Source organism: Streptomyces sp. NPDC017529, from assembly GCF_044329785.1.
Lineage (GTDB): Bacteria > Actinomycetota > Actinomycetes > Streptomycetales > Streptomycetaceae > Streptomyces.
In genome coordinates this window covers 114786-168539 of record NZ_JBIRJY010000005.1, presented here as the reverse complement: position 1 = coordinate 168539, position 53754 = coordinate 114786, and the positions used below count along the sequence as shown (strand labels likewise).

At 74.3% G+C, this 53754-nt stretch carries 62 protein-coding genes and 1 pseudogene (1 of these 63 cut by a window edge); 31 read left to right on the top strand and 32 right to left on the bottom strand.

Annotation, left to right across the window (positions count from 1 at the left end; genetic code table 11):
- The 4 genes from ACH4K4_RS14555 to ACH4K4_RS14540 form a co-directional block, all read left to right on the top strand.
- Positions 1-645 carry the 3' portion of a carbohydrate ABC transporter permease gene (locus tag ACH4K4_RS14555; RefSeq protein WP_398167434.1) on the top strand. Its footprint begins 270 nt before the window's first position, so 645 of the gene's 915 nt are visible here — the last part of the coding sequence; its start codon lies off the left edge, out of view; its stop codon occupies positions 643-645.
- Positions 642-1571, top strand: a complete 930-nt coding sequence (locus ACH4K4_RS14550; RefSeq protein ID WP_398167433.1) for a carbohydrate ABC transporter permease — start codon at positions 642-644, stop codon at positions 1569-1571. The genes ACH4K4_RS14555 and ACH4K4_RS14550 overlap by 4 nt, the downstream gene beginning before the upstream one ends.
- Before the next feature lie 113 nt (positions 1572-1684).
- A complete protein-coding gene (locus ACH4K4_RS14545; RefSeq protein ID WP_398167431.1) occupies positions 1685-1978 on the top strand; it encodes a hypothetical protein in 294 nt (97 codons plus the stop codon).
- 73 nt (positions 1979-2051) lie between these two features.
- Positions 2052-3065 carry an NUDIX domain-containing protein gene (locus ACH4K4_RS14540; RefSeq protein WP_398167429.1) on the top strand — a complete coding sequence of 338 codons (1014 nt, stop codon included), beginning with the start codon at positions 2052-2054 and terminating at the stop codon, positions 3063-3065.
- A gap of 56 nt (positions 3066-3121) precedes the next feature.
- On the opposite strand, the gene ACH4K4_RS14535 is transcribed toward ACH4K4_RS14540, so the two are convergent.
- A complete protein-coding gene (locus ACH4K4_RS14535; protein WP_398167427.1) occupies positions 3122-4495 on the bottom strand; it encodes a dipeptidase in 1374 nt (457 codons plus the stop codon).
- A 191-nt stretch (positions 4496-4686) separates the two neighbouring features.
- Here ACH4K4_RS14535 and ACH4K4_RS14530 point away from each other — a divergent pair, with 191 nt between their 5' ends.
- From ACH4K4_RS14530 to ACH4K4_RS14520, 3 genes are all read left to right on the top strand, one after another.
- Positions 4687-5892 carry a geranylgeranyl reductase family protein gene (locus tag ACH4K4_RS14530; RefSeq protein ID WP_398167426.1) on the top strand — a complete coding sequence of 402 codons (1206 nt, stop codon included), beginning with the start codon at positions 4687-4689 and terminating at the stop codon, positions 5890-5892.
- Between the two features lie 116 nt (positions 5893-6008).
- Positions 6009-7334 (top strand): sensor histidine kinase, encoded by a 1326-nt coding sequence (locus ACH4K4_RS14525; protein ID WP_398167424.1) that lies wholly within the window; start codon positions 6009-6011, stop codon positions 7332-7334.
- A complete protein-coding gene (locus tag ACH4K4_RS14520; protein ID WP_398167422.1) occupies positions 7331-7996 on the top strand; it encodes a response regulator in 666 nt (221 codons plus the stop codon). The genes ACH4K4_RS14525 and ACH4K4_RS14520 overlap by 4 nt, the downstream gene beginning before the upstream one ends.
- A gap of 27 nt (positions 7997-8023) precedes the next feature.
- Here ACH4K4_RS14520 and ACH4K4_RS14515 read toward each other — a convergent pair.
- The 4 genes and pseudogenes from ACH4K4_RS14515 to ACH4K4_RS14500 form a co-directional block, all read right to left on the bottom strand.
- Positions 8024-8194, bottom strand: a pseudogene (locus ACH4K4_RS14515) (glyoxalase); the annotation flags it as partial.
- Between the two features lie 33 nt (positions 8195-8227).
- On the bottom strand, positions 8228-8473 hold the full coding sequence (locus ACH4K4_RS14510; protein ID WP_398167421.1) for a DUF6332 family protein: 246 nt from the start codon (positions 8471-8473) through the stop codon (positions 8228-8230).
- A gap of 73 nt (positions 8474-8546) precedes the next feature.
- On the bottom strand, positions 8547-9302 hold the full coding sequence (locus ACH4K4_RS14505) for a maleylpyruvate isomerase family mycothiol-dependent enzyme (RefSeq protein ID WP_398167420.1): 756 nt from the start codon (positions 9300-9302) through the stop codon (positions 8547-8549).
- Complete coding sequence (locus tag ACH4K4_RS14500) at positions 9289-9672, bottom strand: SCO4225 family membrane protein (protein ID WP_398167418.1); 384 nt, start codon at positions 9670-9672, stop codon at positions 9289-9291. The genes ACH4K4_RS14505 and ACH4K4_RS14500 overlap by 14 nt, the downstream gene beginning before the upstream one ends.
- 342 nt (positions 9673-10014) lie before the next feature.
- On the opposite strand from ACH4K4_RS14500, the gene ACH4K4_RS14495 reads away from it, so the two are divergent.
- Entirely contained in the window at positions 10015-11235 is a 1221-nt protein-coding gene (locus ACH4K4_RS14495; protein WP_398167417.1) for an ROK family protein, read from the top strand.
- 22 nt (positions 11236-11257) lie between these two features.
- On the opposite strand, the gene ACH4K4_RS14490 is transcribed toward ACH4K4_RS14495, so the two are convergent.
- Genes ACH4K4_RS14490 through ACH4K4_RS14470 form a run of 5 tightly spaced genes read right to left on the bottom strand, consistent with a single transcriptional unit; the run spans position 11258 to position 14480 of the window.
- Positions 11258-11986 (bottom strand): aspartate/glutamate racemase family protein, encoded by a 729-nt coding sequence (locus ACH4K4_RS14490; RefSeq protein WP_398167415.1) that lies wholly within the window; start codon positions 11984-11986, stop codon positions 11258-11260.
- Positions 11987-12041: 55 nt separating this feature from the next.
- Positions 12042-13067: a phosphotriesterase gene (locus tag ACH4K4_RS14485; protein WP_398167413.1), complete on the bottom strand. Its 1026-nt coding sequence runs from the start codon at positions 13065-13067 to the stop codon at positions 12042-12044.
- On the bottom strand, positions 13064-13648 hold the full coding sequence (locus ACH4K4_RS14480; RefSeq protein WP_398167411.1) for a DUF4865 family protein: 585 nt from the start codon (positions 13646-13648) through the stop codon (positions 13064-13066). The genes ACH4K4_RS14485 and ACH4K4_RS14480 overlap by 4 nt, the downstream gene beginning before the upstream one ends.
- A 32-nt stretch (positions 13649-13680) precedes the next feature.
- Positions 13681-13902 carry a cupin domain-containing protein gene (locus ACH4K4_RS14475; protein ID WP_398168002.1) on the bottom strand — a complete coding sequence of 74 codons (222 nt, stop codon included), beginning with the start codon at positions 13900-13902 and terminating at the stop codon, positions 13681-13683.
- Positions 13899-14480: a TetR/AcrR family transcriptional regulator gene (locus tag ACH4K4_RS14470; RefSeq protein WP_398167409.1), complete on the bottom strand. Its 582-nt coding sequence runs from the start codon at positions 14478-14480 to the stop codon at positions 13899-13901. Before ACH4K4_RS14470 ends, ACH4K4_RS14475 begins: the two co-directional genes overlap by 4 nt.
- A 233-nt stretch (positions 14481-14713) precedes the next feature.
- Between ACH4K4_RS14470 and ACH4K4_RS14465 the strand changes: the two genes are divergently transcribed.
- Complete coding sequence (locus ACH4K4_RS14465; RefSeq protein ID WP_398167407.1) at positions 14714-15031, top strand: SHOCT domain-containing protein; 318 nt, start codon at positions 14714-14716, stop codon at positions 15029-15031.
- An 82-nt stretch (positions 15032-15113) separates the two neighbouring features.
- Here the strand turns inward: ACH4K4_RS14465 and ACH4K4_RS14460 are convergent, their stop codons facing one another.
- Positions 15114-15650, bottom strand: coding sequence for an ATP-binding protein (locus ACH4K4_RS14460; protein ID WP_398167406.1), 537 nt, complete (start codon positions 15648-15650; stop codon positions 15114-15116).
- A 171-nt stretch (positions 15651-15821) separates the two neighbouring features.
- Entirely contained in the window at positions 15822-16112 is a 291-nt protein-coding gene (locus ACH4K4_RS14455) for a hypothetical protein (RefSeq protein WP_360138221.1), read from the bottom strand.
- 305 nt (positions 16113-16417) lie between these two features.
- Between ACH4K4_RS14455 and ACH4K4_RS14450 the strand changes: the two genes are divergently transcribed.
- Positions 16418-17515, top strand: a complete 1098-nt coding sequence (locus ACH4K4_RS14450; RefSeq protein ID WP_398168001.1) for a PLP-dependent cysteine synthase family protein — start codon at positions 16418-16420, stop codon at positions 17513-17515.
- 33 nt (positions 17516-17548) lie between these two features.
- On the opposite strand, the gene ACH4K4_RS14445 is transcribed toward ACH4K4_RS14450, so the two are convergent.
- Positions 17549-18394 carry a DeoR/GlpR family DNA-binding transcription regulator gene (locus ACH4K4_RS14445; protein WP_398167405.1) on the bottom strand — a complete coding sequence of 282 codons (846 nt, stop codon included), beginning with the start codon at positions 18392-18394 and terminating at the stop codon, positions 17549-17551.
- Positions 18395-18635: 241 nt separating this feature from the next.
- Between ACH4K4_RS14445 and ACH4K4_RS14440 the strand changes: the two genes are divergently transcribed.
- Positions 18636-21044 carry a hypothetical protein gene (locus ACH4K4_RS14440; RefSeq protein WP_398167403.1) on the top strand — a complete coding sequence of 803 codons (2409 nt, stop codon included), beginning with the start codon at positions 18636-18638 and terminating at the stop codon, positions 21042-21044.
- A 7-nt stretch (positions 21045-21051) separates the two neighbouring features.
- Here ACH4K4_RS14440 and ACH4K4_RS14435 read toward each other — a convergent pair whose 3' ends face one another.
- Positions 21052-23502, bottom strand: a complete 2451-nt coding sequence (locus ACH4K4_RS14435) for a right-handed parallel beta-helix repeat-containing protein (protein ID WP_398167402.1) — start codon at positions 23500-23502, stop codon at positions 21052-21054.
- A 191-nt stretch (positions 23503-23693) separates the two neighbouring features.
- Positions 23694-24299 (bottom strand): hypothetical protein, encoded by a 606-nt coding sequence (locus ACH4K4_RS14430; RefSeq protein ID WP_398167400.1) that lies wholly within the window; start codon positions 24297-24299, stop codon positions 23694-23696.
- Positions 24300-24550: 251 nt separating this feature from the next.
- Between ACH4K4_RS14430 and ACH4K4_RS14425 the strand changes: the two genes are divergently transcribed.
- The gene (locus ACH4K4_RS14425) at positions 24551-25276 is read left to right on the top strand and encodes a CBS domain-containing protein (RefSeq protein WP_398167399.1); all 726 of its coding nucleotides are present in this window, start codon (positions 24551-24553) and stop codon (positions 25274-25276) included.
- Positions 25277-25323: 47 nt separating this feature from the next.
- On the opposite strand, the gene ACH4K4_RS14420 is transcribed toward ACH4K4_RS14425, so the two are convergent.
- From ACH4K4_RS14420 to ACH4K4_RS14405, 4 genes are all read right to left on the bottom strand, one after another.
- Positions 25324-25785 (bottom strand): ATP-binding protein, encoded by a 462-nt coding sequence (locus ACH4K4_RS14420; protein WP_398167397.1) that lies wholly within the window; start codon positions 25783-25785, stop codon positions 25324-25326.
- The gene (locus ACH4K4_RS14415; protein WP_398167396.1) at positions 25779-26597 is read right to left on the bottom strand and encodes an MEDS domain-containing protein; all 819 of its coding nucleotides are present in this window, start codon (positions 26595-26597) and stop codon (positions 25779-25781) included. The genes ACH4K4_RS14420 and ACH4K4_RS14415 overlap by 7 nt, the downstream gene beginning before the upstream one ends.
- A gap of 223 nt (positions 26598-26820) precedes the next feature.
- Positions 26821-27660 carry an MOSC domain-containing protein gene (locus tag ACH4K4_RS14410; protein ID WP_398167394.1) on the bottom strand — a complete coding sequence of 280 codons (840 nt, stop codon included), beginning with the start codon at positions 27658-27660 and terminating at the stop codon, positions 26821-26823.
- Between the two features lie 95 nt (positions 27661-27755).
- Complete coding sequence (locus ACH4K4_RS14405) at positions 27756-28214, bottom strand: DUF6643 family protein (protein ID WP_398167393.1); 459 nt, start codon at positions 28212-28214, stop codon at positions 27756-27758.
- Positions 28215-28472: 258 nt separating this feature from the next.
- On the opposite strand from ACH4K4_RS14405, the gene ACH4K4_RS14400 reads away from it, so the two are divergent.
- Complete coding sequence (locus tag ACH4K4_RS14400; RefSeq protein WP_398167391.1) at positions 28473-29756, top strand: TerD family protein; 1284 nt, start codon at positions 28473-28475, stop codon at positions 29754-29756.
- Positions 29757-29763: 7 nt separating this feature from the next.
- On the opposite strand, the gene ACH4K4_RS14395 is transcribed toward ACH4K4_RS14400, so the two are convergent.
- Entirely contained in the window at positions 29764-30921 is a 1158-nt protein-coding gene (locus ACH4K4_RS14395) for a glycosyltransferase (RefSeq protein WP_398168000.1), read from the bottom strand.
- 130 nt (positions 30922-31051) lie between these two features.
- On the opposite strand from ACH4K4_RS14395, the gene ACH4K4_RS14390 reads away from it, so the two are divergent.
- The 3 genes from ACH4K4_RS14390 (at position 31052) to ACH4K4_RS14380 (ending at position 33077) form a co-directional block, all read left to right on the top strand.
- On the top strand, positions 31052-31840 hold the full coding sequence (locus ACH4K4_RS14390) for a glutamate racemase (RefSeq protein ID WP_398167389.1): 789 nt from the start codon (positions 31052-31054) through the stop codon (positions 31838-31840).
- 59 nt (positions 31841-31899) lie between these two features.
- The gene (locus ACH4K4_RS14385; protein ID WP_398167387.1) at positions 31900-32529 is read left to right on the top strand and encodes a hypothetical protein; all 630 of its coding nucleotides are present in this window, start codon (positions 31900-31902) and stop codon (positions 32527-32529) included.
- A 68-nt stretch (positions 32530-32597) separates the two neighbouring features.
- Complete coding sequence (locus tag ACH4K4_RS14380) at positions 32598-33077, top strand: NUDIX hydrolase (RefSeq protein ID WP_398167386.1); 480 nt, start codon at positions 32598-32600, stop codon at positions 33075-33077.
- 33 nt (positions 33078-33110) lie between these two features.
- Here ACH4K4_RS14380 and ACH4K4_RS14375 read toward each other — a convergent pair whose 3' ends face one another.
- Positions 33111-33722: a hypothetical protein gene (locus ACH4K4_RS14375; RefSeq protein WP_398167384.1), complete on the bottom strand. Its 612-nt coding sequence runs from the start codon at positions 33720-33722 to the stop codon at positions 33111-33113.
- Positions 33723-33938: 216 nt separating this feature from the next.
- On the opposite strand from ACH4K4_RS14375, the gene ACH4K4_RS14370 reads away from it, so the two are divergent.
- Together ACH4K4_RS14370 and ACH4K4_RS14365 are read left to right on the top strand one after the other, a co-directional pair.
- On the top strand, positions 33939-34136 hold the full coding sequence (locus ACH4K4_RS14370) for a CsbD family protein (protein WP_398167382.1): 198 nt from the start codon (positions 33939-33941) through the stop codon (positions 34134-34136).
- Positions 34137-34250: 114 nt separating this feature from the next.
- Entirely contained in the window at positions 34251-34451 is a 201-nt protein-coding gene (locus ACH4K4_RS14365) for a hypothetical protein (protein WP_398167381.1), read from the top strand.
- Between the two features lie 11 nt (positions 34452-34462).
- On the opposite strand, the gene ACH4K4_RS14360 is transcribed toward ACH4K4_RS14365, so the two are convergent.
- A complete protein-coding gene (locus tag ACH4K4_RS14360; protein WP_398167379.1) occupies positions 34463-35287 on the bottom strand; it encodes an SAM-dependent methyltransferase in 825 nt (274 codons plus the stop codon).
- Positions 35288-35633: 346 nt separating this feature from the next.
- On the opposite strand from ACH4K4_RS14360, the gene ACH4K4_RS14355 reads away from it, so the two are divergent.
- The 5 genes from ACH4K4_RS14355 to ACH4K4_RS14335 are packed head-to-tail and all read left to right on the top strand — an operon-like array spanning position 35634 to position 41213.
- Positions 35634-36212 (top strand): RNA polymerase sigma factor, encoded by a 579-nt coding sequence (locus ACH4K4_RS14355; protein ID WP_398167378.1) that lies wholly within the window; start codon positions 35634-35636, stop codon positions 36210-36212.
- Between the two features lie 3 nt (positions 36213-36215).
- The gene (locus ACH4K4_RS14350) at positions 36216-36938 is read left to right on the top strand and encodes a hypothetical protein (protein ID WP_398167377.1); all 723 of its coding nucleotides are present in this window, start codon (positions 36216-36218) and stop codon (positions 36936-36938) included.
- A gap of 41 nt (positions 36939-36979) precedes the next feature.
- Positions 36980-38191, top strand: a complete 1212-nt coding sequence (locus ACH4K4_RS14345) for an NAD(P)/FAD-dependent oxidoreductase (protein ID WP_398167376.1) — start codon at positions 36980-36982, stop codon at positions 38189-38191.
- 35 nt (positions 38192-38226) lie between these two features.
- Positions 38227-39681 (top strand): 2-oxoadipate dioxygenase/decarboxylase family protein, encoded by a 1455-nt coding sequence (locus ACH4K4_RS14340; RefSeq protein ID WP_398167375.1) that lies wholly within the window; start codon positions 38227-38229, stop codon positions 39679-39681.
- On the top strand, positions 39678-41213 hold the full coding sequence (locus ACH4K4_RS14335) for an aldehyde dehydrogenase family protein (RefSeq protein ID WP_398167373.1): 1536 nt from the start codon (positions 39678-39680) through the stop codon (positions 41211-41213). Before ACH4K4_RS14340 ends, ACH4K4_RS14335 begins: the two co-directional genes overlap by 4 nt.
- A 39-nt stretch (positions 41214-41252) precedes the next feature.
- Here ACH4K4_RS14335 and ACH4K4_RS14330 read toward each other — a convergent pair whose 3' ends face one another.
- The 6 genes from ACH4K4_RS14330 to ACH4K4_RS14305 all read right to left on the bottom strand — a co-directional run bounded on the left by ACH4K4_RS14330 (position 41253) and on the right by ACH4K4_RS14305 (position 44748).
- Positions 41253-41606: an anti-sigma factor antagonist gene (locus ACH4K4_RS14330; protein WP_398167371.1), complete on the bottom strand. Its 354-nt coding sequence runs from the start codon at positions 41604-41606 to the stop codon at positions 41253-41255.
- 227 nt (positions 41607-41833) lie between these two features.
- The gene (locus ACH4K4_RS14325) at positions 41834-42028 is read right to left on the bottom strand and encodes an antitoxin (protein ID WP_398167370.1); all 195 of its coding nucleotides are present in this window, start codon (positions 42026-42028) and stop codon (positions 41834-41836) included.
- 98 nt (positions 42029-42126) lie between these two features.
- Positions 42127-42639: a DUF5949 family protein gene (locus ACH4K4_RS14320; RefSeq protein ID WP_360138152.1), complete on the bottom strand. Its 513-nt coding sequence runs from the start codon at positions 42637-42639 to the stop codon at positions 42127-42129.
- A gap of 202 nt (positions 42640-42841) precedes the next feature.
- Entirely contained in the window at positions 42842-43429 is a 588-nt protein-coding gene (locus ACH4K4_RS14315) for an AAA family ATPase (protein ID WP_398167368.1), read from the bottom strand.
- Entirely contained in the window at positions 43426-43935 is a 510-nt protein-coding gene (locus ACH4K4_RS14310; RefSeq protein WP_398167366.1) for a hypothetical protein, read from the bottom strand. Before ACH4K4_RS14310 ends, ACH4K4_RS14315 begins: the two co-directional genes overlap by 4 nt.
- Before the next feature lie 84 nt (positions 43936-44019).
- Positions 44020-44748, bottom strand: a complete 729-nt coding sequence (locus ACH4K4_RS14305) for a TetR/AcrR family transcriptional regulator (RefSeq protein ID WP_398167365.1) — start codon at positions 44746-44748, stop codon at positions 44020-44022.
- 97 nt (positions 44749-44845) lie between these two features.
- Between ACH4K4_RS14305 and ACH4K4_RS14300 the strand changes: the two genes are divergently transcribed.
- A complete protein-coding gene (locus ACH4K4_RS14300) occupies positions 44846-46525 on the top strand; it encodes a CocE/NonD family hydrolase (RefSeq protein ID WP_398167364.1) in 1680 nt (559 codons plus the stop codon).
- Here the strand turns inward: ACH4K4_RS14300 and ACH4K4_RS14295 are convergent.
- Positions 46483-46869 (bottom strand): nuclear transport factor 2 family protein, encoded by a 387-nt coding sequence (locus tag ACH4K4_RS14295; protein WP_398167362.1) that lies wholly within the window; start codon positions 46867-46869, stop codon positions 46483-46485. The two genes, ACH4K4_RS14300 and ACH4K4_RS14295, sit on opposite strands and share 43 nt — an antisense overlap.
- A gap of 131 nt (positions 46870-47000) precedes the next feature.
- Between ACH4K4_RS14295 and ACH4K4_RS14290 the strand changes: the two genes are divergently transcribed.
- The 7 genes from ACH4K4_RS14290 (at position 47001) to ACH4K4_RS14260 (ending at position 51440) form a co-directional block, all read left to right on the top strand.
- Positions 47001-47348 (top strand): ArsR/SmtB family transcription factor, encoded by a 348-nt coding sequence (locus ACH4K4_RS14290; RefSeq protein WP_398167360.1) that lies wholly within the window; start codon positions 47001-47003, stop codon positions 47346-47348.
- 99 nt (positions 47349-47447) lie between these two features.
- Positions 47448-47675, top strand: a complete 228-nt coding sequence (locus ACH4K4_RS14285) for a hypothetical protein (RefSeq protein ID WP_398167359.1) — start codon at positions 47448-47450, stop codon at positions 47673-47675.
- Entirely contained in the window at positions 47672-48145 is a 474-nt protein-coding gene (locus ACH4K4_RS14280; RefSeq protein WP_398167357.1) for an MrpF/PhaF family protein, read from the top strand. The genes ACH4K4_RS14285 and ACH4K4_RS14280 overlap by 4 nt, the downstream gene beginning before the upstream one ends.
- Entirely contained in the window at positions 48138-48440 is a 303-nt protein-coding gene (locus ACH4K4_RS14275; RefSeq protein WP_398167355.1) for a Na(+)/H(+) antiporter subunit B, read from the top strand. The genes ACH4K4_RS14280 and ACH4K4_RS14275 overlap by 8 nt, the downstream gene beginning before the upstream one ends.
- Positions 48437-49213 (top strand): hydrogen gas-evolving membrane-bound hydrogenase subunit E, encoded by a 777-nt coding sequence (gene mbhE / locus ACH4K4_RS14270; RefSeq protein ID WP_398167353.1) that lies wholly within the window; start codon positions 48437-48439, stop codon positions 49211-49213. Before ACH4K4_RS14275 ends, mbhE begins: the two co-directional genes overlap by 4 nt.
- Entirely contained in the window at positions 49210-49557 is a 348-nt protein-coding gene (locus ACH4K4_RS14265) for a sodium:proton antiporter (RefSeq protein WP_398167351.1), read from the top strand. The genes mbhE and ACH4K4_RS14265 overlap by 4 nt, the downstream gene beginning before the upstream one ends.
- A gap of 38 nt (positions 49558-49595) precedes the next feature.
- Complete coding sequence (locus ACH4K4_RS14260; protein ID WP_398167999.1) at positions 49596-51440, top strand: complex I subunit 5 family protein; 1845 nt, start codon at positions 49596-49598, stop codon at positions 51438-51440.
- Between the two features lie 20 nt (positions 51441-51460).
- Here ACH4K4_RS14260 and dhaM read toward each other — a convergent pair whose 3' ends face one another.
- From dhaM to dhaK, 3 genes are all read right to left on the bottom strand, one after another.
- Entirely contained in the window at positions 51461-51874 is a 414-nt protein-coding gene (gene dhaM / locus ACH4K4_RS14255; RefSeq protein ID WP_398167349.1) for a dihydroxyacetone kinase phosphoryl donor subunit DhaM, read from the bottom strand.
- Complete coding sequence (dhaL, locus tag ACH4K4_RS14250; RefSeq protein ID WP_398167998.1) at positions 51871-52452, bottom strand: dihydroxyacetone kinase subunit DhaL; 582 nt, start codon at positions 52450-52452, stop codon at positions 51871-51873. Before dhaL ends, dhaM begins: the two co-directional genes overlap by 4 nt.
- A 104-nt stretch (positions 52453-52556) precedes the next feature.
- Entirely contained in the window at positions 52557-53549 is a 993-nt protein-coding gene (dhaK, locus tag ACH4K4_RS14245; RefSeq protein ID WP_398167347.1) for a dihydroxyacetone kinase subunit DhaK, read from the bottom strand.
- Between the last annotated feature and the right edge of the window lie 205 nt (positions 53550-53754).

Here is a 53754-nt window from a genome sequence, read left to right as displayed (position 1 = left end):
GTCGCGCTGGGACTGCTCGGGACCCCCTTCGGGCTGCTGCTCGCCGTCCTCATCGACCGCGGCGTGCGGTTCAGCCGCTTCTACCAGTCCACGCTCTACATGCCGGTGGTGCTCTCGCTCGCCGTCGTCGGCTTCATCGCCCAGCTCGTCCTGTCCCGGGACCAAGGGGCGCTCAACGCCGTCCTGGGCAACGAGAAGAACCCCGTCGACTGGCTCGGCGACCCGGACCTCAACATCTGGATGGTCCTGCTGGCCGCCTGCTGGCGGCACACCGGATACGTCATGATCCTCTACCTCGCGGGCCTGAAATCGGTCGATCCGACGCTCAAGGAAGCCGCCGCGATCGACGGCGCGAGCGAACGGCAGGCGTTCTTCCGGGTGGTGCTGCCGGCGCTGCGCCCGGTGAACGTCATCGTCGGCGTCATCACCGTCATCGAAGCGCTGCGCGCCTTCGACATCGTCTACGCCGTCAACAAGGGCCGCAACGGGCTGGAACTGCTGTCCGTCCTGGTGACCGACAACATCATCGGCGAGGCGAGCCGGATCGGGTTCGGCTCGGCCATCGCCGTCGTCCTGCTGCTGGTCTCCCTCGGATTCATCATCACCTATCTCGTCCAGGAACTGAGGGGGGAACAGCGGCGATGACCGTATCCGCCGACCGGGTCACGCGTCCGGCACGCCCCGGGAATCCCGCGCGTCCCGCGGGCGGCGCGCCGGGCCGCCGCCGGGGACGTTTCGGGGTGCACGCCTTTCTCCTCGCCGTCTCCCTGGCCTTCCTCGCGCCGCTGCTGCTGGCGGTCTACGCCTCGCTGCGCCCGTACGAGGAGACCGCCAGGGACGGCTATTTCTCGCTGCCGAGCCGGCTTTCCCTCGACTATTACCGGCAGGCGTTCAGCGATTCCGGCATGGGCAGGTACTTCCTGAACTCCCTGCTGATCGCCGTGCCGGGCGTACTGGTCACCCTCTTCCTGGCGTCCTTCACGGCCTTCGCCGTGGCCCGGCTGCGGCTGCGCGGCTCCATGGTCCTGCTGATGGTCTTCACGGCCGGGAACCTGTTGCCCCAACAGGTCATCGTCACCCCGCTCTACGTTCTCTTCAACAAGGTGCCGCTGCCGTACTGGATGTCCGACTCGATGACGCTGTACGACTCGCTGTGGGCCGTGCTCGCCGTACAGATCGCCTTCCAGCTCGGCTTCTGCGTCTTCGTCCTGGCGAATTTCATGCGGACCCTGCCGCAGGAAATCCTGGAGGCCGCGATCGTCGACGGAGCGGGCGTGTGGACCCGGTACCGGCACGTGACACTGCCGCTGTGCCGCCCCGCGCTCGCCGCTCTGGGCACCCTGCAATTCACCTGGATGTACAACGACTTCCTCTGGGGCCTGGTCTTCCTCTCCACCGGCGACAAACTCCCGGTCACCTCGGCCCTGAACAACCTGCGCGGCCAGTTCTTCACCGACTACAACCTGCTCGCGGCCGGCTCGGTCATCGTCGCCCTCCCCACGATCGTCGTCTTCCTGCTCCTGCAACGGCACTTCATCGCGGGCCTGACCCTGGGCGCGAACAAGGGGTGACGCGCGGCGCCCCGGCCCCGTACGCGCGCGGGAAAACAGGCGCGCGGCCTCTTGCCGGGTACGGCCGGTGCGGCGACGCTCCGGCTACGTCCCGAAGGGGAAAGGGGAGCGTCATGACGAACGCTCAGATGTGGGTGCTGATCGTGGGATTCGCCTCGCCGTTGCTCATCTCCGTGGTCAATCAGCCACAATGGTCGCCGGCCGCCAGAACCGCGGTACAGGTGGTGGTCTCGGTGCTGGTGGGGCTCGGGAGCGCGCTGTTCGCCGGGGATTTCGCCGGAAAGTCCGTGGTGACCAGCATCCTTGTCGCCGCCGTGGCCGCGATCAGCGCGTACAAGGGGGTCTTCAAACCTTCCGGTATCGCGCCGAAGGTGGAAAGGGCCACGTCTCCGGCCGCGCGCGGATAGCCCCGTCCCCCCAAAAGTTTCCGTGGCAGGGTGTTACGGGCAACTCACTGGGGTCTAGGGACAAGGGGGCAATGTGATCGTCTGGCTGAACGGCGCGTTCGGTGCGGGAAAGGCCACCGCGGCCCGGCACCTGCTGGACCTGCTGCCCGGGAGCACGCTCTACGACCCCGAACGGGTCGGCGGCGAGTTGCGGCTGTTGCTGCCGGCCACGCGGCTGGCGGAGGTCGACGGCTACCAGGACCTGCCGTCCTGGCGCCGGCTCGTGGTGGACACGGCGGCGGCGCTGCTCGACGAGGTGCCGGGGCCGCTCGTCACGCCGATGCCGCTGCTGCGCCAGGAGTACCGGGACGAGATATTCGGCGGTCTCGCCTCGCGCCGGGTGCCCGTGCGCCATGTGTTGCTGCACGCGGAGGAAACGATCCTCCGCGAGCGCGCGGGCCGCGCCGGTGCCGACGCTGCCGCACCGGACCGGTGCCGGGCGCACCTGGAGGCGTACGAGGAGGCGCTCGGCTGGCTCAAACAGGACGCGCACGTCATCGACACCGCCCGGCTGACGCCGCGGGAGACCGCCGAGCGGGTCGCGGAGGCGGTCCGCTCCGGGGCCGGGGCCTGCGACATCGTGCAGACACCGCAGCCCACCGCGGAGACGCTGGCCGCAGGGGTGCTGCTCTTCGACGACGCCGACCGGGTGCTGCTGGTGGACCCGACGTACAAGCCGGGGTGGGAGTTCCCCGGCGGCGTCGTGGAGCCGGGCGAGCCGCCGGCGCAGGCCGGGCTCCGCGAGGTCAGCGAGGAACTGGGCATCCGGCTGCACAGCACCCCCCGGCTGCTGGTACTGGACTGGGAAGCGCCCCGGCCGCCCGGGTTCGGCGGGTTGCGGATGCTCTTCGACGGCGGGCGGCTGGCGGGGGAGCAGATACGCGACCTGCTGCTGCCGGGCCCGGAACTGCGGGACTGGCGGTTCGCCACCGAGGCGGAGGCGGCGGACATGCTGCCCCCGGTGCGCTGGAACCGGCTGCGCTGGGCCTTGCGCGCACGCGAACAGGGACGCCCGCTGAACCTTGAGGCGGGCGTCCCTGTCGGATGAGGCGGTGCCGGCCGGGGGCGGCGGGAGGCCCCCGGCCGGCACCGGGGTCCCGGGCGTCAGCTGCCGGCGGGCTCGTACTGCCGGGCGTACTGCTGGAGGAACAGCGCCTCGGCGAGCGAGAGGCGCTCCAGTTCCTCGGGCGAGACGCTCTCGTTGACCGCGTGGATCTGCGCGTCGGGCTCGCTGAGGCCGATGAGCAGGATCTCGGCCTGCGGGTAGAGGGCGGCCAGGGTGTTGCACAGCGGGATCGACCCGCCCATGCCGGACGTCTGCATCTCCGTGCCGTCGTACGCCTCCCGCATCGCCGACGCCATCGACGCGTACGCCGGGCTGCCGGTGTCCGCGCGGAACGGCTGGCCCTGCCCGATCTGCTCGACCGTGACCCGCGCGCCCCACGGGGCGGCCTTCTCCAGGTGCGCGGTGAGCAGCTTGGTCGCCGCCGCGGCGTCCGTGCCCGGCGGCACCCGCAGGCTCACCAGCGCCCGCGCGCCGGCGTGCACGGACGGCGTGGCACCGACCACCGGGGGGCAGTCGATGCCGAGGACGGTGACGGCGGGCCGGGCCCACAGGCGGTCGGCGACCGTACCGCTGCCGGTCAGGCCGACGCCGTCGAGCACCTTGGCGTCCTTGCGGAACTCCTCCTCCGGATATTGCAGGCCCTCCCAGCGCGCGTCCGCCTCCAGCCCCTCGACCGCCGTCGAGCCGTCCTCGGCCCGCAGCGAGTCCAGGATCCGGATCAGCGCCGCCAGCGCGTCGGGGGCGGCGCCGCCGAACTGGCCGGAGTGCAGATTGCCCTCCAGGGTGTCCACCTGGACGCGCAGCGCCGTCATGCCGCGCAGCGTCGCGGTCACCGTCGGCAGGCCGACGCGGAAGTTGCCGGTGTCGCCGATGACGATGGCGTCGGCCGCCAGCAGCTCGGGGTGGGCCTCGGCGTACTGCTCCAGGCCGCCGGTGCTCTGCTCCTCCGAGCCCTCCACGATCACCTTGACGCCGACCGGGACGCCGCCGTGCTCCTTGAGCGCCCGCAGCGCCGTCAGGTGCATGATCAGGCCGCCCTTGCAGTCGGCGGCGCCGCGTCCGTACCAGCGCCCGTCCCGCTCGGTCAGCTCGAAGGGAGGCGATATCCAGGCGGCCTCGTCCAGCGGCGGTTGCACGTCGTAGTGCGCGTACAGCAGCACGGTCGGCGCACCGGCCGGGCCCGGCAGGTAGCCGTAGACCGACTGGGTGCCGTCCGGGGTGTCCAGCAGCGCCACATCGGTGAAGCCCTCGGCCCGCAGCGCGCCCGCGACCCACTCGGCGGCGGCCTCGCACTCGCTCCGGGGGAACTGCGCCGGGTCCGCGACCGACCTGAAGGCCACCAACTCGGTCAGCTCGGCCCTGGCCCGGGGCTGCAGCGAGGCGACGGTTTGCGCGAGCGGGCTGTCAGGCATGGAACGCTCCTTGTGGGCGCGGCGTTGTACACGTGTTGTACACATGCGGGTCCGTCCGGCTCTTCGGGCCGGACCAACCGTACGTACGGGCGATTGTGTGGCCGATCTTCCCACAGGAGGAGCGCCCGACGGCGCGCCGTAGGATGCGGGCGGTACGCGCAGCAAGGCATCGAACGGGAGCAGAAGCACAGGTGAGCAGCGAGAGCGCAGCCGAGGAGAACCAGCCGGTGTGGGACGTCGTGGTGGTGGGGGCGGGGCCCGCCGGCGCCTCGGCCGCCTACGCCGCGGCGTGTACGGGACGCCGGGTGCTGCTCCTGGAGAAAGCCGAACTGCCCCGCTACAAGACGTGCGGCGGCGGCATCATCGGACCGTCCCGCGACGCCTTGCCGCCCGGCTTCGACCTGCCGCTGCGCGACCGGGTCCACGCGGTGACGTTCTCCCTCAACGGCAGGATGACCCGCACCCGCCGTTCCAAGAACATGCTGTTCGGCCTCGTCAACCGCCCCGAGTTCGACGCCCGGCTGGTCAAGACCGCGCAGGACGCCGGCGCCGAGCTGCGCACCGGCGTCACGGTCTCCCGGGTCGAACAGCACGGCTCGGCGGTGCCCGACCGGCGGACCGTCGCCGTGGTGCTCGGCGACGGCGAGGTGGTGCTGGCCCGCGCGGTGGTCGGCGCGGACGGCAGCGCCAGCCGCATAGGCGCCCACGTCGGCGTGAAGATGGACCAGGTCGACCTGGGGCTGGAGGCCGAGATCCCGGTGCCGCCGACGGTCGCCGAGGACTGGGCGGGGCGGGTGCTCATCGACTGGGGGCCGATGCCGGGCAGCTACGGCTGGGTCTTCCCCAAGGGCGACACCCTGACCGTCGGCGTCATCTCGGCCCGCGGCGAGGGCGCCGCGACCAAGCGCTACCTGGACGACTTCATCGGCCGGCTCGGCCTCGCGGGCTTCGAGCCGGAGATCTCCTCCGGCCACCTGACCCGCTGCCGCGCCGACGACTCGCCGCTCTCCCGCGGCCGGGTCCTGGTGTGCGGGGACGCCGCCGGGCTCCTGGAGCCGTGGACCCGCGAGGGCATCTCCTTCGCGCTGCGGTCCGGGCGGCTCGCAGGGGAGTGGGCGGTCCGCGTCTCGGAGGCGCACGACGCGGTGGACGCGCGGCGCCAGGCCCTGAACTACGCCTTCGCCATCAAGGCGGGGCTGGGCGTGGAGATGGGCGTGGGCCGCCGTATGCTCACGGTCTTCTCCCGCCGCCCCGGCATGATCCACGCGGCGCTCACCGGCTTCCGGCCGGCCTGGCACGCCTTCGCGAAGATCGTCCGCGGCACGACGACGCTGGCCGAGATCGTCCGCACCCACCCGGTCGCCCGGCGGGCGCTGGGGGCGATGGACCGGCAGTAGGGGAGCGGGCGGGGCGCGGGAAACCGGCCGCCCTCGCCGGATACTCCCCTGGGAGTACACCTGGTCACCGCGCCGGGCTGACGCCACCGTACGGTGTGCCGGTCTAGCGTGGCGGCATGGACAAGGGACGGCCGCCGTGGGCGCGGCCCTGCCACGGACCGCGCCCCGGCCGGTGGCGGCCGGCGGACGGCGATCTCCCCGCCGGCCGGCCCGGCGCGCGGCTGCCCTGGGTCTCGACCGTCGTTTTCACCGGGTTCGTGCTCGTGGGCTCGCGCATCGCCGGGAAGAACCAGCCCGCCCGCGCCGACCTCGACCCGCTCGCGTACCTGCTGCTGGTCACCGGCGCGGCGCTGCTGCTCCTGCGGCACCGCTTCCCGCGCACGGTCACCCTCGGCACCGCGCTCACCTCCGCCGCCTACCTCGCCGCCGGATACCCCTACGGCCCGGTCCTGCTCACCATCGCCTTCGGCTGCTTCGCGGGCATCGTCGCGGGCCGGCGCCGGACCGCCTGGGCCGCCGTCGGCCTGGTGTGGGTCAGCCATCTCCTGGTCGGCCACTGGCTCTACCACCGGCTGCCGCCCGAGGGCGACGGGCCCGCGCCCTGGGGGGAGCAGCTGTTCGTCACGGCCCTGGTGGTGGCGGTGGTTGCGGTGTCCGAGCTGGTGCGCGTACGGCGTGAGCAGTTCGCGAAGGCGCGCGCGGAACGGGTGGCCGCCGAGCGGCGGCGGGCCGACGAGGAGCGGCTGCGGATCGCCCGCGAGCTGCACGACGTGCTCGCGCACAGCATCTCCGTCATCAACGTCCAGGCAGGCGTCGGCCTCGCTCTCCTGGACGACGACCCCGAGCAGGCGCGCACGGCCCTGACCACCATCAAGGCCGCCAGCAAGGAAGCGCTGGGCGAGGTACGGCAGGTTCTGGACACACTGCGGTCCCCGGGCGACGCGCCGCGCTCCCCGGCGCCCGGCCTGGACCGGCTGCCCGAGCTCTGCGAGCAGGCCGAGGGCGCCGGCCTGACGGTGGAGGTCACCGAACGGGGCCGGCCGGCGGGGCTCGCCCCGGGCACCGGCCTCGCGGCCTTCCGGATCGTCCAGGAGGCGCTGACCAACGTCGTCCGGCACTCCGGATCCCGTACCGCCCGCGTCCGGCTCGCGCACCGGCCGGGCGAGCTGGAGATCACGGTCGACGACGACGGTCCCGCGACCGCCGACGGGCGCGCGGGGGACGTCTCCGGGGGCGGCAACGGGCTGGTCGGCATGCGGGAGCGGGCCGCCGCCCTCGGCGGCACCGTCGCGGCGGGACCACGCCCGGACGGCGGCTTCCGGGTGCGGGCCCGCATCCCCCTCAGGGCCGCGGCACCGTACGGCACACCGGCGCCGCACCGCCCCGGCGGCGCCCGCACTGCGGATACGGTGATCCCCACCGCCACCGAGGAGGAGTCGTGACCCGGGTACTGCTCGCCGACGACCAGCTGCTGGTCCGCGCCGGATTCCGGGCCCTGCTGGACGCCCAGCCCGGCATCGAGGTCGTCGCCGAGGCGGCGGACGGCGAGGAGGCGCTGATCGCCGTCCGCGAACTGCGCCCCGACATCGTCCTGATGGACATCCGGATGCCGGTGCTGGACGGCCTCGCCGCCACCCGCCAGATCACCGAGGACCCCCGGCTGTCGGCGGTGAAGGTCGTCATGCTCACCACCTTCGAGCTGGACGAGTACGTCTTCGAGGCGATCCGCTCCGGCGCCTCCGGCTTCCTGGTCAAGGACACCGAGCCGGAGGAGCTCGTACGGGCGGTGCGCGCCGTGGTCGAGGGTGACGCGCTGCTCTCGCCGGGCGTCACCCGCCGGCTGATCGCCGAGTTCGCCGCCCGGTCCAAGGAGCCGGCCGCCGCCGGCACGCTGTCCGGGCTCACCGAGCGGGAGCGGGAGGTGATGGCGCTGGTCGGCATCGGGCTGTCCAACGAGGAGATCGCCCGCCGCCTGGTCGTCAGCCCGCTGACCGCCAAGACCCATGTCAGCCGCACGATGGTCAAACTGGGCGCCCGGGACCGCGCCCAACTGGTCGTCCTGGCCTACGAGACGGGGCTCGTCCGCCCGGGGTGGCTGGGGTAGCCGGCAGCCGGCAGCCGCCGGGGCCGTCCGTCGCACGCCCCACTCCTCGTCCTGCGACGGGTGAACAATCTCCGCGCCGCTCTCCCGTACGGCCGCGTAGACCGCGTCCACGTCGTCCACCTCCCCTCTCATGTCGGGGGTGACCGGCGCCGTCTTGTCGGCGGCCAGGAAACTGACCTGCGCCGCCGGGGCGAACGGCCATCGACAACACCAAGGGACGTGATGCTGCTCTTAGCTCGAACGTCCCCCGGTGAAGCGGCGCAGGACCCGTACCACCCGCCAGACGAACGCGACGCCCGCCGCGCACCCGGCCGCCGCCAGGAGCGCGCCGGACCAGCCTCGGCCCGGGTCCGTGAACAGCAGGGGGCTCAGCACGGCGCCGAAGGCGGCACCGGCCGCGAACACGCCGGTCAGCAGGGCGAAACCGATCTCGACAGTCATCGCGTCGCGCTCGGCCTGGGAACGGGTCGGAGACATGGTGACAGTCTGTCATGTGAAGCCCTGAATTTCGTGGTGGCCCACCCTGCCGGCCGCCCCCTCGCCCGGTGTCTCAGATGCCGGAGCGCTCCTGCCACAGGCGGGCCAGGGAGACCTCACCCGTGACCGTGATGCCGTCCAGCGACCGGCGGTTCCACAGGGCGAAGTACAGGTCGGATGCCGTCCCTTCCATCACACAGTCCGCCGCGCCACCACCCGGCGCAGCGGTGAACGGTATGCGCTCGGCGCGCGGCGGAGCGTCCGAGAGGGCCACCTTCCACGCCGCCCCGGCCGCGCCGGTCGCCCGTATCAGGAGCGTTTTCGGCAACTCCGTACGCATCGTGCTGCGCTCCCGGGCGTGCATGCCGACGAGCAACTCGTCGATGCCGTCGGCGGCGAAGGCCGGATCGGCGGCGGTCAGGCCCGCGCCGAGCGCGGCCTCCGCGTCGGCGCGGTGCACCGCCGTCTCGTGGGCCTGCCGCCGCGCCCAGAAGGCCAACGGGGAGGGCGCGGGCAGGAAGGTCCAGCACGAGAGGTCGGCCGGGGCCGCGCGCAGCGTCTCCACGAGCTGCCGGCAGCCGTCGCGCAGCCAGTCGGCGAGCGCGTCGTCGGACAGGCGGGGGGCCTCGGGGAACGGGACCGGCTCCGGGCGGCCGTGCGCCACGAAGCCCGTGGCCCAGCGGTGCACCTGCCCCGTGTGGGTGAGCAGGTCGCGTACCCGCCACTGCGGGCAGCTGGGAACCGGGGCATCCGCCCCGGCCTTCTCCGCGGCGTCCGCGAGCAGTTGGCCGTCCCGTCGCAGGGACTCGGTGAAGTCAGCGATCTCCATGCCGACGAGTATGGCGGCGACCACTGACAACGGCGCCGCGCGCGGCCGGCCGGCCGCGCAGGCTCCGGTGGACGAGCCCGAGCAGCAGCGCGTTGACCAGGGCGGCCACGACCAGCGCCGCGATCGAATACCACTGCGGGGAGCCGGAGTCGGCCCACAGCGCGTCACCGGCGAGCCACAGCGGGAAGACCGTCGGAGCGGTCAGCAGCACGACCCAGATGCCGGCGAACGAGGCGTCCGCGTGCCGGACGAAAGCCATGTCCACCAGGGCGAAGAGGGCCGCCGCGACGACCAGGGCGAGGTAGACCAGCGAGACCGGGTTGCCGAACATCAGCCGCGCGGGGCCGCGCAGCCGGGGTGTGGTGTCCAATGCAGCCCCCTCCGCGCCGGGGTGGCCGGTCGGCGCCGGGCGTGCGCGTCCCGCGCGCCGGGGCTTCCCGGCCGGGTGCCCCGGCCGAATCCGTGACCGAGTCACCCATTATGGTCGGCAACCGGTCCCTTCCGGCAGGCCGGGTACCCGGCATCCGGGTACCCACTCCCGCGTACGCGGCGGTCGGCACCGTGCGGTACCCGCACCGGCCGCCGCCGGTACGGGCCGTACCGGCGCGACCGTAGGCGGCGTCCGCCACGGCCGTGACGAGCTGTCGGGCCGGCGTGCCCGGACGGCCCGGCCCTATTTTGTTTACCGTCGGTACAAAGCCAGAATGGGACCGTGACCCAGACTCGGACAACCAGGTTGGAGCGGGGCCGCAGCGCCCTCGGACCCGCACTGGAGCTCGTACACACCGGACGCGCGCCCACCCGCGCCGTCCTCACCTCGGAGCTCGGCGTGACCCGGGCGACCGCGGGCGCGGTGGCGGCGGAACTGGAAGCGCTCGGCCTGATCACCGTCGACTCCCGCCCGACCGCCTCGGCGGGCTCCCAAGGGCGCCCCTCGCACCGGCTGTTCGTCAACGAGGACGGCCCCGTCGTGCTCGCCGGACAGATCCACGCCGACGGCTTCCGCGTCGCGCTGGTCGGCCTCGGCGGGCGGATCGTGGCGACCGTCAGCGGCTGCGGCACCATCCCCGCCGACCCGGCCCACGTACTGGCCGAGGCGGTGGCGGCCGGCGCCGGACTGCTCGGACGGACCGGGCGGCGCTGCCTCGGCGCGGCCCTCGCCATCCCGTCCGCCGTCGCCGAACCCGACGGCGAGGCGCTCAACCCACTGCACCTCGCCTGGCCTTCGGGCGCCCCCGTACGCCGCCTCTTCCGGCACGCCCTCGCCGAGGCGGGCATCCCCGGGGCCGCCGGGGCGACCGGCTTCACCGGCAACGATGTCAACCTCGCCGCGCTGGCCGAACACCGGCACGGCGCGGGCCGCGGCGCCCGCGACCTGCTGTGCGTCGCCTCCGGGCACCGGGGCGTCGGCGGCGCGCTGGTCCTGGACGGCCGCCTGCACAGCGGCAGTTCGGGCCTGGCCCTGGAGGTCGGCCACCTGACCGTCAACCCCGAGGGCGCGCCCTGCCACTGCGGCAGCCGCGGCTGCCTGGACGTCGAGGCGGACCCGCTCGCCTTCCTCGGCGCCGCGGGCCGCGCACCGGGCCCCGAGGGCTCGCTGCTCCGGCAGGCCACCGACCTGATCCGGGAGGACTACCAGGACCCGGCCGTACGGGCCGCCACCGAGCTGCTGATCGACCGGCTGGGCCTCGGGATCGCCGGACTCGTCAACATCCTCAACCCCGACCGCATCATCCTCGGCGGCCTGCACCGCGAACTCCTGGGCGCCGACCCGGAACGGCTGCGGGCGGTGGTCGCCGACCGCAGCCTGTGGGGACGCAGCGGCGGCGTACCGATTCTGCCGTGCACGCTCGACCACAACAGCCTCGTCGGCGCGGCGGAGCTGGCGTGGCAGCCGGTCCTGGACGATCCGCTGGTGGTCCTGGACGTCTGAGGGCCTGCGCCGGGCCCCCGGATCAGCGTCCGGCCGGACCGCCGCGCCACACCGGCGCGGCCCGCCGGCCGACGGCGGTCTCGAAGGCGGCGCGCGCCAGCAGCCGTGTCGAGTCCAGCGCCGGCAGCGGCGACACCTCGGGCGTGACCAGGAGCGGAATCTCCGTGCAGACCAGGGCGACCGCGTCGCAGCCGCGCGCCGCCAGCCGCTCGATGACGCGTACGTACTCCCGGCGCGCCGCACCGGTGAACACGCCGTGCACCAACTCGCCGAAGATGATCCCGTGCACGGTACGGCGGTCGGCCTCGGCCGGCACCTCGGCGGTGATGCCCCGGCGGCCCAGCGCGTCCCTGTAGAGGGGGCCGTCCATCGTGTACGCGGTCCCCAGGACGCCGACGCGCCGGCGGCCGTCACGGGCGGCGCGTTCGGCCACCACCTCGGCGATGTGCAGGCCGGGCAGCGGCAGTTCGGCGCCGGGCAGCCCGAGCGCCAGGTGGGCGGTGTTGTCCGGGCAGACGAAGAAGTCCGCGCCCGCGCGGGCGAGCCGCGCCACGCTGCCGGACAGCGTGTGCCGGATCGTGTGATGGTCGCCGGCCTCCCAGGCGGGCATGCTGCGCGCCATGCTCACGCAGTCCAGCGTCACGTCCGGATGCTCGTAAGGGCCCAGTTCGGCGGAACCCTCCTGGCAGAAGGCCCGGAAACAGAGCGCGGCGCCTTCGGCGCTGTGCGCGAGGATGCCCAGGTGTTGCACGGTGACGCCTCCCGAGGCCGACGGCTGTCCGGCCATTGTCACCCCGCACCCGCTCTCAGGCGCCCGCCACCGGCTGCCACGCGGCCGCGAACGCGCGGGCCGGGTTCGCCGTGAGGACGCGGCGCACCAGCTCCTCGCCCAGGGCGAGTTCGAGGCGCGGGCGCAGGCGGCGCAGGAGGAAGGGCAGGCCGGGACCGCCGTTCACCGACCTGGCCGCCGCCGTCGTCGTGTCCCCGCCGAGGAGCAGCCGGTCCCCGTACCCGGCGTCCGCGAGGGCGGCCAGCGCGTCCGGCAGCCGCCAGTCCGTCGCGTGGTGCGCCCGCGACGGACCGTCGAAGGCCAGGTAGGCCCCGGCGGCCGCGGCCTGCCGGTGGACGACGGGGTCGGGGGAGCGGTTGAGGTGCCCCAGGATCACCCGCTCCGGCGGCACGCCCAGCTTGCCGCACAGCAGGTCGAGTACGTCCGTGGCGCCGGTTCCCAGCTCCAGGTGGACGCCGATGGCGGCGTCGGTGGCGTGGTGGGCCTCGGCCGCGGCGGCCATGGTGTGCCGGGCGTGCGCGTCGAGGCCGTGGAAGCCGCCGGCCACTTTGATCATTCCGGCGCGCGGCCGGCCGGCGGAGCCGTCGGCGAGGGCGCCGGAACCGGCGGCGGGGGCCGGATCGGCGCCCGGATGCTCCGCCCGGGTCCTGATCCCCGTCGTCAGCTCCGCCACGAACAGTTCCGCCAGGTCTCCGGAGCCACCGGTGTGCCCCGTGAACCGCTCCAGCACCTCGGGCGCGTAGTGGACCGCCTGGTGCAGCCCCGTGGCCGCCACGATCCGCACCCCCGACGCGCGGGCGAGGCGCGGCAGTTCCCCGGCGCGCCGCCCCATCCCGTACGGCGTCCACTGGATCACCGTGCCGCCGCCCGCCTCCCGGAAGGCCCGCAGCTCGGCCGCGGCGGCGCCGGCGTCGGCCAGTTCCTGCCCGGCCAGTACCGGGCTGCTCAGGAACAGGTGGTCGTGCGCGTCGCAGACGCCGAGGCCGGCGGGGGAGAGGTCCCCGGTGACCGTGCGGACGGTTGCCCGCGGCAGTCCGCTCACCACTGCTCTCCCGTCGGCAGCCGCCCGGCGCCCGGCGCGGACAGGTGCGGCACCTGGAAGCGCTCGCCTTCGCCCTCGGGCGCGTCGGCCGCCCAGAGGGTGAAGTGCGTCAGCTCCCAGTGCCGGGGGTCGACGGCCAGCGCGGTGGTGTGCACGCCGTCCGTACGGGCGAGGCGCTGGTGTTCCGCCACGGCTTCCGCCACGGCGGTGGCCGGATCCGCCCCCTCGGAGAGGGGCTCCGTACGGCGGACGAAGGACCGCGGAGCCGTGCCGGCCGCCGGCCCGCGCTCGTGGTGGACGACCGTCCCGTGCCGCACCTCGGGGCGGCCGAAGTCGCGGATGACGCCGCGGAAGCCGTCGCCGAGCAGGAAGCGGTTCATGGCCCGGGGGTCGGCCCAGAGGTAGAACGGCGCATATTGATTGACGGGCGAACCGTCGACGCCGCGTTCGCGTAGGCCGTACGCCTTGATCCCGAGCCCGTCGAAGTCGTCGAGGAGGTGGCCGCGGGTCCGTACCCGGTCGCGGATGATGCCCATGTCGTAGTCGGCGGGCAGGGTGACGGTGTATTGGAGGGCGTGCAAGGGGGCTCCTGTGGGGTAGGGAGAAGCGTGGTTCACGCGGGGTGGGTCATGAACGTGCCGGGCGCGGCGCCGTGCCAGTGCCATTCGTCCGGGCCGGTCCACACGGTGTCGCCGGCCCTGACCCGTTCGACCGGGCCGCCCCTGCGCCGGACCAGGCCGACGCCCTCGGTGACGTACAGGACCTGGCCGGGCGGGTGCGGGTGATTTCCATGAGCGGTGGGGCCTTTCGGGCGGGCGGCCTGACGGCGCGTCAGGCGGAGGAGTCCCGGCCGGTGGTGCGGGCCGTGAGCAGGGCCAGCACGCCGTGCACGGCGGTGTCGAAGGGCGCGGGTGACTCGGCGGCGCGCGCCAGTACGTAGCCGCCCTGCACGGTCGCGACGACGGCGGCGGCGGTCCCTTCCGGGTCCAGCTCGGGGTCGAACTCGCCGCGCTCCCGCCCCTCCCGGAGGATCGCGGCGATCCGGCCGCGCACCCAGTCGAGGGTCTCGAACACCGGCTGCCGCAGCACGGGATCGGCGATGACGTCGGGGTCCATGGTCAGCCGGCCCACCGGGCAGCCGCGCAGGACGTCACGCTCGCGCAGCAGGTAGGCGCGCACCCGGTCGTACGCGCTGCCGTCGGCGGAGAGGGCGGTGCCGGCGGTGGCCCGCATGCTCTCCGCGGTGCGGCGGATGGCGGCGAGCGCCAGGTCGGACTTGCCGGAGAAGTGGTGGTACATGCTGCCCTGGCCGACGCCGGCGCGCTGGAGGATCGCCTTCGGGCTGGTGCCGGTGAAGCCCCGCTCCCACAGCAGTTCCCGGGTGCTCTCGATGAGCCGTTCGGAGGTGGTCATGAGCGCACTGTACATACTAGTAGTTACAGGAGTCGAGGGCGGGCGGCTGCGGCCCTCCAGCGGGCGGGGGTCGGGGTGGTACGCACGGTTGGCGCCCGCTGCTTCCCCGGTGGTACGCGCGGTCCCGCCGGCCGTACGACGCCATGCGGGCCCCGGCGGGCCAGGCTCGACAGGGACGGCACAAGGCCCGCGCGGAACGCGTGCGGCACCCTCCGAGAAGGAGCTGACCTCTCATGTCCGATCTGGCGCACCCGTGGGCCGGTGGCGGCCCCGGCCCCTGGTTCCTGCTCTTCCCGCTGTTCTGGGCGGCCGCCGTGCTCGGCGCCGTCGCGCTGCTGCGGCGCGCCGTGGGGCGCGGGCGCGGCCCTTGGGCGCGCTTCGGCGGCCCGGGCGGCGGTGCCCGGCTATCGGCCTCCGCCGCCGATCCGTCCCCCGTCGACCTGCTGGCCCGGCGGTTCGCGGCGGGGGAGATCGACGAGGACGAGTACCGGCGCCGGCTCTCCGTCCTGGAGGACCGGTTCGGTACCGGGGCGAAGGGCGGCGCGGCATGAGGGCGTGCGCCGACGGGGCACCGGTCGGCGGCGTACGCCCCTGCGGCGTACGCCGTCGGCCGCAACCCGCCGGCGCGCCCGGTCAGCCGACCCCGGCGCCCCGCACCCGCGGCCGGGTCTCCACCGGCGTGCGCAGCGGCGGTTCGGCCGGTGCGTGCGCCGACACGCCCCGCGTGCACGACGACCGCCCCACCGAGGTGCGGCGTACCGCCTCCTCGGGTGCGAGCGTCAGCGCGGGCAGCGTGAACCAGACGACCTTGCCGCCGCCGTCGGGGCGCACCCCCCAGCTCTCGCTGAGCGCGGCGATCAGGGACAGCCCGCGGCCCTCCGTGTCGAGGGAGCCGGCCGCCTGTACCCGGGGCAGGCGCGGGTCCAGGTCGCGCACCGAGACCGTCAGCTGGTCCAGCAGGACCAGGAGTTCCACGGTGCACTGCTTGCTGGGCGCGGCGTGCTGGTGCACGTTGGCCAGCAGCTCGGTGACGCCGAGCGCCGCCGGGTCTATCAAGGCGTCGAGACGCCAGTAACGGAGCTGCGCCGATACGATTCTGCGCACCTGGCCGATCCGTGCCGGAAGGGCCTGGAGCTCCACCGTGCAGTGTCTGCTGGGCTGCCTGATCACGACCGCGACTCCCTGATGAGGTCGGGCGCCCTCGTGCGACGGGGGCGAAGATCGGATCCAGCGATGCCGCCATCCACCTCAGTGTCACCGCTGGTGAACCCTCAGTGATACGAGTCCAGGGTCATCCCACCAGTGCGCTCCCGCAACCGCACCGTCCCCCGCGGGACCCTGTCAAGCGCGTGCGGAACGCGCCGCGCGCACAGCGTCCAGGAAGCGGTCCGGGGTGCCCAGCGTCAGCGCGTAGCGGTGTCCGTTCAGTGTGGCCAGCGCCCGGTCACGGGCCGCGAACAGCGGTTTGTGCGCCTGGACGGCCTGCACCGGCGCGCTGTCTATCTCGGTGCCGTAACTCGTCAGCAGGGCCAGCCTGCCGTCCTTGATCACGACCTGGCCCGCCCGGGTCAGCGACCTGAGAAGCCAACGCTCGATGCGTACACCGGTGGCGTTGAATTCGGGCTCCGCCATGGCGACCACCTCCTCGGCACGTCGGGCGTGTGGTCTCCACCCGCCCTCATGGTGCGCAGTCTGCCTGCGTCGTGCCCCGTGCACCAGTACCCCTTGGCCAAAGCTCGTCACCAGCCTGCTCCCAGGCGGTGCTTGGGGTTGCCCAAAGGGTTGTTTATGCAGGTGAGAAGCGTGTGGTGGGTGGCTATAGTCGAAACCGGCCCGGCGTTCCGTGCGGGCTGTGTCCGACCTCGGGAGCGCGTCGAATGAGCACCGCCCAGCAACCACAGCAGTACGCGGACCGGGTGCCCGGGAACGGCGCTCCGATGCCGACCGTGGACGTCGACCGCAGTGATCCGGACTACCGCGCCTGGCTGAAAGAGGCCGTCCGCAAGGTGCAGGCGGACGCCAACCGGACGGCCGACACCCATTTGCTGCGCTTCCCGCTGCCCGAGCGGTGGGGCATCGACCTGTACCTGAAGGACGAGTCGACCCACCCCACCGGCAGCCTCAAGCACCGGCTGGCCCGTTCGCTGTTCCTGTACGGGCTGTGCAACGGCTGGATCCGGCCCGGCAAGCCCGTCATCGAGGCCTCCAGCGGCTCCACGGCCGTCTCCGAGGCGTACTTCGCGAGCCTGATCGGCGTGCCCTTCATCGCGGTGATGCCGGCCACGACCAGCCGCGAGAAGACCCGGCTGATCGAGTTCCACGGCGGCAGGTGCCACCTCGTGGACGACCCGCGGACCGTCTACGCGGTCTCCGCCGAGCTGGCCGCGGAGTCCGGCGGGCACTACATGGACCAGTTCACCTACGCCGAACGGGCGACCGACTGGCGCGGCAACAACAACATCGCCGAGTCGATCTACCAGCAGCTGCGCCTGGAGCGTTACCCGGAACCCGCCTGGATCGTCGCCACGGCCGGCACCGGCGGCACCTCCGCGACCATCGCCCGATACGTGCACTACATGCAGTACGACACCCGCATCTGCGTGCCCGACCCGGAGAACTCCTGCTTCTTCGACGGCTGGCGCACCGGCGACGCGGCGACGGACTGCGCGACCGCCTCGCGCATCGAGGGCATCGGCAGGCCGCGCATGGAGCCCAGCTTCGTGCCCGGCGCCATCGACCGGATGATGAAGGTCCCGGACGCGGCGAGCGTGGCGGCCGTACGGGCCCTGGAGCGGGCCGTCGGCCGCAAGGCGGGCGGCTCGACGGGCACCGGCCTGTGGAGCGCGTTGAAGATCGTCGCGGAGATGGTCGCGGAGGGCCGTACCGGCTCCGTCGTCACCCTGCTCTGCGACCCCGGCGACCGCTACCTGGACAAGTACTACTCGGACAGCTGGCTGGCCGCCCAGGGGCTGGACATCGCGCCGTACGCGGCCGACATCGACGGTTTCCTGGAGACCGGCGTCTGGCCCGGCTGACAGCCCGCGTGCGCAGTCCGGCCGGCGGCTGCGTCAGATGTCCGCGCCGTCGCCGGGTTCGCCCGCCACCACCAGCTCCGGCGGCAGCTCCGCGATCTCCTCGCGCGCCTGCGCCGGCAGTCCGCGGTCGGTCACCAGCACGTCCACCTCGTCCAGCGTGGCGAAGGAACTGAGTCCCACCGTGCCCCATTTGGTGTGGTCGGCGACCACCACGACGCGGCGCGCGGAGCGGACGAAATGGCGGTTGGTCTCCGCCTCGGCGAGGTTGGGCGTGGACAGCCCGGCCTCCACCGATATGCCGTGCACGCCCAGGAACAGCACGTCGAAGTGGAGGGAGCGGATCGCGGCGTCCGCCACCGGCCCCACCAGGGTGTCCGAGGGCGTGCGCACCCCGCCGGTCAGCACGACCGTGGCCGCGCCCGCCCGGGGCGCGGAGCCGCTGCCGGCCGCCGCCCGCTGCGCGTTGTAGAACACGTCGGCCACGCGTACGGAGTTGGTGACGACCGTCAGGTCCGGCACCTCCAGCAGCTGCTGGGCCAGCGCGAACGCGGTCGTGCCGCCGGCCAGCGCGATGGCGCCGCCGGGCGCCGCCATCCGGGCCGCGGCCTTGGCGATGTCCTCCTTGGCGCTCAGCTCCAGCCCCGACTTGGCCTCGAAGCCCGGCTCGTGGGTGCTGGGCTCGCTGACCGGTACGGCGCCGCCGTGCACCTTCTCCACCATGCCCTGCCGGGCGAGCGCGTCCAGGTCGCGCCGGACCGTCATGTCGGACACGTTGAGCCTGCGGGTCAGCTCGTTCACGCGGACGCCCCCGCGCCGTCTGACCTCGTCGAGGATCAGGGCGCGCCGCTGCTCCGCGAGGAGGTTCTGGTTGTCGCTCACCCCGGCTCTTCCCTTCCGCCCGGCTGCCGTCTGGGCCCTCATCCTCGCACGCGCCGCCGGGCGCATCCGCCCCGCCGGGTGGGGTGTGGGGCCGCGGAACCGGGAAGGAGTGGGGCGGACGGTACGGGCGGGCCGCGGACGGCGGTGCGGACGCCCGTTTGAACCTGGCATGACATAGGGTGCCGCCGCCGGGTGCCGTGCGGCGCCCACCGGCACCGTACGGACATCGGGGGAAGCACACGTGGACACCGCGAGCAGCACGGAACCGGCCGCACCGGACGGGCCGGACACACCACAGGCCGGGCCGCCCCAGGAAGGGCCGCCACAGAAAACCGGGCAACTCGCCCTGGAACTCCTCGTGCACGGCGTCGGCGGCACCACGCCCGAGCGCATGCTCGGCGACCCGCGCACCGTCCTGGTCACCGGCGACGACACCGCGGCCGTCTACCGCCGCGCCGACGACGCCGACGCCGAGCAGCGCCCCGAGGACTACCGCGCCGAACCGGTCCGCGAGGCGTACTGCTGGTGCAACCTCACCTCCGGCAACGGAGCCCGCGCCCTGTGGCTCGTCCTGCTGCCCTTCATGGTCGCCAACCTCGCCCACTGGATGCGCCCCGCCGCCCCCGCGGCACACCGCGGCCACCGCGTGTACGACGTCCTCGTGCGCGTCCTCGCGCTCAGCCTCACCGTCCTGCTGGCCGCAGCGGTCTGCGAAGTGGCGCTGGACCTGACGGCCTGGCAGTGCGCGGGCAGTGCCGCCTGCGTCGCGGACAAGTCCTGGCTGGGCTTCCTCAGCCCGGACCAGGGCGGCGCGTGGAGCGGGCCGGGGCGCCGCATCGTGGTCGCCGCCGTGGTGCCGCTGCTGGTCGTCGGATTCCTGTGGTGGCTCTCGCAACGCACCTGGAGCGCGTACGAATCCGCCTCGCCGCCGCCGCGCCGCCCCGGCACCTCCCGCGACGTACCGCCCGAACAGCGCCCCGCGCTCACCCACCGCGGCTTCTGGTACGGCCGCCGGGTGGTGGCCAGGCTGCGCGCCGCGCACACCGCCGCCGGAGTGCTGACCATCGCCGCCGCGCTGCTCGTGGGCGCCGTGGACCACGACACCCGGACGGGCGGCGGACCGCTGCCGGCCGTGGGCCGCGTACTGAGCGCGCTGGTCGCGCTGCTGGGAGCGCTCACCGTCTGGATCGTGTGCCGCACCGCCCGCTGCGAGGCGGAACCGGACGAGCACCGGGACCGCTTCCTGGTCAAGGCGCTGCCCTTCGGCGCGCTCGTGGCGCTCGTCCTGTCCGCCGTCTACACCGCCTGGTCACGGCCCGGCTGGGCCGGCGGCGACCGGCTGCCGGGCACCGGCGCCTTCGGCGGCATCGCCGTCTTCCAGAGCCTGCTGGTCCTCGGCCTGCTCGGCACGGCCTGCTTCCTCCAGCACGCCGCGACCCGCCACGGGCGCGGCGACGGCCGCGCGGCGCTGAAGGGCATGCACGGTGCCGCCGTCGCCCTGCTGGCGTGCGCGCTGGGCGGCGCGCTGACCGGCGGAATGGCCCAGCGGCTGGGGGACTGGCTGGACCGCGGGGCAGTCCCGGGCCGGCCGGGCTCCCCGATGGCGGGGCCGCCCGTCCTGCTGTCCTGGCAGGCGTCGGTGCTCCCGGTGCTCCTGGTGGTCGTGGCGGCCTTCGCGGTCCTGGCGGGCATTCAAGTAACGCTGGTACGCCGCAGGATCACCTCGGACATCGCCGGAGGCTACGACGCGCAGGAGCGGCCCGACGAGGAGCGCACCCGCCGCATCGCCGGCACCATCGCCCGCGCCGGCCTCACCGATTCCGCGCCCGTCCTGGTCGGTGCCGTCTGCCTGGTCACGCTCGTTTTGGGCGCCGGCGCGGTGGCCGGTGCCTGGCTGACCGACCGGGCCCCCGGCCGGGCCACCGAGAACGCGCCGCTGCTCGTGCACTCGGCGGCCGCGACGGCTGAGGCCCTCGGTTCGTGGCTGATGGGCGCCGGGGTCCTGGTACTCGCGATCATGGGCTGGCGCGCCTACCGCGACCGCTCCACCCGCCGCACCATCGGCATCCTGTGGGACGTCGGCACGTTCTGGCCGCGCGCCGCGCACCCCTTCGCGCCGCCCTGCTACGCGGAGCGCGCCGTCCCCGACCTGACCTGGCGGATGGCCACCTGGACCGAGAACAACGACGGCCGCCTGGTCATCTCGGGACACTCCCAGGGCAGCGTGCTGGCTGCGGCCGCCGTCTGGCAGCTGGACCTGGTCACCCGCAGCCGCGTCGCGCTGCTCACCTACGGATCGCCGCTGGAGCGCCTGTACGGGCGGTGGTTCCCCGCCTGCTTCGGCCCGGAGGCGCTGACCGGGCTGCACCGGGAGATGGACGACTGGCGCAACCTGTGGCGGCTGACCGACCCCATAGGGGGACCGGTGCGGCTCACGCGCGAGGACGGCGCGGCCGTGGACCTCGGCCCGCTGCGCGACCCGCTCACTTTCGGGCGGACGCTCCAGTACCCGCTGCCCGCCCAGATCCTGGGGCACGGCGACTACCAGTCCGATCCGGTGTTCGAGGAGGCCCGCGCCGAGCTGATCGCCCGGCTCGGCGCGTGCGTACCGCGCCGGCACGGCAAGGAACTGCCCCGGCAGGGCTGCTGACGAGACGTCAGGGAAGGTCGGGCAGGTCGTCCGCGTACAGCAGGGTCAGCGCGTCGGTGTCCGGGTCGGCCAGCTGGGCGACCCGGCCCGCGTGCCGCTCGACCATCGCCTCGAACGTCTGCCGCGCGGTCCGCCCGTTGCCGAACGAGGGGCCCTTGGGAAGCGCGGTGAAGTACTTCAGCAGGGCCTCGCCGGCGCCCTCGGCCAGCCGGTACTCGTGCTCCTCACCCTGCTGCTCGACGATCCGCAGCAGGTCCTCCGGCGTGTAGTCGCCAAAGGTGATGGTGCGTGAGAAACGGGATGCCACACCGGGGTTGACGGCGAGGAAGCGCTCCATCTCGGCCGTGTAACCGGCCACGATCACCACCACCGCCTCCCGGTGGTCCTCCATCAGCTTCACCAGCGTGTCGATCGCCTCGCGCCCGAAGTCCCGCCCGGAGTCCTCCGGCGAGAGCGCGTACGCCTCGTCGATGAACAGCACCCCGCCGCGCGCCCGGTCGAACGCCTCCTGCGTACGGATCGCCGTCGAGCCGATGTGCTCGCCGACCAGGTCCACCCGGGACACCTCCACCAGGTGCCCGCGCTCCAGCACGTCCAGCGCGGCCAGGATCTCGCCGTAGAGGCGGGCGACCGTGGTCTTGCCGGTGCCGGGGGAGCCGGTGAAGACCAGATGGCGGCGGACGGAGGCGGCCTTGAGCCCGGCCTCCTGCCGCCGGCGCCCCACCTCGATCATGTTGATCAGGCTGCGCACCTCGCGCTTGACGCTCTCCAGGCCGACCAGCCGGTCCAGTTCGCCGAGCACCTCGTCGGACGGCCGGCTCGCGGCGGCGGGCCCGGCGGCCTCCGGCGCCGGCTGCGCGGTCTGTGCCGGTACGGCCCCGAGCAGCCCGGCCGGCTGGGTCGCGGGGACGGCCGCCGGCGCCCGTACCGCCGCGGCCGGCACCGGCGGCCCGCCGGCCGCCCCGCTCTCGTCGCTGGTGCAGTCCTCGACGGTGGGCCCGCCCGTGTTCCCCTCGCCGCGGGCGGCGGAGCTGTCCGCGAACTCGTACCCGCCGCGCGCGCACCGCTCGGTGCGGCAGCGCGTCAGCGTCGTGCGGCAGCCGTCGATGACGTGGAAGCCGTACCCGGAGCTGCCGGTCACCCGGCAGCCGTCGAACGTGCCGCGGCCCTGCGCCGAGACGTAGAAGCCGGCCTCGGCCGGTGCGCTGACGGTGCAGCGCTCGACGGTGGGGTCGGCGCCCTTGGTCACGATCACGCCCGTCTGCGCCGCGTCGATCGTGCAGTTGGCGAGCGTGCCGCCGCTGCCGTGGTCGCGGAACCAGGCACCGGTCGCCGCCTCCCGGATCCGGCAGTCGTCGAGCTGCACGGTCGCGCCGTCGCTCACCGACACCGCCGTGTTGCGCACCTGGGACAGGTCGGAGTCCACCACGTCCGCGCGCGAACCCCGGTCCAGCACGAACAGCGCGTCCGGCACGTCGTGCACCCGCGTCGAGTCCAGTACGGCGGTCGCGCCGTCGCTGACCCACACCGCCGGGTAGTCACCCGTACTGTCGTGGATCTCGCACCGGTTGGCGTCCACCCGGGTGCCCGGGTCCCACACGGACAGCCCGTTGCGGCCGAAGCGGCGCACCGTGCTGCGGGTCAGCGTCAGCACCGACCGGGACCGCAGGTCCACGGCGTTCTCCGGAATGTCGTGGATGTCGCAGTCGGCGAGCGTGAGTACCGCGTCGGTGTCCAGGGTGACGCCGTCGGCGGAGGTCCGGTGCACCTTGCAGTCGGTCAGCTGGCCGCTCGCGCGCGAGGCGATCTGCACGCCCGCGCCCTTGATCTCGTACAGCTCGCAGCCGAACGCCTCGACGCCGCTGCCCTCGCCGTTGACCGACAGGCCCGCACCGGAGACGTGGTGCACCCGGCAGTTCTCCAGCCGCGGGTGCGCGCCGCCGCGCACCGCCACCCCGGCCTGCCCGGCGGCCACCACCTCGCACTCCTCGAAGATCCCGCCCGCGCCGTCCAGCACGCTGATGCCCACCCCGCCCGGGTTGTCGACCGAGCAGCGGCGCACGGTCGGGCGGGCGCCGCCGCGCACCTCGATGCCGGACGCCGAACGCGTCATCACCCGCAGCCCGTCCAGCTCCGGGGACCCGCCCTCCACCAGCACGGCGGGCGCGGTGGAGTCCTGCCCCTCCACCCGGAGGTCCTGCACGGTGGCGGAGGCGCGCACGGTCAGCGCGACGCCGTCGGCGGGCGCGATCCGCACCGACCCGCGCGCCCCCTCGGGCCCGCGCAGCGTCACCGCGCGCACCAGCACCAGGTTCTCGCGGTACGTACCGGCGCCCACGGTCAGCACGTCGCCGTCGCCCGCGGCATCCAGGGCCGCCGCCAGCGAGCTGTACTCGCCCGTGCGGCGCCGCCACCGCGACGTGCCCGAATGCGTCACCTGGACGGAGCCCTGTGCCATGGCGCTGTTCTGTCCCCACCTCGTGCGGCTGTTACCGGCCCGGCAGTTGTACGTCCGTGTATGTCCGCGTACGCGTGCCCGGAACCCCAGCCGGGAGGCTGGCCGCTCCACCGTAGCGCGCCCGGCGGGCGCCGGATGACATGGTCAGCCTGTATGTCCGGGCCTTCGAAGGCCCTCGGCTGCCCGGTCGTTCAGCTGCCCGCCCCGGCCCGTCCCCAGTCCTGTCCCGCGCGCTCCCACTCCTGCTCCCAGCGCCGGTACCTGCGCACCAGCATCCGCCGCACCACCAGTCGCCGGCCGCCTTCCACCGCCCCCGCCAGCAGCGCCGCGGCGCCCAGGCCCGCCAGCACCGCGTGTGCCCTGGCGTTGCTCGCGTCCATCGGACGGGGCACGACCAGACCGCTGTCGTCGGTCCAGATCCGGAACCGGTCGCCCGGCCGCACGGCGTGCGGCGCGGCGACCAGGCCGCTGTGCGCGGTGCCGTCCCGCGCGGTCCAGCGGGCGTTCACCCTGCGGTGCGCCTCCCGGTCGGAGGAGGTCTCGGGATCCGGGTCCACGCGGGCGCGCGGCGCGGCGCGCTCCGCCGTCGCCCAGACCTGGTGCCGTTCCTGGTGCTGGGCACGGACGGACCGCAGCAGCGCGTCCTGCGCGGCGCCGCCCACGGCCCAGGCCGTACCCGCGCCGCCCACCGCGATCAGCACGGCGGCGGCCAGCGCCACCCACGCCTCCAGGAGATCGGTCGTCCGGCGCAGCGGGCTGCGCCGCCAGCGCCACAGTCCCGCGATGACTCGTACCACTTCGTGCCTCCTCTCCGTGTCCGTAGGTACCTCGTCCGGCGCGCGTCATGCGTGAACGGCGCGAACGGCGCGCGAAACCACCGGGGGCGGCGCGAACGCGGTACCGGCGGGCGGGGGCTCCGGTCCGGGTACGGTCCCGGGCCCCCGTGGCGCTCCCTCACCTGCGGGGCGCATGCCGTATCGCCCGGTGTGCGGCCTTCAGCGGCCCCCGGGCGCGGCCGAGACTGTTCCCCGGCACAGGGAGGCCCGCGATGGATCACCGACTGGTCGGCAGGCTCATGAACACCGAGGTCGTCAAGGCCCGTTACGGCACGCCGTTCAGGGATGTCGTCACCCTGCTGAGCAAGCACCGCAAGACGGGGCTGCCCGTCGTCGACGCCGACAACAAGGTCCTCGGCGTGATCTCCGAGACGGACCTGATGTTCCGCCAGGCCGCCCAGGACATGCTCCAGAACCGCTGGTACCACCGCCGCCGCCTCACCGGCAGCGCCCGCGCGGCCCGCGTCAGGCAGCGCAGCCTGCGGGCGGGCCAGCTGATGACCTCGCCGCCGGTCACGATCGGGCCCCACCAGACCGTCGCCGAGGCCGCCCGGCTGATGGTGGCCGGGAAGCTGGACCGGCTGCCGGTCGTCGACGCGGAGGGCCGGCTGTGCGGGCTGGTGACCCGCAGCGACCTGCTGAAGGTCTTCCTGCGCCCGGACGAGGAGATCCGCGAGGAACTGATCACCGAGGTGCTCGTGCGCACCCTCGGTCTCAAGCCCGGCGCGGTCGGCGTGTCCGTACGGGCGGGAGTGGTCACGCTGTCCGGGCGGCTGGGGCGCAGCAGCGAGGTGACCCTCGCGGTGCGGCTGGCGGGCCGGGTCGACGGGGTGGTCGCGGTGGTCGACGAGCTGCACTACACGCACGACGACGCGGCCGAGCAGCAGGACGAGCAGACCCTGCGCGACCGGGCGCAGGAGTGGCTGCGCGGGATGTGAGAGAAGGACGGCGCGGGGCCGCACGCCGGTGGCCGGCCCCGGCCGCGTCACTGCACCCGGATCGCCAGGGTGACCTCGGCGCCCCGGGCGCCGGACGCCTCCGCGCCGTTCGCCGCCCGCACCGCGAACCGGTCCGCCACCAGGCGTGCGAGCCACAGTCCGCGTCCCTTGTGCGCTCCGTCGAGCCCCGGCAGCAGTTCGGGGATCACGGTTTCGCTGAAGCCGGGACCCGAATCGCTGATACGGCACTCCAGTTCGTCACCGACGCGGCGCAGCAGCAGCCGCCCCGAGCCGCCCGCGTGCTCCACGGCGTTGCCCGCGATCTCGTCGACGGCCAGCACGAACTCGCCCCGCCGCGGCTCCGCCAGACCTTCGCGGACGGCGCACTCCTCCACCAGCAGCCGCAACTGCGGCAGCAGGCGCGCGGTGAAGCGGCGTTGCAACAGGCACGTGGACACCTGCGTGTCCGCCGGCCCGTCCTCGGACATGGCCGGTTCCGGGGTCAGCACGGCCGCACCACCTCCGTCGTGCGCAGCCGCGGCACCGTGGCGGCGCCGAGCCGCAGCAGCGTCCGCGCCTGTACGCGGTCGCAGCGGACCTCGACCAGGTCGTGCCCGGCGGCCCGGTCGGCGAGTCTGATCAGTGCGGTGGCGCAGGCCACCGACAGGAAGTGCAGCTGCGTCAGGTCGACCATGAGCCGGCGCGCGCCGGTGCTGCCGGAGAGCGCCAGTTCCAGCGCGGTGGTGAAGGGGCGGCGGGCGGCGGAGTCCGCCTCGCCGACGAAGCGCACGCTGCCGTCCCCGCCGCGCACCGTCCGCAGGCTGCCGAGCCGTTCCAGGAGGCTGCGCGGGTGCGCCCGGTCCATGGCGTGCAGCACCTCGCGCCCGAACCACCGGCGGTCGTAGGCGCAGATCTCGCTGTACGGCCGCCCGTCGAACAGCGCGTCCGCGTGCGTCTCGCGGTGCATCATCACCCGTACGTCCGCGTCGAGGTCGGGCACCCACCGCATGTCGATGAAGGTCCGCAGGCCGGTGAACCCCTCGTCTGCGGCGCGGGCCGTCTCCGAGCGCAGCCGCCCGATCTGCCGCTCGGGGGTGAACCGCAGGTCCGGCCGGATCAGGGCCCGCATGCTGCTCAGCAGCAACTGCCCCCGTTCGCGGGCGGTGGCGGTGCTGCGGCCGGTGAAGTCGAGCCGGGCCAACACCTCGGCCTCCGGGAGCCACGGGTCGGGGAAGAGGATGACCTTCTCGCCCTGGGCCAGGCCGAGCCGTACGAAGGCGGTCATGACCTCCCAGCGCACCTCGTCATCGTCGTAGCTCACAAAGGCGTGATCCCCGGGACGCATGTGCTGTACCGGTATGAGGTGGTCTCCGGGCACCCGCCCGGACGGCATCGGCACGTGGACTCCCAACGGCTTCCGCTGTCGGCATCGCCGTGCGCTCACTGTAGGCAGCCGGACACGCGCCCGCAATGCGGCGCCGGAGCGGGGTGGCCGGTACCGGTTCCGGGCCGGACGGGGTGTCAGGCGCCGGGCGTACGGGGGCTCAGGGGCGCGGGGCGCGGGCGAGCACCTCGAAGGGGTCGCCGGTCCTGATCGTGCCGGTGCCCTCCGGGATCAGGTTCTGGCCGAAGACGAGCTGGTCACCGATGCGGCGGTGGCGGGCCAGCGTGCGCAGCGGCTCCTTGCCGCGCTGCCCGGTCCGCTGGTCGGTGGTGGTGATCACGCACCGGCCGCACGGTTTGACCACGCGGAAGGTGACCTCGCCGATCCGTATCCGCCGCCAGTCGTCCTCGTCCCAGGGCGCGGTGCCCGCCACGACGACATTCGGCCGGAAGCGGTCCATCGGCAGCGGGCCCTCCTCGGCGCGGCCGCCCTGGGCGACGAGGGAGTTGAGGGCGTCGAGCGAGGCGGTGGCGGTCAGGAGGAGAGGGAAGCCGTCGGCGAAGCTCACGGTCTCGCCCGGCTTCGCGTACGCCGGGTCGGCGGGCCGCCGGCCGGCCGGGTCGTCCAGGTGCACCAGCTCCACCGGGACGCCCAGATACGTACTGAACCACTCGGCGGCGGCACCCGACGCGGGCACCGCCTCGACCTTGTCCCGCCACACCTCGACCGTGACCGTCGCGCCCGGCTCCGGCACCCCGACGGTCAGCGGCTCCATGCCGGGCGCCGTCAGCCGGACCGCGCCGCCCGGCAGTTCCGCGGCGGCGGCCGACGCCAGCCGCGGCCGGCCGCGCTGGGTGACGAACCGGCGCTCGGCGTCGACCAGCATCCAGCGCCGGTCCCCGGCGAGCCCCCACGGTTCCACGACCGCCTCGCCCGGGGCGCACCCCGCCACGGATTTGACCGGGTACCGGTGGACAGCTTTGAGGAAAGGGTTCTGCACGCCCCCATCCTGCCAGGCGCCCGCGGTGACCCGGCGACCGGTGCCGCCCCGGAGTGCGGCACCGGCTGCTCCGCCCCGGAATTTCCGTCGCGGTGTCAGTAACCCCGCGGGTACTGGCGGCCGTACTGGTCGTCGTACGGGGCGGGCGCGGGGCGCGGGGCGACAGGACCGGCCGGGCGCATCGATTCGTACCCCGTGCCGGTGTTCCCGGCGGGCCGCTGGTACTGCTGCGGCTGCTGGGCGGGATGGCCGCGGGGGCCCGCCTGCTGGGGGATGTACGGGGCCGGCGTGCTCTGGAGCGGCGCCACCGGCTGCGCGGCGGCACCCGGATAGCCGTGGCCGGAATACTGCGGGGACGGGGCCGCGGGCAGCGCGGGCAGTGCCGACGGCAGGGCCGGCAAGTACGACGAGCCCGTGTCATAAGGGGACTCGACCCGGATCGGGGCGATCTGCGGGGTACCGCGTTCGGCGACGAGGGAGTCGTAGATCGGGGTGTCCGGGAAGGACGGCGAGGCGTAGTAGCCGCCGCCGTAGGTAGAGCGGGGGGAGGTCATACCTCTTAAGTTAAGCCCACGATGTGCCGGTTGGGGAGCCTGAAAAGAGGGTTGTTTCACGTGTCGTGTGGAGCTTCTGATCCGCAATGTGAGCGAACTTGGCAAAATCGGTCGCGATCGCCCGTAGGGATCGTGTAAAGGACGCGTCCACGACAGATGAACGCCGGACATTTTTCGGCAAGTAGGTTGGAAGCTGCCACCGTGGAGGGGGGCCGCCGCACGGCGGCCCGGCGAGCGAAGCGAGAGGGAGGCGCCACGATGCCGATGCCCAAGGGAAGCAACGTCGCGGTACCGGCACCGTCGGTACGGATCGAGCTGGGCTGGCACACCGGGCCCGGCGTCCCCGACGTGGACGCCTCGGCGCTGCTGCTGACCGCGGCGGGAAAGGTCCGCAACGACGCTGACCTCGTCTTCTACAACCAGGCCGTGCACGCCTCGGGCACCGTCCGCCATGAGGGCAAGCGGCCCGCCCGGGACACGACGACCGACACCCTGTCCGTCGACCTGGGCCGGCTGGAGGCCGCCGTCGAGAAGGTGGTGCTCGCGGCCTCGGCCGACGGAGGGTCCTTCGGCCGGGTGCCCGGACTGCACATCCGGGTGCTCGACGCGGGCAGCGGCGCCGAACTGGCCCGCTTCGACAGCCAGGACGCCACCGCCGAGACGGCCTTCGTCCTCGGGGAGCTGTACCGCAGGCAGGGCGCCTGGAAGTTCCGCGCCGTGGGCCAGGGGTACGACACCGGGCTCGCCGGGCTGGCCACGGACTTCGGCATCAGCGTGGAGGAGGAGCCGCCCGCCGCGGCTCCGGCCCCGGCTGCCGCACCGGTCCCGGCCGCCGCCCCGGCTCCGGTCCCACCGCCCGCCCCGCCCGTGAGCCCCTCCAAGGTCACCCTCACGAAGGAGGCCCCGGCCGTCTCCTTGACGAAGCAGGGCGGCACCTCGGGAGCCCTGCGGGTCAACCTGAACTGGCAGCAGGCCGGCAAACCCGCCTCCCGCCTCGGCAAGAAGCTGGGCCGCAGGACCATGGAGGCGCTGGGCGCCCGCGGGGCCCTGCTGCCCCAGTCCGGCGACCTGGACCTCGACCTGTGCGCGCTGTACGAACTCACCGACGGCAGCGCGGGCGTCGTGCACCCCATCGGCGGCAACTTCGGCGCGCTGCACACCCCGCCGTACATCCAGCTCGACCAGGACGACCGCACCGGCGCCGCCGCCGCGGGCGAGAACCTGACGGTCAACCTCGACCACCGGCACCAGATCCGCCGCATCCTCGTCTTCGTGACGGTCTACGCGGGCGCCAGGAGCTTCGAAGGGCTGCACGCCACGGTCACGCTCCAGCCGCAGTTCGGCGCCCCCGTCGACTTCTCGCTCGACGAGTGCACCGTCCCGTCCAACGTCTGCGCTCTCGCCCTGATCACCAACACCGGCAGCGAACTGGTCGTGCAGCGCGAGGCCCGCTACCTCGTGCCCGCGCCGGGCGTCAGCCCGCAGCGCACCGTCGACGAGGCCTACGGCTGGGGCCTGAACTGGTCCCCGGCCAGCAAGTGAGCGTCCCTCAGGAGGCGCCGGGCGCCCCGTACGTCCGGCCCTTCCAGGCGGCCCCGCGCCCCCGGTAGTGCTGGACGGCGGAGTCGACCGTCATCAGCAGGTAGAGCAGCGCGGTGAACGGAAGCAGGGGCGCGAGCCACAGCGGCTGCCGGTAGTAGCGCAGCATCGGCAGGTACGTCCCGGTCATCACGGCCCACGCCGCCCCGCCCAGCGCTGCCGCCGTCGTGCTGCCGCCCGCCAGTCCGGCGGCCAGCGCGGCGGGCGGCGCCAGGTAGACCAGTGCCAGCCCGGCCACCGTTCCCGCCAGCAGCAGGGGACTGTGCAGCAGTTGGGCGTACGCGCTGCGCGAGACCATTCGCCACAGCTGGCCCAGCCCCGCGTACGGGCGCACGCTGTCCACCCGGTCGGCCAGCCCCAGCCAGATACGGCCGCCCGTCCGCTGCACCGCCCGGGCCAGCGTCACGTCGTCGATCACCGCGTGCCGGATGCTGTCCGGAACCCCCGCGCGCTCCGCCGCCGCACACCGCAGCAGCACACAGCCCCCGGCCGCGGCGGCGGTCCGCGCCCGTGGCCTGTTGACCCACCGGAAGGGATACAGCTGCCCGAAGAAGTACACGAACGCCGGGACGATCAGCCGCTCCCAGAACGTCACCACCCGCAGCCGCGCCATCTGCGACACCAGGTCCAGGCCGGCCGAGTGCGCCGCCGACACCAACTCCCGCAGGCTGTCCGGCTCGTGGGCGATGTCCGCGTCGGTCAGCAGCAGGTACTCCGCGCCGCCGCGCTCCCGGGCCAGCGCCATGCCGTGCCGTACGGCCCACAGCTTGCCCGTCCAGCCCGGCTCCGGCTCGCCGGGCCGGGCCACGGTCAGCGGCAGCCCGCCCCGCCCGTCCGCCAGCTCCCGGGCCAGCTCGCCCGTCCCGTCCGTACTGCCGTCGTCGACGAGGAACACCTCGGCCCGGCCGGGATACTTCTGCGCCAGCAGGGACGGCAGGCTCTCCGGCAGCACCGCGGCCTCGTCGCGCGCCGGGACCACGACGGCGACCGGCGGCCACCGCTCCGGGTCCGTGCGCGCCGGCAGCCGTACGTCCGTCCGCCAGAAGAAGCCCTGCCCCAGCGCCAGCCACACCCAGGCCGCCAGCGTCCCCGCGCCGATCCACTCCATCGCTCCCACGGGGCGCAGTCTGCCGCACCGGCGCGTGCCGCGGCCGGAACCCGCCCGGCGGCCCCGCGAACGCGGCGGACGGGGATCACCGGTATGACAAGCACCGGGCGGCCCGGCGTAAAGTGTCCGGGTGAAGATCGCGCTCATGGACTCCGGTACCGGCCTGCTCGCGGCGGCCGCCGCGGTACGGCGGCTGCGGCCCGACGCCGACCTGGTCATCTCCTCCGACCCGGACGGCATGCCCTGGGGACCGCGCCCGCCGCACGACATCGCGGCACACGCGCTCGCCGTCGCGCGCGCCGCCGCCGCGCACCGCCCGGACGCCCTGATCGTCGCCTGCAACACCGCCTCCGTGCACGCCCTGCCCGCCCTGCGCGCCGAGCTGGAGCCCGGACTGCCGGTCATCGGCACCGTCCCGGCCATCAAGCCGGCCGCCGCCACCGGCGGGCCCGTAGCGATCTGGGCCACGCCGGCCACCACCGGCAGCCCGTACCAGCGGGGTCTGATCGAACAGTTCGCCTCGGGCGTCGAGGTCACCGGCGTGCCCTGCCCCGGCCTGGCCGACGCCGTCGAGGCCGCCGACGAGGCCGCGATCGACGCCGCCGTCGCGGCCGCCGCCGCGAACACGCCACGTGACGTCCGCACCGTCGTCCTCGGCTGCACCCACTACGAACTGGTCGCCGAGCGCATCCGCGCCGCCCTCCAGCAGCCGGGCGCCCCCGCGCTGGTCCTGCTCGGCTCCGCCGAGGCGGTCGCCGCCCAGGCCCTGCGCCGCATCGGCGCCGACCCGGCCCCCTCGGCCGGCCCGACCGGCAGCGTCACCGTGCTCCTCAGCGGCCGCCCCGGACGCCTCCCCGAGGCCGCGCTCTCCTACGCCGAGGGGCGGCTCCTGGCCGCTGGCGAGCCCGTCCGTCACTGAAGCCCCCCAAGGCGCGCGACACGCTGCCAGGGCGGGCAAAGGCGCGTACGCTGCGTCGTATGAGGGACCACCCCCACGAGGGGGCAGCAGCCCCCGGCAAGCACGGCAGCCCCGTCGGTGACGGCAACGGCGGGGGCTCCGGCAGTCACCCCGACCCCCCGGGCCCCGCGGACGTCCCCGAGGTGTGGCAGGGACGCGCCACCAATCGCGTGCAGTGGCTGCTGGCCGGCATCGGCGCGGCCTGCATGGCGCTCGGCATCGAGCTGGCCGTCGACAGCGCCTGGACCTCCGGACTGGCACCGCTGCTGATGTCGGTGGTGGGCTGCGTCCTGGCCGGTCTGCTGGTGCTCTTCGGCACCCTCGCCTTCGTCCACGTGGCCGTCCGGGTCGACAAGGACTGCCTGGAGGTGCGGTGCGGGCACATGGGCCTGCCCCGCCGCCGGATCCCGCTGGAACACGTCGTCGGCGCGGATTTCGCGCCCCGGGTCACCCCGCGCCACTGGGGCGGCTGGGGCTACCGCTGGCGCCCCGAACAGGGCACGGCCGTGGTCGTACGGCGGGGCGAGGCGGTGGTGCTCCGGCTCGGCGACGGCCGCAGCTTCACGATCACGGTGGACGACGCGGAGAACGCGGTGCGCTGCATCCGCGGCAGGTGCGGGGCGGACAAGGGCCGCGCGGCGGGCAGCTGAGCCGTAGGCGCCCACCTGCCCGCGGCGCGCGACGCTCCCGTTACCCGGTGGTGGTTAGGGTGCCGGGTATGGCGACACCCGACTTCATCCGTGACATCCGGGCCGGCATCGGCCACCAGCTCCTGTGGCTGCCGGGCGTGAGCGCCGTGGTCTTCGACGACCGCGGCCGGGTCCTGCTCGGCCGCAGAGCCGACAACGGCATGTGGTCGATCATCGGCGGGATCCCGGAACCGGGGGAGCAGCCGGCGCAGACCGCGGTGCGCGAGGTGTTCGAGGAGACCGCGGTGCACGTCGTGCCCGAGCGGGTGATCCTCGTCGAGGCGCTGCAGCGGGTCCGGTACCCCAACGGCGACGAGTGCCAGTTCATGGACGTCTCGCTGCGCTGCCGCGCGGTCGGCGGCGAGGCCGCCGTCAACGACGACGAGTCGCTGGAGGTGGGCTGGTTCGCGCTGGACGCCCTGCCGGAGCTGGAGGAGTTCGCGGTGTCCCGGATCAAGATGGCCCTGGACGACGGCCCGGCGTGGTTCGAGGGGATCGAACGGGCCTAGATTCCGCTCACCTGCCGTACCGGCGGCCGCCGCTCACACCGGTGCCCACGGGAGCCGGATCGAGGTCTGGGACTCCTCGCCGCCCGGCAGGCCGGGGATGCCGGGCTCCTCGGGCGCGCCGGGGTCGCCCGGCGACTGCTCCGGCGCGTCCGGCGGTGCCGAGCGGCCCGCCTCCTCCGTGTGCATCTGCTGCCGGCCGCCGTCCTTGCGGCAGCTGCTCAGCCAGGTGCCGGTGGGCCCGTTCTCGTACTGGCACTCCCAGCCCCGTACGGTCAGCGAAGGCCGGCCGGCGTCGGCCTTGCGGAAGAACTCGGCCATCACGCTCCGCGCCTCGGCGCAGCCGGCCGTCGGCCCGGCGCCCGGCCCGGAGAACAGGCGCGCGGTCAGGCCTTCGCCCATGGCGTCCGGCAGCGCCCCGCAGTCCAGCGGCTGCCCCGGGACGGCCGTGCCGGAGCCGGACGGCCCCGGGCCGCCGGTGGCCCCCGGGTCCCCCGACGGGCTTCCCGTGAGGCTCTTCGTGGGGCTCGCGCCCGGCGCGGAGCCGGTGGCGGCGGGCGACGCCGCGGTGTCGTCGGGGCCGCTGCCGCCGCACCCCGCGACGGCGAGGGCGAGCAGTGCGGTCGGTACGGCGATGAGCCGGCGCATGTCGAACTCCTTCGGCCGCGGGTCGCGCGGACAGGACGCTCCGCCGTACGGACGCTAGGAGCCCCGCGTGCGAGCTGCGATCCGGAACGGGCGAACGGGTGAACGGCCGGGCCGCCGGCCGACGGCCGCGCGCTACCGGTAGCCGCCTCCGGATGCGCCCGCCGCCCGGCTGCGGCAGCGTGGGATGTCCCACCAGCGGACCGTAGGGAGTACGTCATGGGCGACAGCGCCATGGACAAGGCCAAGGGCAAGGCCAAGGAGATGACGGGCAAGGTCACCGGCAACGACCGGATGAAGGGCGAGGGCCGGGCCGACCAGGCCAAGAGCAAGGCCAAGGGCGCGGTGGACGAGGTCAAGGGCAACGCCCAGGGCATGCGGGACTCCCTCAAGAACAAGGGCGGCCGCGAGTCCTGAGCGGATACGGACGCCCGCCGGGCCGTCGCCCGGCACGCCGCCCGCACCCCGTCTCCCGCACACCGGTGCGGGCGGCGGGGTGACCCGCGCGCCGGGACGCTCGTTGTGCAGGGCATGATCAAGAAAATCGCCGCAGCGGCCCTCCTGGCGGGCTCGGTCGTCTCCACGGCCCAGACCACCGCGGAGGCCGCGGGAATCCCGGAAGCGCTCCACACGACCACCGAGACGACGACGGAACTCCTCTTCCACCTTCCGAGCATCCAGGGGCTGCGGCCACCGCCAGGGTTCTCCTACCAGCAGGGCGACGGCGCGTAGGGTGCCCGCCGTCAGGGCTTGCGCGCGACCGCCGCGTAGCTGGCGGCCTCCGCGTCCGTGACGTGCGTGGCGTCGCCGGGGTCGTCCGGGCGCCACTGGTGGGACAGGGTGACACCGGGCTCCAGCAGCTCCCAGCCGTCGAAGAAGCGGGTGAACTCGGCCTCCGTACGGAACTGCACCGACGTTCCCGCCGCGGCGTAGATGTCCAGGATCCGGCCCATCGCCTCGGGGGCGAAGTCGGCGGTGGCATGGGTCATCGCCAGCGTGCTGCCGCTGGGCAGGGCCGCCTTGAGGTGTTCGACGACCCGGTGCGCCCGGCCCTGCCCGTCGTCCGGCACGAAGTGCATGAGGGCGTTGAGGCTCAGCGCGACCGGGCGGGCGAGGTCGAGGGTCTCGCGGACCCGGGGCGCGGTGACGATGGCGGCCGGGTCGGTGACGTCGGCCTGGAGGTAGGCCGTGCGGCCCTCCGGCGTACTGCGCAGCAGCGCGGCGGCGTGGGCCAGCACGATGGGGTCGTTGTCCGTGTAGACGACGCGGGCGTCCGGCGCGATGTCCTGGGCGATCTCGTGCAGGTTGGGCGGGGTGGGGATGCCGGTACCGATGTCCAGGAACTGGCGCAGGCCCGCCCGCGCGAAGGCGCGGGTGGTGCGGTGCATGAACTCCCGGTTGATCCGCGCGGCGACCAGCGCCGCGGGGAAGACGGCGAGCACGCTGCCGGCGGCGGTGCGGTCGGCGAGGAAGTTGGTCTTGCCGCCGAGCATGTAGTCGTAGATGCGGGCCGAGTGGGCGCGGTCCAGTTGCAGGTCCACCACCGGTTCGCCGTGCTGCTCGCTCATCGCGGTCCGCCTCCCCTGTGCGGCTGCCGGGCTGCCGCCAGAGCACTACCCTGCGTGTCCCCGGTCATTCGCCCGTGGGCGACGCGGGCCCGGCCGCACCGCCCCAAGTAATCACATGAACGCGCACGGCGAGATTTCTTGGCGGTCGGTGCCACAACGGGGCGGGTTTTCCGGTTCATTGGAAGAGAGGGCCGCCGCGCCCTCCCGCTGATGCCGGAGCCCTCCGGACTCCCGGACCGCGGCGAACGGAACGAGGACTTCACGTGAGTACGTACCGGTACGCCCTCCTCCCGCTGCCCACCGCCCGCGTCCCCGGCGCCGGCCGTGACGGCGGGCAGGGGCACCCGTGACCCACCGCCTGCCGCCACCGGCCGGCGACCAGCTGCGACAGGCCGGCCGGCGACTGGCCGTCGCCTTCGAGGCGTTCCACGAGACGCACTACCGCAAATGGCTGGCCTATTCCTACCTGCACACCGGCACCGAGGACGCGGCCCTGGAGGTCACCGGCACCGCCTACCAGCGCCTACGGCTGTGCTGGCCGTACGCGCTCAAGCAGTCCTCGGTCGACGCCTACGCCTGGGCCGTCCTCAAGGAGTCCGTCGTGGACTGGCTCTGCCGGCACGGGCGGGCCACCGCGCTGACCGAGAGCGCGGCCTTCGCCGTCGTCACCCGCGCCCTGCTGCGCGAGTGCCAGCAGCAGTTCGCCCTCCTGGAGAGCCAGTTGGGCCTGTACGAGGCGATCGCGCGACTGCCCGAACGGCAGTGCGACGTGATCGTGCTGCGCCATGTCGTCGGGTACTCCGACGACCAGATAGCCGCCCTGCTCGGTGTCGACGAGGCCACCGTCCGCTCCCACGCGAGCCGCGGCAAACGCCGGCTCGCCGCCGCGCTCGGCATCGAACCGGGCCCCACGAAGGGGAAGTGACCCATGCCGCACACCCGCCGGGCCGGCCGGGAGACCATCGAATCCCTGCTGGCAGCCGCCGCCGACGTACTCGCCGAGTCCTACGGCTCCTACGACACCGCGGCGGCACGCGACCGGCTCCTCCGCGACACCGGCGCCGACGAGCACACCGGCGCCGCCTACCCGGCCGGACGGCGCCCGGGCGCCCCGGCGCCCACCGCCTACCCGAGCGCCCACGACGAGGCCACCCACGAACTCGACCTCGCCTGCGCCCTGGTGGTCAACGCGGCCGCGGCGGCGGACAGCCTCGCCCGGCTGGTCGACGACCACCGCATCGACCCCGAAGGGGCCCTGGTCTTCGGCTGCCTGCTGCACATCACCGGACGCGCCGAGGCCGCCGACTTCTGGTGGCGGTTCGGCGCCGGCGGCGGCAGCCGTACCGCCGCCTACTGCCTGTACCTCTCCCACCGCCGGCGCGGCGAGTTCCGCGACGCCGCCTACTGGCGCACACAGGCCGCGCACGACCCCGACGAGGAGCCGCCGCCGACCGCCGCATTCGACGCGCAGCACCTGCTGCCCGACGCCGCCCGGCACGCCCTGCTCGTCCAGTGGCACAGCGGCCTCGCGCCCACCCTGCCCGCCGCCCTGGAGAGCGTCATCAACCGCCTCACCGTCGCCGGCGACGACGAGGACTTCGGCGAGATCCCCCGCCCGTCGCCTACGCTCGTGGACGACCTGCGCCGGTGACCGGCGCGGCTCGCCCGGCACACCGACGGAAAGGTGTCCGCATGCACCGCAGCACGGCTTCAGCGCCCGTCCCCGCACGCGCCGCCGTCGTGATCGTCGGCGGCGGCGTGCTCGGGGCGAGCATCGCGTTCCATCTGGCCGAGGCCGGTGTCGCAGGCGTGCTCCTGCTGGAGCGCGACCGGCCCGCCGCCGGCTCCTCGGGCAAGCCCATCGGCGGCGTACGCGCCCAGTTCTCCGACCCGCTCAACATCCGGATCGGCCGGCGCAGCCTGGAGGCGTGGCGGGCGTTCGGCGAGCGGCCCGGCGCGGACATCGGCCTGGAGAGCGTCGGCTACCTCTTCCTGCTCGGCGACGACACCGAACGCCGACTGTTCGCGGAGGGGGTGGCGGCACAGAACGCGCTCGGTGTGCCGAGCCGGCTCATCGGACCGGCCGAGGCCGCCGCGCTGTGCCCCTACCTCGACCCGGACGGCATCCTCGCCGCCGCGTACTGCCCCACCGACGGCTACGCACTGCCCGGGGCGGCGGTGACCGGCTACCTGCGCGCGGCCGTACGGCGGGGCGCGGCCGTCCGTACGCACTGCCCCGTCACCGCGATCGAGACGTCGGGCGGCACCGTGCGCGCCGTCCGCACCCCGCACGGCACCGTGCGCACCGGCGCGGTGATCTGCTGTGCGGGCGCCTGGTCGGCGGAGGTCGGCGCGATGGCCGGCGTACGGCTGCCCGTCACCCCGGTGCGCCGGCAGATCGCGTTCACCGGGCCGCTGCGCCCGGCGCCGCCCCGTATCCCGTTCACCCTCGACTTCGCCACGACCGCCTACTTCCACAACGACGGCGCGGGCGGGCTGCTGCTGGGCATGTCCGACCCGCGCCAGAAGCCGGGCTTCGGCCGGGAGTTCAGCCGGGAGTGGCTGGAACCCTTCCGCGAGGCCGTCGCACGGCGGGCGCCCGCCCTGGCCGCGGTGCCGGTCAGCCACGGCTGGGCCGGCCTCTACGAGACCACCCCCGACAACAACGCGCTCATCGGCGAGTCGGCGGACGTCGGCCGGTTCCTGTACGCCACCGGCTTCTCCGGCCACGGCTTCCTCCAGGCGCCCGCGGTGGGGGAGCTGGTCCGCGACCTCTACCTGGGCCGGGAGCCGTTCCTCGACGTCGGGCCGCTGGCCGCCACCCGGTTCGGCGGCCGGGCGGGCACCGGGCGTACGGCGGGCGGCGGGCCCGCGGGCGGCCGCCCGGAGGCACACGTCATCTGACACACCGGCAACCGTCCACCACCCGGGAGGTCCGCATGATCCCCACCTGGCGGCTGCGCGCCGCCTTCGCCCGCCGGCTCTCCGCCGTGTACGGCACCGAGGTCCCCGCGTACACCACCCTCCTGGACGTGACGGGCGAGGTGAACGACGAGGTAGCGCGCCGGAACCCGGACGCGGGACGGCTGGGCGGCCTGGACCGGGTCACCGCCGAGCGGCACGGCGCCATCCGCGTCGGCACGCCACGGGAACTGCGCCAAGCCGCCCAGGTCTTCGCCGCCCTGGGCATGCGCCCGGTGGGCTTCTACGACCTGCGGGACGCCACCACCAGCGCGGTACCGGTCGTCTCCACCGCGTTCCGGCCGGTCGACCCCGACGAACTCGCCCGCAACCCCTTCCGCGTCTTCACCTCCCTGCTCACCACGGCGGACCGCCGGTTCTTCGACGCCGGCCTCCAGGCCCGGCTGGAAGCGTTCCTGGCCCGCCGCACCCTCTTCCCGCCGGAACTGCTCACGCTCGCCGCCCGTGCCGAGCGGGAGCACGGCCTCGCACCGGAGGAAGCGGAACGCTTCCTCGCCCTGGCGGTCGACGCCTTCGCGCTCTCCCCGGAACCGGTCGACCGCGCCTGGTACGCCGAACTCGCCCGGATCTCCGCGGTCGCCGCCGACATCGGCGGGGTGACCCGCACCCACCTCAACCACCTCACGCCGCGCGTCCTGGACATCGACGCGCTGTACCGGCGGATGGCGGACCGGGGCGTCACGATGATCGACGAGATCCAGGGACCGCCGCGCTGGGACGGGCCCGACGTGCTGCTGCGGCAGACCTCGTTCCGCGCCCTGGACGAACCGCGCAGGTTCCGCGAGCCGGACGGCAGCGTGACCACCGGCACGCTGCGGGTCCGTTTCGGCGAGGTCGAGGCGCGCGGCATCGCACTGAGCCGCGCGGGCCGCGCCCGCTACGACGCGCTCTGCGCGGAGACGGACCGGCGGCTCGCCGAGGACGGCCGGGCCACCCGCCAGGACGTGGCCCGCGAGGTGTGGGAGGCCGGCTTCCCGCGCGAGGAACGCCTGCTCGCCGCCGGAGAGCTGGCCTTCTTCACCTTCCACCCGGCGGCGGCGCGCCCGCGCGACGGACGGCGGCCGCCCGCGGACCTGGCCGGGCTGCTGGACGACGGCTGGCTGACCTCCCACCCGATCGTCTACGAGGACTTCCTGCCCCGCTCGGCCGCCGGTATCTTCCGCTCCAACCTCGCCGGCCAGGGCACCCGGGATGCCGCCCGCACCGGCACGCCCTACGACGAGCACCGGCTCTCCGCGATCCTCGAACGCCCCGTGCACGACCCTTTCGAGATCTACGCCGCCCAGCAGGACGCCGCGCTGCGGCACGCGCTGGAGGCCCTGGGCGCGGACGACGCCCGCCGCGCCCTCGCGTCCCGCGCGACCGCTCTGCGCCCCTCCCCGCCGCCCCGTACCGAAGGAGCCGCCCCGTGAGCCCCCGCACCCAGCTCCCCAGCACCGAGGAACTCCGCGACCGGGCCGCGGGACGGCTGCTCCGCTGCGGCGTGGCAGCCGTCCCGGAGGGCGTCGGCATCACCGCCCGTACGCCCGTCACCGGCGGCGTCCTGTACCGGCTGCCCGCCGCCACCGCCGAGGAGGCCGACGCCGCGATCACCGACGCCGAAGCGGCGTTCCGTGAGTGGCGCACCGTCCCGGCGCCCCGGCGCGGCGCGCTGGTCAAGCGCCTCGGCGAACTCCTCACCGCCCATCAGGACGACCTCGCCGACCTGGTCACCATCGAGGTCGGCAAGATCCGTTCCGAGGCGCTGGGCGAGGTCCGCGAGATGATCGACATCTGCGACTTCGCCGTCGGGCTGTCCCGCCGGCTCTACGGGCGCACCATGGCCAGCGAACGGCCGGGCCACCGCCTCGCGGAGACCTGGCACCCGCTCGGCGCGGCCGCGGTGCTCTCCGCGTTCAACTTCCCCGTCGCCGTCTGGTCCTGGAACACCGCCATCGCCCTGGTCTGCGGCGACCCGGTGGTGTGGAAGCCCTCCGAGCGGACCCCGCTCACCGCGCTGGCCTGCGACGCCCTGCTCGCCCGCGCGATCGCCGACACGGGCGAGCGGGACGGGCTGCACCGGCTGCTGCTCGGTGGCCGGGACACGGGCGCCCTCCTCGTCGACGACCCGCGGATCGCCCTGGTCAGTGCCACCGGTTCGGTACCGATGGGCCGCGAGGTGGCACCGCGGGTAGCCGCCCGCTTCGGCCGCTGCCTGCTCGAACTCGGCGGCAACAACGCCGTCGTCGTCACCCCGTCCGCCGACCTGGAACTCGCCGTACGGGGCATCGTGTTCTCCGCCGCCGGAACCGCGGGCCAGCGCTGCACGACCCTGCGCCGCCTGATCGTCCACGAGGACGTCGCGGACCGGCTGACGGAGCGGATCGTGCACGCCTACGAGCAGCTGCCCGTCGGCAACCCCTTCGACGACGCGACCCTCGTCGGGCCGCTGATCGGCCCCGGCTCCCACGCCGCCATGACCAAGGCCCTGGACGCCGCCAGGTCGGACGGCGGCACCGTGCTCACCGGCGGCGACCTGCGGCTCACGGAACAGGTACCGGACGCCGCCTACGCCAGGCCCGCGGTGGTGCGGATGCCCGCGCAGACCGCCGTCGTCCGCGCCGAGACCTTCGCCCCGATCCTGTACGTCCTCACCTACCGCACCTTCGAGGAGGCCGTCGCGCTGCACAACGACGTGCCCCAGGGCCTGTCGTCCGGCATCTTCACCCGCGACCAGCGGGAGGCCGAACGCTTCCTGGCCGCCGACGGCTCCGACTGCGGCATCGCCAACGTCAACATCGGCACCTCGGGCGCGGAGATCGGCGGCGCGTTCGGCGGGGAGAAGGAGACCGGTGGCGGCCGGGAGTCCGGCTCCGACGCCTGGCGCTCGTACATGCGCCGGGTCACCAACACGGTCAACTACTCGGACGCCCTGCCGCTCGCCCAGGGAGTCGACTTCCTGTAGGCGCGGGGAGGCGGCCCGCAGGCCCGCCCGCCCGTGGCGTCAGTTGAGCGTGCGGGCGGGCAGCAGCCGTTCGATCACGACGAACTGCTCGTCGAGCGGTGCGAGGCGCAGCAGCCGGCGCACGATCGGACGCGGCCCCAGCAGCACCAGCCGGCCACTGCGCTCGGCCACCCGCTCACGCAGACGGCAGAGCAGGGCCAGCCCGCTGCAGTCCATGAAGCCGACCTGGCACAGATTGACGACCACGGTCTCCGGGCGGGGCGGCAGGGACTCGTCTATTCCGGGTTGCAGTGCCAGCGCCAGAGCGAGGTCGAGTTCGCCCCGGAACGCGAGCACGAACTGGTCGCCGACCGTATACGTGTACAAGGACCCGTCGACGGTGCGTTCCGCCATGTCGCCCCCTACCGGATGCACGGGCCGCGAAGCGGCTGCTGGCTGATGGGCACCGGGGACCGGGGTGCGGAAAAACCGTAGCCGGACGCGCGAGAGGAGAATCGATCAGGCAAGTACGTATCGCTCGAACGGGTGAAGGCGAGTGATTTTCCTTGACGTGACGTTCGGGCGCACGGACGTCCCGGGCCGGGCCCGTCAGGCGGGGCCCGGCCCGGGACGGTGCGCGATCAGGACTGCGGCGGCTGGTCCTGGCCCTGATCCTTGCCGAACTGGCCTCTGAGCTTGTCCTGGGCCGTGTCGACCTGACCGCTGTACTTGCCCTGGGTCTTGTCGTCCACGAAGTCTCCGGCCTTGTCGATGCCCTTGCCGGTCTGCTCCTCGTGGCCCTTCAGCATCTGCTTGAGCTTGTCCATCACGGACATGAGTCGTCCTCCTCGCCACTGACGCCCCCACCCTTCCAGGGTCACCGCGTCCGGCCGGTTCCGCATCCGGGGTGGCACGGGGCGACGGGCCCGACGGGCTAGGCCGACTTGCCCTGCAGGCTGCGCACGGGGATCAGGCAGTGCGCGGAACTCTTGATCACGGACTCGTCGCCGGCGAAGGCCCGCAGCATGTCCTCGCTGACCGGGCCGCCGGGCCGCGCCTCGGGCCACGGCCGGGTGGCGAACATGCCGTACACCTGCCCGCGGTAGTCGGCCGCCGCCAGCCACTCCGGCGGCACCAGGCACTGCGCGCTGAAGACCGGCATCGTCAGCACCGCCCGGCCGGCCTCGACGATCAGCGTCAGCGGAAGGGAGGGGGTGCGGGACGCGTCCTGGAGCTCGCCGCCGACCAGCAGCCCGGCCTGGCCGAGCATCTTGCCCATGGCCTCCGACCCGGCCTCGGGGCCGTCCTTGCCGTCTCCGAGGGAGTAGGCGAGCAGGAAGGGGACATCGTGACCGTCCTCGGGGTGCGCGCCGCTCCATCCGATCATCATGAGCGTGCCCAGCTGGTTGAGCGGAAGGTTGCCGGTTGAGGCCTGGGATGTGGTCATGGCGGGCACCTTAGTGACCTCCACGACCCGTCGTGCGCGCGTTTCACCCGGTCGGAGGAGCCTCGCCGACATCCAAGCCGAACGGGTACCGGTCACTCACCCGTACCGGCGACCACCCCGGTCCCGTACGGCGGAAAGCGGCGGCAAGCGGCGGCCGCGGAGCCCGCCGGGGAGGGGCGGGGCCGGTGCCCGCCGCCCTCGCTCAGGCGATGGCGCCCTCGGTCCAGGCGCGGGCGAGGATCTCGTCCACGGTCTGCTCCACGGTCTGGTCCGAGGTGTCCAGCCACAGCCCGATCCGCGGGGTGTCCTCGCGCAGCGCCGTGTCGAGGTCGCGCACGCCGAAGGCGGGGCCGTAGGCCGTCTTCGCCCGGCCCGCCTCCCGTGCCTCGACCACCGCCGGGCCAGGGGCCAGGACGATCACCGCCAGCGGGCGGGTCCTGATGTGCTCGGCCATCTCGGTGAGGTGCTCGCCGAGCAGGATGTCCTGGGCGACGACGGTGAACCCCGCCTGCGCGTACTGGTCGGCGCAGACGGCGGTCAGCCGGTGCCGCAGGCGCAACTGGGCGACGGCCGCCTCGTCGGCGTCCGGTGTCATCTCGGCCCGGCCCCGGACGACCATGCGCCGGAACGTGTCGCCGCGCAGATGCACCGACCGCGCCAGCCGCTCCGTGAGCGCCTGCGCCACGGTGGTCTTCCCGGCCGCCTGAATGCCCGTCAGCACCACCACTCCCGGCCCGAGCCACGGCCCCTGCGGCTCGAAGGACGCGCTGCCGGTGAAGTGTGCCGTCATGGGGTCGGCTGCCTTTCCGCAGGTGGGGCCGTACGGGATGCGGGCGTGGCGGTCGCCTGGGGCGCTCCGCCGGGGCATCCTATCGCCGGGGCAGGGCCCGTCCGGCAGCTGACGGCGTGGCGCCTTGGCACCCACCGGGCCGCTGACGGCAGGGGGCCGGGGCGGAACGCGCGGGCGCAGGCGGTGGCCGTGGCGCCCGCCAGCCCCGAGAGCAGCACGACGGTCAGGCTCACGCGGTCGGCGGCGTGCCACGCCAGGTCGCCGCCGCGGTTGACGAGGAACCCGTCGAGGAACAGCCGGCACACCACGGCGGCGGCCAGGGCTTTGCCCGGCCGGGACAGGGCGGCGACCGCGGCAGCCAGGGCGGCGAAGGCGGCGGCCGAGAGCGCCGGATGCGCCCGCCCGCCGCCGAGCATCAGGCCGAGGACGAGCAGCGCGGACGCGACACCGGCGACCGGCAGGGCGAACGTGTCGGCCGGCCGGGCCGTGGGGATGGTCGCAGCCATGGGGGACCGCCTCCTTATGGCGCCTCCCACGGTCATTCTCCGCGGCCCGGCCGGCCCAAACAGCGTGCCGGCCGGGCCCGTCGCTCAGCCGGCCGCCGTCAGCCCGTTGATCATGCGGTCGAGGAGGCGGCCGAACGTGGCGTCGGGCCCCGGGGCGTCGTCCGGTGCCGTCAGGGCCCCGGCGACCAACGGATACGCGTCCGCGACGGCGGCGGACCGCAGGTAGCGGGCCTGCGCTTCGTGGAACTCGCGGGTGCTGTGACCCGCGGCCTCCTCCTGGGCGAGCTCGTGCGTGACGTGGCCGGCCACGAAACCGGAGAGCAGGCTGAAGATCTCCAGACCCGCCTGGCCGCCCAGGCCCGCGGGCGCGAGTGCGGCGAGCGCGTACTCCAATGCGGCGAGGGTGTTCGGGCCGAACGTCTGCCGCGCGGGCAGCGCCGTCGCCAGCCAGGGGTGCCGCCGCATGATCGCGCGCTGCTCGTGGGCGAACCGCCGCAGATCCGCACGCCAGTCGCCGGAGGGCTCCGGCGGCAGCCGGTGGTCGCCGCTCACCTGGTCGATCATCAGCTCCAGCAGCGTCTCCTTGTTGGGGACGTAGCTGTAGAGGGACATCGTGCCGGCCCCGATCCGGGCCGCGACCGCGCGCATCGTGACGGCGGCGAGCCCCTCGGCGTCGGCGAGGGCGACGGCCGCCGTGGTGATCGCGGCGCGGCTGTGGGCCGGCGGCCGCCCGCGCCGCGGGCGTTCGGCGGGCGCCCAGAGCGCCTCCGGATCCACCCCGGCGCTACGGCCTGACGAGCCTGTACGGGTCACGGCAACCTCTCTCTGCTGGTGGCCGCCATCCAATCATCCGCTATTCTCGTACGTCGTACGAGAAATAAGCCGGTCCCGCACCAGGAATCGAGGCACCGTGACGACGGCGACGTACCACCCCGCGGCGAAGAAGCCGCCCCTGCGCACCCGCGCCCTGCGGCGCACCCTGCGCGGCATGCCCCCCGCACGCCACGACATCGCGTACGAGCCCGGTCTCGTGGTGCCCGCCGCCGACGGCAGCCCGCTGCTGACCGACCACTACTTCCCCCTGGCCGACGGTGACTTCCCCACGGTCCTGGTGCGCTCGCCCTACGGCCGGGGCATCCCGTGGGCGCCCATGTACGGAGTGCTCCTCGCCGAACAGGGCTTCCATGTCGTCCTGCAGAGCTGCCGCGGCACCGGCGGCTCCGGCGGCGCGTACGCGCTGTGGCAGCACGAAGCCGCCGACGGCCGGGCCACCGTCGCGTGGCTGCGCGAACAGCCCTGGTTCACCGGCGTCGTGGGGACGGCCGGCCCCAGCGCCCTCGGCTACGCCCAGTGGGCCCTGGCCCTGGACCCGCCGCCCGAACTGCGCGCGATGGTGATCCAGGTCGGCGTGCACGACATGCACGGCTTCTTTCACGCGTCCGGCGCCTTCGCCCTGGAGAGCGCCCTGGTCTCCGCCGTGGGCCGGCTGCACTACGGGCGGGGCACGCCGCACTTCCTGCGGGCCGCGCTACGGCTGCGGCGCCACCTCCGGAAGGCGACGCACACCCTTCCCCTCGGCGAGGCGTACGTGCCCGGCATGGGCGGCCGGGTGCCCTTCCTGGACGCGGCCATGGCCCACCCCGACGCGGCCGACCCGCACTGGCGCGGGGCGGACGCCGGGGCCGCGGCCGAGCGGCTGACCGTGCCGACCAGCCTGGTCACCGGCTGGCACGACGTCTGCCTCGACCAGACGCTGCGGCAGTACGAAAGGCTGCGCGGCGCCGGCTGCGACGCCGCCCTGCTCGTCGGCCCCTGGACGCACAACTCCGCGATGCAGCAGGGCTGGCCCGAGGTCTTCGCCGAAAGCCTCGCCTGGCTGCGGGCCCACCTGTGCGGCGACCCGTCCGGCCTGCGGGAGGAGCGGGTGCGGGTGCACGTCGGCGGTCGCCGGGAGTGGCACGACCTCGCCGAGTGGCCGCCGGCCGCGGCGGACCGCCGCTGGTACCTCGCCGGCGACGGCACGCTGAGCGACCGGGCTCCCGCGGCCGCTCCGCCGCCGGCCTTCCGTTACGACCCGGCCGACCCGACGCCCTCGGTCGGCGGGCCGCTGCTGTCGGGAAAGGCCGGGCCCCGGGACAACGCGTCCCTGGAGGCCAGGGACGACGTGCTGACCTTCACCACCGCGCCGCTCGCCGAGCCGGTCGACGTCCTGGGAGCGGCCGGTGTGGAACTTCGGGTGGGCGCGGACACCGGTCACGCCGACGTCTTCGTCCGGCTCTGCGACGTCGACGCACAGGGCCGCTCGACGAACGTCTGCGACGGACTGCGGCGGCTGCGGCCCGCCGGACCGGGGCCGGCCGCCGTCACGGTGGCGACGAGCTCCACCGCGTACACCTTCGCGGCAGGACACCGCATCCGGCTCCAGGTCAGCGGCGGCGCCCACCCGCGCTTCGCCCGCAACACCGGTACGGGCGAGCCGTTGGCGGCCGCCACCCGGCTCGTCCCCACGGAGGTGACGCTCCACCACCCCTCGGTGCTGGTGCTCCCTCAGACGAAGAACGCGTTCATGCCGTCCACGTCGGAGAGGTAGGTCTCGATGGCCGCGATCCGGCCGTCGCGCACGGTGCACACCGTCGAGAGGTGCTCGTCCAGGACCACGTCGCCGCGCTGGGCGGTGTTGTGCAGCGACAGCGCCATGTTGCGCGGGCTCACCAGGATGTGGAGGAGGGCGAAGTTCAGGCCGTACCCGGCGATCTTCCGGGCGCGCTCGACGACCGCGTCCGCGCCGTGCGCCATGCCGGAGATCGTGTTCGAGCCGGGCAGCTCCCAGGTCGCGTCCTCGTGCAGGAGCGAGCGGATCGCGTCCCAGTCGCCGGTGGCGAGCGCGGCGTGGAACTGCTTGCCGAGGGAGTAGTTGTCCTCGTAGATCGTCATGAGGGAGATGTCTCCTTGGTGTCGGATCGTCAGTTCGTATGTTCTAGAACTGTAGCACTAGAGGTGGCCGGCGGCACGGAGGCGGTACCTGGCCGCGGCCGGGTGTCCGTCCGTCCGCGTACGCTCGGAGCATGGCTGTACTGAGTCACCCCGACCGTGCCGAACTACGCATCGCGGATGTCCTGGAGGCGTTCGCGCACCCGATCCGGCTGCGCATCGTGCACCGGCTCGCGCACGGCGCCGAGCGATCCTGCGGCGAACTCCTGCCCGAGGTGTCGAAGTCCACCGCCAGCCATCACTGGCGCGTGCTGCGGGAGAGCGGCGTGCTCCGTCAACGGCGCGAAGGGCGCCGCCTGCTGATGCGCCTGCGGCGCGAGGACCTGGAGGCCCGCTTCCCCGGGCTGCTGGACGTGGTGCTGACCGCCGCGGGGGACGACCCCGAGGTCGTGGCCGAAGCCGGGGTGGCCGGGGCGCGTTAGGGCAACCCTGTCCGGGTAGTCCGTTCGGCGCGGTTTGTCCGGTGAGGGTGCGTCGCATGAGAACCTGACGGCCGGGTACGCGAGGCCGGAGGTGAGCGCATGTCCGGTGTGGTGAGGCCGACCGCCGCGGCGGCCGTGGAACTGGCCGTCTGGTGGGCCGCGCTGGCCGGGCTGTGGCTGGTACTGGTCAGCAGCCCGGACACGCTGGAGTGCGCCGTCGGCGCGACAGCCGCCCTGCTCGGCGCCATCGCCGCCCGCGCCGCCCGCCGGGCCGCCGCCACCGGCCGGCGGCCGCACGCCGGCCCGGGGGAGAGGCGGTCCCGGTGAACGGCTGGCTGCTCGCCGCCGCGCTCCTGCTCCTCGTCGGCTTCGCGCCCACCGTGTGGGGCGCGGCCGGCGGTCCCGTACGGCGGCGGGTCATGGCGCAGAACCTCGCGACACTGGCCGCTTGCCTGGTCGTGCTGCTGCTCGCCCAGGGGTACGCGCGACCCGCGTACGTGGACCTGGCCCTCGTCCTCGCGGTCCTGGGGCCCGCGGGAACGCTCGTCTACGCCCGGCTGCTCGCCGGCGAACTGGCCGAGCGGCCCGCGCACGACCGTGTCGTACGCACCCTGGAACGCGCCATGACGCCGCTCGCCGCGGTCGCCGTCCCGCTGGTGGTGCTGCCGCTGTGCGTCGCGGCCGGGCCGGGCAGGGCGATGGTGAAACTGCTGGCCATCGGGGCGCTGCTGGTCGGAGGGAACATCGTCTCCACGCGCGCGCTGTCGCGCGAGGGAGGTGGCGCTTCCCGTGGGTGACGCGCTGATCGCGCTGTCCCTGGCGCTGGTCGCGGCGGCCGCGACCGCCGCCGTACTGGCACGCGACCCGGTCCGGCAGTCCACCGTGCTGGCTCTCCTCGGACTCTCCCTCGCCATCCTCTTCGCCGTCCTCCAGGCGCCGGACGTCGCCCTCTCCCAACTCGCCGTCGGCTCCGCGCTCACCCCGCTGATGCTGCTGCTCGCCGTGCGGAAGGTACGGCGCGGGGGCCGAGCGGACGGCAGCCGCGATGCGGACCGGGGGGCCGGGGGCCGCGGTGAGGAGGGGCGGCGGTGAGCAGACGGGCCCGGATGTGGGTACTGGCGATCGGCGTCCTGGGGCTGGCCGCCCTGCTGTCCGCCGCGAGCCTGGGACTGCCGGAGTTCGGCGGCGACCGACACCCGTACGGCGTCCGCGCCGTGCGGGCCGCCCTGGCCCGGCACACCTCCAACGTCGTCGCGGCCGTCAACTTCGACCAGCGGGCCTTCGACACCCTGGGCGAGGAATCGATCCTCTTCTGCGCGGCGCTGGGCACCGTCGTGCTGCTCCGCCAGACGCGCGACGAACACCGCGTACGGCCCGAACCGGCGCGCGTCTCCCCGCCCGTACGCCGGTACGCGCTCGTCGCGCTCCCGGTGACCCTGCTCATCGGCCTGTACGTCGTCGCCCACGGCCAGCTCAGCCCCGGCGGCGGCTTCCAGGGCGGCGTGGTGATCGCCACCGCCCTGCACCTGCTCTACGTCGCCGTGGACTACCGGGCGCTGGAGCGGATCCGACCGGTCGGCCTGTACGCGGTGGCGGACGCGGCGGGGGAGGCCGCCTACCTCCTGCTGGGCGCCGCCGGCCTGCTCGCGGGCACCGCCTACCTGACGAACTTCCTCCCCTACGGCACCTTCAACACCCTCGCCTCCGGCGGCACGGTCCCCCTGCTCAACGCCGCCGTCGGGGTGGAGGTCGCCAGCGGCGTCGTGGTCCTGCTGGCCTCCTTCCTCGACCAGGCGGTCGAGATCACCGACGGCGGCGGGGACGCCCGCGGCCGCGACACCCCGCCCGGGAAGGAGCCGGCATGAGCGTGCTGCCGTATCTCGTCGCCGCCTGGATCTTCCTGATCGGCTGTTACGGACTCGCCACCAGCCGCAACCTCATCCACGCCGTCGGCTGCCTGGCGGTCTGCCAGGCCTCCACGTACGTCCTGCTGCTCGCCATCGGCTACCGGGACGGCGGCACCGCGCCGGTCTTCTCCGACCTGGACCCCGGCACCCGCCCGGTCGTCGACCCCGTCGTCCAGGCGCTGACGCTCACCGACGTGGTCGTGGGCGCGACGGTCACCGCGCTGCTGCTGGCCCTCGTCGTCCAGGTGGGCAAACGGCACGGGACCGTCGACCCGGACGAACTCTCGGAGCTGCGCGGGTGACCGCGACCGGCACCGTCGCCAGCCCGGCGGCCCTGACGCTGACTCCCGCCGCCACCCTTCCCCTCGTCGTGGCCCTACCGCTGCTCGGCGCCGCGTTCCTGGTGGCGGCGGGCCGCCGGATGCCGCGCCGGGCCGCCGAGATCGCGGGCACCGGCTGCGCGGCGGGCACGGCCGCGCTCGCCCTGTCCGTACTGCTGCGCAGCCCGGCGGCGGACAGCCCGGGCGCGCACGCCGTCGAATGGCTGGGCGGCTGGCACCCGCACGACGGCGCGGGCGTCGGCATCGTCTTGGTCGGCGACCGCGCCGGCGCCGGCCTGGCCACCGTCACCTCCCTGCTCGTGGTGGCCGTACTCGCCTACTCCTGGCGGTACTTCGACGAGCCGCCGCACCGCCAGGCGGGCACCTTCCCCGCCCTCGTCCTGGTCTTCCAGGCGGGCATGTGCGGCTTCGCGCTCACCGGCGACCTCTTCAACGCGTTCGTCTTCTTCGAGCTGATGGGTGTCGTCGCGTACGCGCTCACCGGCTACCGCGTCGAGGAGAAGCGCGCCGTGCAGGGCGCGCTCACCTTCGGCGTCGTCAACTCCCTCGGCGGCTACGCGACCCTGCTCGGCGTCGGCCTGCTGTACGGGCGCACCGGCGAACTCGGCTTCGCCCAGATCGGCAGCCGCCTGGACGCCCACCCCGGCGGGCCGGACGCGCTCGTCCTGACCGCCTTCGTCCTCGTGCTGACCGGCCTGCTCGTCAAGGCGGCGGTGGTGCCCTTCCACTTCTGGCTCCCGGACGCGCACGCCGTCGCGCCCACCCCCGTGTGCATGCTGCTGTCCGGCGTCATGGTCGAACTCGGCGTGTACGGCACGGCCCGCGTCTACTGGACCGTCTTCGCGGGCCCCGGCGGCATCCCCACGGCCGACGCGCACCGGACGCTCCTGGTCCTCGGCACGCTCACCGCCCTCGCCGGCGCGCTCATGTGCTGGCAGCAACGCCACCTCAAGCGGCTGCTGGCCTTCTCGACCGTCGCGCACACCGGCCTGTTCCTGATCGGGCTCGCCGCCATGACACCGGAAGGCACCGGTGGCACGGCCCTGTACGTCCTCGGGCACGCGGGCGTGAAGGCCGCGCTCTTCGCGGCCACCGGCATCCTCCTCGACCGCTTCCGCAGCGTCGACGAACTCGAACTGTACGCCCGCGGCCGGGAATACCCCCTGGTCGGCGTGGTCTACGTCACGGGCGGGCTCGCCCTGGCCGGTCTGCCGCCCTTCGGCACCGGACTGGGCAAGGCCGTCACCGAGGAAGCGGTGGGAGGCTGGCCGGCCGCCGTGTTCGTGGTGGTCTCGGCGGTCACCGGGGGAGCGGTGCTGCGCGCCGGAGCCCGGGTCTTCCTGGGACTGGGCGTACGCCCCGACGACGCCGTCCCCGCGGGCGACTGCCCGGACGAGACCAGCGGCAAGGACGAACAGCCCGAAACCGCGGGCCCGCTGAGCCGCATCCCCGACACCATGCTGGTCGTACCGGCCGTCCTGCTGGCGGGCGCGCTGGCCGTCGGCCTCGTACCGGGCCTGCACGCGGCGGCCGGCCGGGCGGCGGACGCCTTCACCGACCGGGCGGGGTACGCGGCCGCCGTCCTCGGCACACCCTCGGCCGCCCCCGTGCCGAAGCCCGGACCGCACTGGTCCGCGGTGGGCGTCGGCCTGGGGCTGCTGTCCGCCGCCCTGGCCTGCGGCCTGGCCTGGTGGGCCGTACGCAGGCCGGGGGGACCGGTCGAACCGGCCCGCTGGGCGGCTCCGCTGCGCCGCCTGCACTCCGGGCACATCGGCGACTACGTGGCCTGGGTGCTGGCGGGAACGGTCCTGGTGGCGGCCCTGCTGCTGCCCGCCCTCCAATGAGCGCCCTCGCTCCCTTCCCCTCACTCCTTCCGGTAGGAGTACGCCTCTGCGGCCGCCGCCGCGACCGCTTCCAGATCCGCGCCGGCCGAGGCGGTGACCACGGCGGCCACCGCGCCCTCGACGAACGGCGCGTCCACCAGCCGCGTACCCTCCGGCAGTTCGTCGCCCTCGGCGAGCAGCGCCTTGACGGTCAGCACGGCGCTGCCCAGGTCCACGAGGACCGCGACACCCGCACCGCGGTCCACCTGCCGCGCCGCCTCCGTGATCAGCTCCGCACTCGTACCGAGGCCGCCGTCCGGGGTCCCGCCCGCGGCCGCCAGCGGCACCTGGGCGCCGCCGCCCGCGAGCCCGGCGGCCAGCCGCGCCACCGACTCGGCCACCGGCCCGCTGTGCGACACCAGCACGATGCCCACGCGCGCCGGTCCGCCGCTCACTTGGCGCCCTCCTGCTCCGCCGTCTCCGCCAGCGCCGCGAACAGCAGCGCCGACGAGGCGGCGCCCGGGTCCTGGTGCCCGACGCTGCGCTCGCCGAGATAGCTCGCCCGGCCCTTGCGGGCCCGCAGCGGCACGGTCGCCAGCGCCCCCTGCTCGGCAGCCTCGGCGGCGGCGCCGAACGACCCGCCCAGGGCCTCGACCGCCGGATCGAGCGCGTCGAGCATCGTCTTGTCGCCGGGCGCCGAACCGCCCAGCTGGGCCACTCCGTCCACCCCGGCCCGCAGCGCCGCGCGCAGGTCGCCGGCCGTGACCCGGGCGGCGTCGCCGAGCGCCTTGCCCGTACGCCGCAGCAGTGTCCCGTACAGTGGTCCCGACGCGCCGCCCACGGTGGAGATCAACTGCCGTCCGGCCGTGGTCAGCACGGCACCCGGCGTCTCCGGCGGCTCCCCTTCGAGCGTCCCGGCGACGGCCGCGAAGCCGCGCCGCAGGTTGCTGCCGTGGTCGGCGTCGCCGATGGCGGAATCCAGCTCGGTGAGCCGGTCCGCCTCCCGCTCGACGGAGGCCGCGACCGCCGTCATCCAGCGGACGAAGAACCCGGCGCCCAGGGACGTTTCCGACACGAACCGCTCCTCTGCTCGTACCTGTGCCTGCCTGTGATCACGGACCCGCGGACGCGTGCCGCTCACCGCCCCCACCGCAGCCCGGCCGTCTGCACCGGCGCGTCCCACAGGCGCAGCAGTTCCTCGTCGGCCTGGCACAGCGTCACCGAGCAGCCGGCCATGTCGAGCGAGGTGACGTAGTTGCCGACCAGCGTACGAGCGACCGGTACCCGCCGCTCGGCGAGCACCCGGTGCACCTCGGCGCCGAAGCCGTACAGCTCCGCCAGCGGGGTCCCGCCCATGCCGTTCACCAGTGCCAGCACCGGCTGCCTGGGGCGCAGGTCCGCCAGCACCGCGTCCACCGCGTAGTCCGCGATCTCGCGGGCGGTCATCATCGGACGCCGCTCCCGCCCCGGCTCACCGTGGATGCCGACCCCCAGCTCCAGTTCGCCGGCGGGCAGGTCGAAGGTCGGGCCGCCCTTGGCGGGCGTCGTACAGGCGCTCAGCGCCACGCCGAAGCTGCGCGAGGAGCCCACGACCCGGCGGGCCAGCCCCGCCACCCGGTCCAGCGGCGCGCCCTCCTCGGCCGCCGCACCCGCGATCTTCTCCACGAAGAGCGTGGCGCCGGTGCCGCGCCGCCCGGCCGTGAAGAGCGAGTCCGTCACCGCCACGTCGTCGTCGACCAGCACGCTGTCGACCCGCACGCCCTCGTCCTCCGCCAGCTCGGCGGCCATCTGGAAGTTCAGCACGTCACCTGTGTAGTTCTTCACCACGAACAGCACGCCCTCGCCGCTGTCCACGGCCGCGGCGGCCCGCACCATCTGGTCCGGAACGGGCGACGTGAAAATCTCCCCGGCGCACGCGGCGTCCAGCATCCCCGGCCCGACGAACCCACCGTGCAACGGCTCGTGCCCGCTCCCGCCCCCGGACACCAGCCCCACCTTCCCGGCCACCGGCGCGTCCCGCCGCACGATCACCCGGTTCTCGACATCCACCACCAACTCGGGATGCGCCACCGCCATACCGCGCAACGCGTCGGTGACGACGGTCTCGGGAACGTTGATGAGCATTTTCATCGGATCTCCTCAGGGACTGGAAGGGCGTGAGGAAAGGCGGAGGAAAGGCGCGAGGAAAGCGAGTGGGCGGATTACTCAGCGTGACGGCCTCAGCATATGCAGATCCGCTGGGGCGGCCGCAAGCGTCGGAGAGCCCGTGTGGTTCGTGACGCACGCCACAGCGGAAAGTGGTGGATGCCGAGTGTAAGGGGAGCCGGGTGGGACA

What these genes read in the sequence shown, in the direction of transcription:
- ACH4K4_RS14550 (WP_398167433.1), top strand. Translation starts at nt 642, where the DNA reads ATGACCGTATCCGCCGACCGGGTCACGCGTCCGGCACGCCCCGGGAAT.
- ACH4K4_RS14545 (WP_398167431.1), top strand. Translation starts at nt 1,685, where the DNA reads ATGACGAACGCTCAGATGTGGGTGCTGATCGTGGGATTCGCCTCGCCG.
- ACH4K4_RS14535 (WP_398167427.1), bottom strand. Translation starts at nt 4,495, where the DNA reads ATGCCTGACAGCCCGCTCGCGCAAACCGTCGCCTCGCTGCAGCCCCGG.
- ACH4K4_RS14525 (WP_398167424.1), top strand. Translation starts at nt 6,009, where the DNA reads ATGGACAAGGGACGGCCGCCGTGGGCGCGGCCCTGCCACGGACCGCGC.
- ACH4K4_RS14510 (WP_398167421.1), bottom strand. Translation starts at nt 8,473, where the DNA reads ATGTCTCCGACCCGTTCCCAGGCCGAGCGCGACGCGATGACTGTCGAG.
- ACH4K4_RS14505 (WP_398167420.1), bottom strand. Translation starts at nt 9,302, where the DNA reads ATGGAGATCGCTGACTTCACCGAGTCCCTGCGACGGGACGGCCAACTG.
- ACH4K4_RS14470 (WP_398167409.1), bottom strand. Translation starts at nt 14,480, where the DNA reads ATGACCACCTCCGAACGGCTCATCGAGAGCACCCGGGAACTGCTGTGG.
- ACH4K4_RS14465 (WP_398167407.1), top strand. Translation starts at nt 14,714, where the DNA reads ATGTCCGATCTGGCGCACCCGTGGGCCGGTGGCGGCCCCGGCCCCTGG.
- ACH4K4_RS14455 (WP_360138221.1), bottom strand. Translation starts at nt 16,112, where the DNA reads ATGGCGGAGCCCGAATTCAACGCCACCGGTGTACGCATCGAGCGTTGG.
- ACH4K4_RS14450 (WP_398168001.1), top strand. Translation starts at nt 16,418, where the DNA reads ATGCCGACCGTGGACGTCGACCGCAGTGATCCGGACTACCGCGCCTGG.
- ACH4K4_RS14435 (WP_398167402.1), bottom strand. Translation starts at nt 23,502, where the DNA reads ATGGCACAGGGCTCCGTCCAGGTGACGCATTCGGGCACGTCGCGGTGG.
- ACH4K4_RS14425 (WP_398167399.1), top strand. Translation starts at nt 24,551, where the DNA reads ATGGATCACCGACTGGTCGGCAGGCTCATGAACACCGAGGTCGTCAAG.
- ACH4K4_RS14405 (WP_398167393.1), bottom strand. Translation starts at nt 28,214, where the DNA reads ATGACCTCCCCCCGCTCTACCTACGGCGGCGGCTACTACGCCTCGCCG.
- ACH4K4_RS14400 (WP_398167391.1), top strand. Translation starts at nt 28,473, where the DNA reads ATGCCGATGCCCAAGGGAAGCAACGTCGCGGTACCGGCACCGTCGGTA.
- ACH4K4_RS14395 (WP_398168000.1), bottom strand. Translation starts at nt 30,921, where the DNA reads ATGGAGTGGATCGGCGCGGGGACGCTGGCGGCCTGGGTGTGGCTGGCG.
- ACH4K4_RS14385 (WP_398167387.1), top strand. Translation starts at nt 31,900, where the DNA reads ATGAGGGACCACCCCCACGAGGGGGCAGCAGCCCCCGGCAAGCACGGC.
- ACH4K4_RS14380 (WP_398167386.1), top strand. Translation starts at nt 32,598, where the DNA reads ATGGCGACACCCGACTTCATCCGTGACATCCGGGCCGGCATCGGCCAC.
- ACH4K4_RS14375 (WP_398167384.1), bottom strand. Translation starts at nt 33,722, where the DNA reads ATGCGCCGGCTCATCGCCGTACCGACCGCACTGCTCGCCCTCGCCGTC.
- ACH4K4_RS14370 (WP_398167382.1), top strand. Translation starts at nt 33,939, where the DNA reads ATGGGCGACAGCGCCATGGACAAGGCCAAGGGCAAGGCCAAGGAGATG.
- ACH4K4_RS14365 (WP_398167381.1), top strand. Translation starts at nt 34,251, where the DNA reads ATGATCAAGAAAATCGCCGCAGCGGCCCTCCTGGCGGGCTCGGTCGTC.
- ACH4K4_RS14360 (WP_398167379.1), bottom strand. Translation starts at nt 35,287, where the DNA reads ATGAGCGAGCAGCACGGCGAACCGGTGGTGGACCTGCAACTGGACCGC.
- ACH4K4_RS14350 (WP_398167377.1), top strand. Translation starts at nt 36,216, where the DNA reads ATGCCGCACACCCGCCGGGCCGGCCGGGAGACCATCGAATCCCTGCTG.
- ACH4K4_RS14345 (WP_398167376.1), top strand. Translation starts at nt 36,980, where the DNA reads ATGCACCGCAGCACGGCTTCAGCGCCCGTCCCCGCACGCGCCGCCGTC.
- ACH4K4_RS14340 (WP_398167375.1), top strand. Translation starts at nt 38,227, where the DNA reads ATGATCCCCACCTGGCGGCTGCGCGCCGCCTTCGCCCGCCGGCTCTCC.
- ACH4K4_RS14330 (WP_398167371.1), bottom strand. Translation starts at nt 41,606, where the DNA reads ATGGCGGAACGCACCGTCGACGGGTCCTTGTACACGTATACGGTCGGC.
- ACH4K4_RS14325 (WP_398167370.1), bottom strand. Translation starts at nt 42,028, where the DNA reads ATGTCCGTGATGGACAAGCTCAAGCAGATGCTGAAGGGCCACGAGGAG.
- ACH4K4_RS14320 (WP_360138152.1), bottom strand. Translation starts at nt 42,639, where the DNA reads ATGACCACATCCCAGGCCTCAACCGGCAACCTTCCGCTCAACCAGCTG.
- ACH4K4_RS14315 (WP_398167368.1), bottom strand. Translation starts at nt 43,429, where the DNA reads ATGACGGCACACTTCACCGGCAGCGCGTCCTTCGAGCCGCAGGGGCCG.
- ACH4K4_RS14310 (WP_398167366.1), bottom strand. Translation starts at nt 43,935, where the DNA reads ATGGCTGCGACCATCCCCACGGCCCGGCCGGCCGACACGTTCGCCCTG.
- ACH4K4_RS14295 (WP_398167362.1), bottom strand. Translation starts at nt 46,869, where the DNA reads ATGACGATCTACGAGGACAACTACTCCCTCGGCAAGCAGTTCCACGCC.
- ACH4K4_RS14290 (WP_398167360.1), top strand. Translation starts at nt 47,001, where the DNA reads ATGGCTGTACTGAGTCACCCCGACCGTGCCGAACTACGCATCGCGGAT.
- ACH4K4_RS14285 (WP_398167359.1), top strand. Translation starts at nt 47,448, where the DNA reads ATGTCCGGTGTGGTGAGGCCGACCGCCGCGGCGGCCGTGGAACTGGCC.
- ACH4K4_RS14265 (WP_398167351.1), top strand. Translation starts at nt 49,210, where the DNA reads ATGAGCGTGCTGCCGTATCTCGTCGCCGCCTGGATCTTCCTGATCGGC.
- dhaL (WP_398167998.1), bottom strand. Translation starts at nt 52,452, where the DNA reads ATGACGGCGGTCGCGGCCTCCGTCGAGCGGGAGGCGGACCGGCTCACC.
- dhaK (WP_398167347.1), bottom strand. Translation starts at nt 53,549, where the DNA reads ATGAAAATGCTCATCAACGTTCCCGAGACCGTCGTCACCGACGCGTTG.